This window comes from Marinobacter sp. S6332, assembly GCF_023016045.1.
In the GTDB taxonomy this organism is placed as follows: domain Bacteria; phylum Pseudomonadota; class Gammaproteobacteria; order Pseudomonadales; family Oleiphilaceae; genus Marinobacter.
Map to the genome: position 1 here is coordinate 1 of NZ_JALKAP010000002.1, position 57,671 is coordinate 57,671.

Annotated in this window: 47 protein-coding genes (1 of these 47 running past the window's edge); 22 read left to right on the top strand and 25 right to left on the bottom strand. The window is 53.5% G+C overall.

The genetic code is table 11. The features are described 5' to 3' along the window. Positions 1 to 59: 59 nt before the first annotated feature. The 3 genes from MWU62_RS02650 to parC all read right to left on the bottom strand — a co-directional run bounded on the left by MWU62_RS02650 (position 60) and on the right by parC (position 5,158). Entirely contained in the window at positions 60 to 1,538 is a 1,479-nt protein-coding gene (locus tag MWU62_RS02650; RefSeq protein ID WP_247113316.1) for an IS1182 family transposase, read from the bottom strand. Between the two features lie 85 nt (positions 1,539 to 1,623). Then, positions 1,624 to 2,856, bottom strand: coding sequence for a phosphoserine phosphatase SerB (gene serB / locus MWU62_RS02655; RefSeq protein WP_247113317.1), 1,233 nt, complete (start codon positions 2,854 to 2,856; stop codon positions 1,624 to 1,626). Then, positions 2,849 to 5,158, bottom strand: a complete 2,310-nt coding sequence (gene parC, locus MWU62_RS02660; RefSeq protein ID WP_247113319.1) for a DNA topoisomerase IV subunit A — start codon at positions 5,156 to 5,158, stop codon at positions 2,849 to 2,851. The genes serB and parC overlap by 8 nt, the downstream gene beginning before the upstream one ends. 288 nt (positions 5,159 to 5,446) lie before the next feature. Here parC and MWU62_RS02665 point away from each other — a divergent pair, with 288 nt between their 5' ends. Continuing rightward, positions 5,447 to 5,710 (top strand): hypothetical protein, encoded by a 264-nt coding sequence (locus MWU62_RS02665; RefSeq protein ID WP_247113320.1) that lies wholly within the window; start codon positions 5,447 to 5,449, stop codon positions 5,708 to 5,710. A 94-nt stretch (positions 5,711 to 5,804) separates the two neighbouring features. Continuing rightward, entirely contained in the window at positions 5,805 to 7,442 is a 1,638-nt protein-coding gene (locus tag MWU62_RS02670; protein WP_247113322.1) for a methyl-accepting chemotaxis protein, read from the top strand. 36 nt (positions 7,443 to 7,478) lie between these two features. Here the strand turns inward: MWU62_RS02670 and MWU62_RS02675 are convergent, their stop codons facing one another. The 4 genes from MWU62_RS02675 to parE form a co-directional block, all read right to left on the bottom strand. Continuing rightward, positions 7,479 to 8,060, bottom strand: a complete 582-nt coding sequence (locus tag MWU62_RS02675) for a YceI family protein (RefSeq protein WP_247113324.1) — start codon at positions 8,058 to 8,060, stop codon at positions 7,479 to 7,481. Between the two features lie 55 nt (positions 8,061 to 8,115). Then, positions 8,116 to 8,676 carry a cytochrome b gene (locus MWU62_RS02680; RefSeq protein ID WP_247113325.1) on the bottom strand — a complete coding sequence of 187 codons (561 nt, stop codon included), beginning with the start codon at positions 8,674 to 8,676 and terminating at the stop codon, positions 8,116 to 8,118. A 399-nt stretch (positions 8,677 to 9,075) separates the two neighbouring features. Continuing rightward, the gene (locus tag MWU62_RS02685) at positions 9,076 to 10,851 is read right to left on the bottom strand and encodes an SLC13 family permease (protein WP_247113326.1); all 1,776 of its coding nucleotides are present in this window, start codon (positions 10,849 to 10,851) and stop codon (positions 9,076 to 9,078) included. Positions 10,852 to 10,966: 115 nt separating this feature from the next. Next, on the bottom strand, positions 10,967 to 12,862 hold the full coding sequence (gene parE / locus MWU62_RS02690) for a DNA topoisomerase IV subunit B (protein WP_200365209.1): 1,896 nt from the start codon (positions 12,860 to 12,862) through the stop codon (positions 10,967 to 10,969). Positions 12,863 to 13,116: 254 nt separating this feature from the next. Between parE and MWU62_RS02695 the strand changes: the two genes are divergently transcribed. The 4 genes from MWU62_RS02695 to torD are packed head-to-tail and all read left to right on the top strand — an operon-like array spanning position 13,117 to position 17,706. Next, positions 13,117 to 13,308, top strand: a complete 192-nt coding sequence (locus tag MWU62_RS02695; protein ID WP_247113327.1) for a periplasmic nitrate reductase, NapE protein — start codon at positions 13,117 to 13,119, stop codon at positions 13,306 to 13,308. Between the two features lie 58 nt (positions 13,309 to 13,366). Then, positions 13,367 to 14,554: a pentaheme c-type cytochrome TorC gene (torC, locus tag MWU62_RS02700; RefSeq protein ID WP_247113329.1), complete on the top strand. Its 1,188-nt coding sequence runs from the start codon at positions 13,367 to 13,369 to the stop codon at positions 14,552 to 14,554. A gap of 15 nt (positions 14,555 to 14,569) precedes the next feature. Beyond that, a complete protein-coding gene (gene torA, locus MWU62_RS02705) occupies positions 14,570 to 17,038 on the top strand; it encodes a trimethylamine-N-oxide reductase TorA (RefSeq protein WP_281494769.1) in 2,469 nt (822 codons plus the stop codon). Beyond that, positions 17,035 to 17,706 carry a molecular chaperone TorD gene (gene torD / locus MWU62_RS02710; protein WP_247113331.1) on the top strand — a complete coding sequence of 224 codons (672 nt, stop codon included), beginning with the start codon at positions 17,035 to 17,037 and terminating at the stop codon, positions 17,704 to 17,706. Before torA ends, torD begins: the two co-directional genes overlap by 4 nt. Here the strand turns inward: torD and MWU62_RS18980 are convergent. The 6 genes from MWU62_RS18980 to MWU62_RS02740 form a co-directional block, all read right to left on the bottom strand. Beyond that, on the bottom strand, positions 17,695 to 18,174 hold the full coding sequence (locus MWU62_RS18980; protein WP_247113332.1) for a protease complex subunit PrcB family protein: 480 nt from the start codon (positions 18,172 to 18,174) through the stop codon (positions 17,695 to 17,697). The genes torD and MWU62_RS18980 overlap by 12 nt on opposite strands. A 29-nt stretch (positions 18,175 to 18,203) precedes the next feature. Continuing rightward, positions 18,204 to 20,909 carry a S8 family serine peptidase gene (locus MWU62_RS02720; protein ID WP_247113333.1) on the bottom strand — a complete coding sequence of 902 codons (2,706 nt, stop codon included), beginning with the start codon at positions 20,907 to 20,909 and terminating at the stop codon, positions 18,204 to 18,206. 157 nt (positions 20,910 to 21,066) lie between these two features. After that, complete coding sequence (locus MWU62_RS02725; RefSeq protein ID WP_247113335.1) at positions 21,067 to 23,118, bottom strand: TRAP transporter large permease subunit; 2,052 nt, start codon at positions 23,116 to 23,118, stop codon at positions 21,067 to 21,069. Between the two features lie 15 nt (positions 23,119 to 23,133). Continuing rightward, positions 23,134 to 24,144, bottom strand: a complete 1,011-nt coding sequence (locus MWU62_RS02730) for a putative solute-binding protein (RefSeq protein ID WP_247113336.1) — start codon at positions 24,142 to 24,144, stop codon at positions 23,134 to 23,136. A gap of 74 nt (positions 24,145 to 24,218) precedes the next feature. Next, a complete protein-coding gene (locus tag MWU62_RS02735; RefSeq protein ID WP_247113766.1) occupies positions 24,219 to 25,247 on the bottom strand; it encodes a hypothetical protein in 1,029 nt (342 codons plus the stop codon). 316 nt (positions 25,248 to 25,563) lie between these two features. Then, positions 25,564 to 26,178, bottom strand: coding sequence for a TetR/AcrR family transcriptional regulator (locus MWU62_RS02740; RefSeq protein WP_247113338.1), 615 nt, complete (start codon positions 26,176 to 26,178; stop codon positions 25,564 to 25,566). 155 nt (positions 26,179 to 26,333) lie between these two features. Here MWU62_RS02740 and MWU62_RS02745 point away from each other — a divergent pair, with 155 nt between their 5' ends. The 8 genes from MWU62_RS02745 to MWU62_RS02780 all read left to right on the top strand — a co-directional run bounded on the left by MWU62_RS02745 (position 26,334) and on the right by MWU62_RS02780 (position 37,731). After that, positions 26,334 to 28,130, top strand: coding sequence for an acyclic terpene utilization AtuA family protein (locus MWU62_RS02745; protein WP_247113339.1), 1,797 nt, complete (start codon positions 26,334 to 26,336; stop codon positions 28,128 to 28,130). Positions 28,131 to 28,205: 75 nt separating this feature from the next. Continuing rightward, positions 28,206 to 29,072 carry an SDR family oxidoreductase gene (locus tag MWU62_RS02750; RefSeq protein WP_247113340.1) on the top strand — a complete coding sequence of 289 codons (867 nt, stop codon included), beginning with the start codon at positions 28,206 to 28,208 and terminating at the stop codon, positions 29,070 to 29,072. A 10-nt stretch (positions 29,073 to 29,082) separates the two neighbouring features. Beyond that, positions 29,083 to 30,699: an acyl-CoA carboxylase subunit beta gene (locus tag MWU62_RS02755; RefSeq protein WP_247113342.1), complete on the top strand. Its 1,617-nt coding sequence runs from the start codon at positions 29,083 to 29,085 to the stop codon at positions 30,697 to 30,699. Positions 30,700 to 30,791: 92 nt separating this feature from the next. After that, complete coding sequence (gene atuD, locus MWU62_RS02760) at positions 30,792 to 31,946, top strand: citronellyl-CoA dehydrogenase (protein WP_247113344.1); 1,155 nt, start codon at positions 30,792 to 30,794, stop codon at positions 31,944 to 31,946. A gap of 160 nt (positions 31,947 to 32,106) precedes the next feature. Next, positions 32,107 to 32,928 (top strand): enoyl-CoA hydratase-related protein, encoded by an 822-nt coding sequence (locus MWU62_RS02765; protein WP_247113345.1) that lies wholly within the window; start codon positions 32,107 to 32,109, stop codon positions 32,926 to 32,928. Between the two features lie 151 nt (positions 32,929 to 33,079). Beyond that, complete coding sequence (locus tag MWU62_RS02770) at positions 33,080 to 35,050, top strand: acetyl/propionyl/methylcrotonyl-CoA carboxylase subunit alpha (protein ID WP_247113347.1); 1,971 nt, start codon at positions 33,080 to 33,082, stop codon at positions 35,048 to 35,050. Then, a complete protein-coding gene (locus MWU62_RS02775) occupies positions 35,047 to 35,874 on the top strand; it encodes an NAD(P)-dependent oxidoreductase (RefSeq protein ID WP_247113348.1) in 828 nt (275 codons plus the stop codon). The genes MWU62_RS02770 and MWU62_RS02775 overlap by 4 nt, the downstream gene beginning before the upstream one ends. Positions 35,875 to 35,907: 33 nt before the next feature. Continuing rightward, positions 35,908 to 37,731 carry a long-chain-acyl-CoA synthetase gene (locus tag MWU62_RS02780; RefSeq protein ID WP_247113349.1) on the top strand — a complete coding sequence of 608 codons (1,824 nt, stop codon included), beginning with the start codon at positions 35,908 to 35,910 and terminating at the stop codon, positions 37,729 to 37,731. 389 nt (positions 37,732 to 38,120) lie between these two features. Here MWU62_RS02780 and MWU62_RS02785 read toward each other — a convergent pair whose 3' ends face one another. Continuing rightward, positions 38,121 to 39,101, bottom strand: coding sequence for an NADPH:quinone oxidoreductase family protein (locus tag MWU62_RS02785; RefSeq protein ID WP_247113351.1), 981 nt, complete (start codon positions 39,099 to 39,101; stop codon positions 38,121 to 38,123). A 224-nt stretch (positions 39,102 to 39,325) separates the two neighbouring features. Here MWU62_RS02785 and MWU62_RS02790 point away from each other — a divergent pair, with 224 nt between their 5' ends. From MWU62_RS02790 to MWU62_RS02810, 5 genes are all read left to right on the top strand, one after another. Beyond that, the gene (locus tag MWU62_RS02790; RefSeq protein ID WP_216008726.1) at positions 39,326 to 39,937 is read left to right on the top strand and encodes a trimeric intracellular cation channel family protein; all 612 of its coding nucleotides are present in this window, start codon (positions 39,326 to 39,328) and stop codon (positions 39,935 to 39,937) included. 173 nt (positions 39,938 to 40,110) lie between these two features. Continuing rightward, positions 40,111 to 41,409, top strand: coding sequence for an NCS2 family permease (locus tag MWU62_RS02795; protein WP_200365244.1), 1,299 nt, complete (start codon positions 40,111 to 40,113; stop codon positions 41,407 to 41,409). Between the two features lie 30 nt (positions 41,410 to 41,439). After that, positions 41,440 to 41,982 (top strand): adenine phosphoribosyltransferase, encoded by a 543-nt coding sequence (locus tag MWU62_RS02800; protein WP_200365246.1) that lies wholly within the window; start codon positions 41,440 to 41,442, stop codon positions 41,980 to 41,982. Between the two features lie 69 nt (positions 41,983 to 42,051). Next, the gene (locus MWU62_RS02805; RefSeq protein WP_247113352.1) at positions 42,052 to 42,714 is read left to right on the top strand and encodes a fumarylacetoacetate hydrolase family protein; all 663 of its coding nucleotides are present in this window, start codon (positions 42,052 to 42,054) and stop codon (positions 42,712 to 42,714) included. 47 nt (positions 42,715 to 42,761) lie between these two features. Further along, positions 42,762 to 44,072, top strand: coding sequence for an AarF/ABC1/UbiB kinase family protein (locus MWU62_RS02810; RefSeq protein WP_247113353.1), 1,311 nt, complete (start codon positions 42,762 to 42,764; stop codon positions 44,070 to 44,072). 191 nt (positions 44,073 to 44,263) lie between these two features. Here the strand turns inward: MWU62_RS02810 and MWU62_RS02815 are convergent, their stop codons facing one another. Together MWU62_RS02815 and MWU62_RS02820 are read right to left on the bottom strand one after the other, a co-directional pair. Next, entirely contained in the window at positions 44,264 to 44,947 is a 684-nt protein-coding gene (locus MWU62_RS02815) for an NAD-dependent deacylase (protein ID WP_247113354.1), read from the bottom strand. Continuing rightward, positions 44,947 to 46,362: an FAD-binding oxidoreductase gene (locus MWU62_RS02820; RefSeq protein ID WP_247113356.1), complete on the bottom strand. Its 1,416-nt coding sequence runs from the start codon at positions 46,360 to 46,362 to the stop codon at positions 44,947 to 44,949. Before MWU62_RS02820 ends, MWU62_RS02815 begins: the two co-directional genes overlap by 1 nt. A 192-nt stretch (positions 46,363 to 46,554) precedes the next feature. On the opposite strand from MWU62_RS02820, the gene serA reads away from it, so the two are divergent. Next, positions 46,555 to 47,784 (top strand): phosphoglycerate dehydrogenase, encoded by a 1,230-nt coding sequence (serA, locus tag MWU62_RS02825; RefSeq protein WP_247113357.1) that lies wholly within the window; start codon positions 46,555 to 46,557, stop codon positions 47,782 to 47,784. An 86-nt stretch (positions 47,785 to 47,870) separates the two neighbouring features. Here serA and MWU62_RS02830 read toward each other — a convergent pair whose 3' ends face one another. Together MWU62_RS02830 and MWU62_RS02835 are read right to left on the bottom strand one after the other, a co-directional pair. Then, positions 47,871 to 48,527 carry an OmpA family protein gene (locus MWU62_RS02830; protein ID WP_247113358.1) on the bottom strand — a complete coding sequence of 219 codons (657 nt, stop codon included), beginning with the start codon at positions 48,525 to 48,527 and terminating at the stop codon, positions 47,871 to 47,873. A 78-nt stretch (positions 48,528 to 48,605) separates the two neighbouring features. After that, positions 48,606 to 49,622: an alpha/beta hydrolase gene (locus MWU62_RS02835; protein ID WP_247113360.1), complete on the bottom strand. Its 1,017-nt coding sequence runs from the start codon at positions 49,620 to 49,622 to the stop codon at positions 48,606 to 48,608. A 79-nt stretch (positions 49,623 to 49,701) separates the two neighbouring features. Here MWU62_RS02835 and MWU62_RS02840 point away from each other — a divergent pair, with 79 nt between their 5' ends. After that, entirely contained in the window at positions 49,702 to 50,595 is an 894-nt protein-coding gene (locus MWU62_RS02840) for an alpha/beta hydrolase (RefSeq protein ID WP_247113361.1), read from the top strand. Here MWU62_RS02840 and MWU62_RS02845 read toward each other — a convergent pair. From MWU62_RS02845 to MWU62_RS02860, 4 genes are read right to left on the bottom strand one after another with little or no spacing between them, the layout of a single operon-like run. Beyond that, positions 50,573 to 50,851: a GIY-YIG nuclease family protein gene (locus tag MWU62_RS02845; RefSeq protein WP_247113363.1), complete on the bottom strand. Its 279-nt coding sequence runs from the start codon at positions 50,849 to 50,851 to the stop codon at positions 50,573 to 50,575. The genes MWU62_RS02840 and MWU62_RS02845 overlap by 23 nt on opposite strands. Next, on the bottom strand, positions 50,841 to 51,749 hold the full coding sequence (locus MWU62_RS02850; protein ID WP_247113364.1) for a DMT family transporter: 909 nt from the start codon (positions 51,747 to 51,749) through the stop codon (positions 50,841 to 50,843). Before MWU62_RS02850 ends, MWU62_RS02845 begins: the two co-directional genes overlap by 11 nt. After that, positions 51,746 to 53,191, bottom strand: coding sequence for a sigma-54 dependent transcriptional regulator (locus MWU62_RS02855; protein ID WP_247113366.1), 1,446 nt, complete (start codon positions 53,189 to 53,191; stop codon positions 51,746 to 51,748). Before MWU62_RS02855 ends, MWU62_RS02850 begins: the two co-directional genes overlap by 4 nt. Beyond that, on the bottom strand, positions 53,188 to 54,660 hold the full coding sequence (locus MWU62_RS02860; RefSeq protein ID WP_247113368.1) for an ATP-binding protein: 1,473 nt from the start codon (positions 54,658 to 54,660) through the stop codon (positions 53,188 to 53,190). The genes MWU62_RS02855 and MWU62_RS02860 overlap by 4 nt, the downstream gene beginning before the upstream one ends. Positions 54,661 to 54,861: 201 nt before the next feature. On the opposite strand from MWU62_RS02860, the gene MWU62_RS02865 reads away from it, so the two are divergent. Further along, the gene (locus tag MWU62_RS02865) at positions 54,862 to 55,266 is read left to right on the top strand and encodes a DUF4168 domain-containing protein (protein ID WP_247113369.1); all 405 of its coding nucleotides are present in this window, start codon (positions 54,862 to 54,864) and stop codon (positions 55,264 to 55,266) included. Between the two features lie 91 nt (positions 55,267 to 55,357). Here MWU62_RS02865 and MWU62_RS02870 read toward each other — a convergent pair whose 3' ends face one another. The 3 genes in view from MWU62_RS02870 to rlmJ are tightly spaced (at most 35 nt apart) and all read right to left on the bottom strand, a layout consistent with a single transcriptional unit that may run on beyond the window. Continuing rightward, positions 55,358 to 56,161 carry a mechanosensitive ion channel domain-containing protein gene (locus MWU62_RS02870; RefSeq protein WP_247113370.1) on the bottom strand — a complete coding sequence of 268 codons (804 nt, stop codon included), beginning with the start codon at positions 56,159 to 56,161 and terminating at the stop codon, positions 55,358 to 55,360. An 8-nt stretch (positions 56,162 to 56,169) separates the two neighbouring features. Next, complete coding sequence (locus MWU62_RS02875) at positions 56,170 to 57,462, bottom strand: hypothetical protein (RefSeq protein WP_247113371.1); 1,293 nt, start codon at positions 57,460 to 57,462, stop codon at positions 56,170 to 56,172. Positions 57,463 to 57,497: 35 nt separating this feature from the next. Beyond that, on the bottom strand, positions 57,498 to 57,671 hold the 3' portion of the coding sequence (gene rlmJ / locus MWU62_RS02880) for a 23S rRNA (adenine(2030)-N(6))-methyltransferase RlmJ (protein ID WP_247113373.1). The gene runs 666 nt beyond the window's last position; 174 of the gene's 840 nt are visible here — the last part of the coding sequence; its start codon lies off the right edge, out of view; its stop codon occupies positions 57,498 to 57,500.

The window sequence follows — 57,671 nt, forward strand, 5'->3', positions numbered from 1 at the left end:
TCAGATTGCTGACAAACCCCGGTTTTTTCCGGGGTTTGTTGCGTTTGGGCGTTTTAAATTCAGCTGGCGACGGGTCTAGTCCAGTATTCCTGATGAAATTGCCAATCGGCCAGATAAGCCAATTTCCGGCCCCATTTCGGAATTTGGCTCTGCAAGCCAGGTACTCCAAGGGATTTGAGCCATAAAAGACGCGCGAGGATCTGCGCGATCTTCTTCATATTCTGGGCAGCGGCGGCCAACAGGCACTGTTCACGCACCTTCGAGAGCCCTCGCAGGCGAGCGTAACGATGGCCATGCAACTGTTTGGCATCGGCGAACGACCGCTCCACGGTTTCCTGTCGTCGTTTGTAGAGCGCCTTGCCCCACGGGGTTAACCGGTAACTATCCGTTCGGTCTTTGCTGTCCTGCCAGACATGCCGGGTAAGTACTTTGACGTGGTTAGCGCTGCGCGTGCATTGGCTTAACTGTGGGCAGTTTCTGCAGTGAGCCGGATTGGACTTGTACTCACGGTAGCCCAGTCGATTGGTCGTGGCGTAGATCAGTTGCTGACCTTGCGGGCAGCAATACGTATTCGTTTCAGCGTCATAGGTGAAGGCCCGCTTTGGGAGATAACCCTTGGGCTTGTTTGGTCGCCGGTAACCCATGACCCCATAGATGCCCCGGTCTTTCAGGCCCTTGCAGATACCTGCCATGTAGTAACCCGCATCCAGGCCCACACCCCAGACATCGAAGCCAAATCGTTCACATTGTCGATCGAGCCGATCGAGGTAGGGGCGGCTGTCATGGAGGTTGGCCGGTGTGGCGTAGCTGTCGGTGATGATGGCGTTGCGGCCATCGACGGTGCGGTGATCCAGGTAGAAGAAGCCCTTGGGCTTGCCTTCCCGAACCATATAGCCACTGTCCGGATCGGTACGGCTGATCTTGATGTCTTTGGTCTTGGCTGGCTGCTCGGACAGCTTCGTTTTCAAGGGCTTTTTACCCTGGGTTTTGCGATCGCCTTCGATGGCATCTTCCAGACTGTCCAGGTAGGCCGCCACTTTCGCCTCCGCCTGCTTCAGATCGTACTTGTTCTTGTTGGCGTTGGCCTTGAGGTGCGTGCTGTCGGTGTACAACACTTCGCCGCCTACGAGGCCATAGCCCATGGCCTGGAGCACGATCTCATCAAAGATGTCCTGATAGATGGTGCTATCTTGGAACCGCCGCCGGCGGTTCTGGCTAAGAGTAGAGGCATCCGGAATCTTGTCAGTCAGGTTAAAACGCAAGAACCAACGATACGCCACGTTAACCTGTATCTCCCTCACCAGCTGACGCTCACTTCGAATACCGAACAGATAGCCGAGAAACAGTATTTTGAACAGCACCACGGGATCGAGTGCCAGCCGGCCATTGTTCGAGCAGTACAAATGCCGAACCCGATCGCGAATAAATTCGAAATCGATGTACTGATCAATGTTGCGAAGAAGGTGGTTGTCGGGGACTAGCGATTCGAGACTGACCATCTCGAGTTCGTGTTGTTGCGGGGACGGCTCTTTGAGCATGGGGCAGCCTCTGAAAAGTCGATACCCCAATTACAACAAACCCCCGCCGAAATGGCGAGGGTTTGTCAGCAGTCTGAACGCCGGTTCAGAAACCGGCGTTTTTTAGTCCCTGATTGGTTTCACTTTCACGAAAGCCAATCAGGTATAGGATAGCATCCAAGCCAAGCGTCGAAATTGCATGACGGGCAGATTCCTTAACCAACGGTTTTGCCCGGAACGCAACGCCTAGACCAGCCTGACTCAGCATCGGCAGATCATTCGCCCCATCACCCACTGCAATAACCTGCTCACGGGAAATGTGCTCTTTTTTGGCAATTTCCAGTAAGAGCTCCGCTTTGCGCTTACCGTCGACAATCTGGCCGGAAACCTCACCGGTTACTTTACCATCCCGAATTTCCAACTCATTTGCATAGATGTAATCAATGCCCAATTTACTCTGAAGGTGCCGGGCAAAATAAGTAAAGCCTCCTGAAAGGATCGCCGTTCGGTAGCCGAGCGCTTTCAAGCTTCGGATGAGGTGCTCCGCACCTTCTGTCATTTTCAACCGGCTGGCAACCCGCTCTAGCACTGATTCATCCAAGCCTTCTAGTAACGCAAGGCGCTCTGCAAAGCTCTGGCTAAAGTCCAGCTCACCCTGCATAGCCCGCTCGGTTATTTCCGCAACCTGCTCACCGACACCCGCTTCCAGAGCGAGCTCATCAATCACTTCGGCTTCAATGAGAGTGGAGTCCATATCAAACACCACTAAGCGCCGGTTTCGGCGAAAAATGGAATCCTCTTGAAAGGCAATATCCACGTTCATTTCGCCTGCAATATGCAGAAAATCAGCTCGCAGCTGCTCCAGATCCGAGGGTGTGCCTCGTACAGAGAACTCAACACAAGCAATGCCGTTACCTGCTGCATTGAGTGACGGCCTCGCCGATAGTCGGGAAATATTGTCAATATTTAGGCCATGGCGAGCAGTAATCGCTGAGACGCGGGCAATCTGTTCCGCTTTGATGTCACGGGACAAAAGAGTAACTATGTAGCAAGCACGGTTTCTACCTTCTGCCCAGGTTTGGTATTCCTCCACGGTAATCGGAGCAAACCGAACCTGAAGATCGAGCGCGTGCAAGCGGAACAGAAGGTCCCGGATCACTGGGGAGGACTTTGATTCATCTGGAATTTCAATGAGGATGCCCCAGGTTAGATGGTCGTGAATAACCGCCTGCCCTATATCCAGAATCCGCACATCGTACTGCCCCATAATGCCGGTAATTTCCGACGTGAGGCCTGGTTTATCGCGCCCGGACACGTTTATCAGAACTAGTTCACTCACTGTCGGAGTTCTCCACCTTCGCACTCTCCTCTTCCTTCGCACGCTCGGCAGAGGGGATTACATCAATCGCATCAACGCGCTGCAAACCACGGGGCAGTTTATGCCCACGCCTGCCCCGCTCTCCAAGATAGTGCTCAAGATCGGCAAATTGAAGACCCATCTTGCGCTTGCCTGCGCGCACCTCTAACTGATCATCTTCAGCGAACACAGCAATGGCGACAACATACTCCTCGCGGTTCTGAACCCGTGCGGAAGGTATGCTAATGATTTTGTTACCCTTGCCTTTGCTCAGTTCCGGCAGTTCACTGAGTGGGAATACCAGCATTCGGCCTTCGTTCGAGATAGCTCCAAGGTACAGAGCTTTCTCTGTAACCGGAATAAGCAGCGGAGGCATAATTTTCGCCCCCTTAGGCACACTCACTACAGCCTTGCCGTTCCGGTTTTTACTGATCATGTCATCCAGCGATGTCACAAACCCATAACCACCATCAGTCACCAGAAGCGTCTTGCGGGCCGGGTCACCCATTAAGAGACCTGAGAAACTGGCCCCGGAGGGCGGGTTTATCCTGCCGGTAAGCGGCTCGCCCTGCCCACGGGCAGACGGGAGGCTATGAGCCATCAGCGAGTATGCCCGGCCGGTCGAATCCAAAAAGATCGTTTGCTGGTTATTACGCCCACGTGCTGCCAAGGCGAAGCTGTCTCCAGCTTTATAACTCAGCCCGCCCGGGTCTATGTCGTGGCCTTTGGCAGCCCTTACCCAGCCTTTGTCGGACAACACAACGGTAACCGGGTCGTTAGAAACCAGATCATTATCGCTGAACGCTTTGGCTTCTTCACGCTCAACAATCGGAGAACGGCGGTCATCACCATATTCTTGCGCATCCGCCTGCAACTCGCTTTTAATCAGCTCGCGCAAACGTTTTTCGGAACCGAGAATAGACTGCAGCTCATCCCGTTCCGCGGCCAGTTCGTCTTGCTCGCCACGGATTTTCATTTCCTCAAGCTTGGCCAGGTGCCGCAGCTTGAGCTCAAGAATGGATTCGGCCTGATCCGCAGATAAACCGAATCGCTCCATAAAGACCGCCTTAGGCTTGTCTTCTGTGCGAATAATGTGAATAACTTCGTCGATATTCAGGTAGGCAATCAACAAGCCTTCCAGAATATGTAAACGCGCCAGCACCTTGTCGAGACGATGTTGCAAGCGGCGGGTTACTGTGGTGCGGCGGAAGGTCAACCACTCTGTGAGCATCTGGTGCAGACCTTTCACACCCGGGCGGCCATCGTTACCAATAACGTTGATGTTTACCCGATAGGTTTTCTCAAGATCTGTGCTGGCAAACAAGTGTGCCATAAGCCCATCGAGATCCACGCGATTGGAGCGCGGCACAATCACCAATCGGGTTGGGTTCTCGTGATCAGATTCGTCACGAAGATCCGCCACCATTGGCAGCTTTTTGGTTTGCATTTGGTGCGCAATCTGCTCCAGTACACGGTTCCCGGAAACCTGATGGGGCAAATCTGTAACAACAATCTCACCAGTCTCCCGAACCCAGCGGGCACGCATTCGTAAAGAGCCACGGCCCGTTGCATACATTTGGCGCAGATCTTTTTTGGGTGTGATGATCTCCGCGTATGTCGGGAAATCCGGCCCTTTTACGTGCTCCAACAGCTGATCGACAGTTGCATCAGGCTCGTCCAACAATCGAATACAAGCGGCGGTAACTTCCCGTGCATTGTGGGGTGGAATATCTGTTGCCATGCCCACGGCGATACCGGTGGTCCCGTTTAGCAGAACATGAGGCAACCGCGCGGGCAGAACCGAGGGCTCATCCATAGTGCCATCAAAATTGGGCACCCAGTCTACGGTTCCATGCCCTAGCTCTGTCAGTAGCAGATCAGAAAACTTTGCCAACCGTGACTCGGTATACCGCATCGCAGCGAAAGACTTGGGATCATCTGGCGCGCCCCAGTTGCCTTGGCCGTCCACTAGCGGATAGCGATAGGAAAATGGCTGAGCCATGAGCACCATAGCCTCATAGCAAGCGCTATCCCCATGCGGGTGGAACTTACCAAGGACATCACCTACGGTGCGGGCAGATTTCTTGTACTTTGACGTCGACTTAAGGCCCAACTCTGACATAGCGTAAATAATTCGCCGTTGAACCGGCTTCAGCCCGTCCCCGACATTTGGGAGCGCACGGTCAAGAATGACGTACATGGAGTAATCGAGATAGGCTTTTTCCGTGTAGTCTCTGAGTGATACCCGCTCAAAGCCTTCATCCGTCGTCTGAAACTCTGGCATGGATGCCTCTTTTTGCCTGTAGTGCCTGATTTTTAAGAAGTCCGTGATGCTACCCTGCGCACTCTAAATAATCACGAAAATGGTGCGCCAAAGCAGAGGGACATTATATGGAGCACCGGACAGATACACCAACAACCCACGGATATATTGGCGAAAATACGCTATCCATACCCGAAGCCATCGATTCCAATAGCGGAATTCCCGCATGGAGAGACTGTAAGGTGCGCCGTATGCTCTTCGGTCAGTGATGAATAGAAGACCGTTTTCCTTTCTAACAAGCGGAACACTATGAAACCCAATCTCAAAGCCTGCGGGCAAGCCATGGTTACCGCCATGGTGAATGCGGCACTAGCCGTGGCGTTAATGCTTCTTGTAGAATTTGCAATCAGCGGAAGCTTTCAAGTTCCGGCGCCCTATCTATGGGCTGGTTTATTGATAGGGCTGGTTATTTTCGGTGCCCAGTTCTGGCGCCAACGACACCTATACCGCTCTAACGAAGCGGGGCAGGAAACATCAACAACCTCCCATCAAAGCCTTCACTCAGACGCCTAATGCACCGGTGAAGTGATCACATTTTAATAATTTTCTACCACTCGGCTCAGCGCTGCTATGCTGTGAAAAGCACCAGTAGACATTAGGGCCCACTATGACAATAATCAAACGCCTCGGGCTACGCTCGAAAATAGCACTCCCTTTTGCGATCACGTCCGTCGCCCTTATTTTTATAGGGCTGTTCAGCGTTAACACTACCCGTCATTTAGTTTCAGGCACCGAAGATATCGCTGAGACTTATTTGACCTCAGTCAGCCAAATCCTGAATGGGGACCGAGATCTTTATCAAGCGCTAGTTGCCCAAATGGCCTATGTTGACGCCAGTATCAATAACGAAGACGGCTCAGAATTCATTGTGACGTTTGAAGAAAATGCAGATCAGGCACGAGCGCGCTTTGAGAAAACCATAAAACAACTCGCTGGCACCGGCGTTGCCGCAGTCACTCAGGGGTTCGACACCGCCTTTGAAAATTGGCAGCAATCAGCTCGCCAAGTCATAAGTCTGGCGGAACAAGGTCAACCCAAAGAGGCTAGAAAACTCGCCTCAACTGAAGCTGCAAAACGCTTTGAAGCCTTACGGAACTATTTTGACAAGGTTGGCGCCCACGCAGATGAAAGGGCCCAGGAGCGGGCTTTGGCTGTTTCACGCGAGGGCCAAAGTAGCTCCTTTGCAATCCTAGTAATCACCTCACTCGCCATCATCGGTAGCATCGCAATTTTCTTCCTATTCCTCCGGATGATCATTCAGTCTATATCAGCTCTTCGCGAGCAATTGGATAACATCGCCCAAGGCGACGGTGACCTTACCCAACGTATTCCGGTAGAAGTTGATGACGATCTGGGCGCTCTCGCAAAAAGCTTCAATCAGGTTCTTAACAACCTTCAGTCTATGATCGCTTCGATTCAGCAGCTGACTGTAGAGCTGGGTCAGGGGGCTGACAGCCTGCGCCAGGCTTCAAATGACAATAACGAAGGTGTAAATCGACAAACCGGCGCCATCTCAATGGTTGCGACCGCTATCAACGAAATGCAGAGCGCGATAGAAGAAGTTGCCGGAAACGCGTCTCAGGCAGCAGATGTCACTAGGGATGCCGAAAGCAAAGGCAATAACAGTGCAGATATTATCCGAAAATCGTCGGAGCAAGTACGCCGCTTATCCAGCCAAATCACAAAAGCGGTTGACGTTATTCGCAAACTCTCCGATGACTCAGACAATATTGCATCGGTATTGGACGTCATCAGGGGCATTGCAGAGCAGACAAACCTGCTGGCATTGAACGCAGCCATCGAAGCTGCCAGAGCAGGCGATCAAGGTCGTGGATTTGCAGTTGTTGCGGATGAAGTACGCACTCTGGCAAAACGTACGCAGCAGTCCACGGAAGACATTCAAGCCATGATTGAAGCCCTGCAAAACGGTGTTGCCGATATTGTTGCCGTAATGGAGACGGGGAGTCAGGAAGCAGCGGAAACCGTGAAGCTGTCAACCGAAGCGGAGCAGGAATTAAACGCAATCCTCGAAGCTATGACTACGATAACCGACATGAACACGAGCGTTGCTTCTGCAACAGAAGAGCAAACTCAGGTGGTCGATGAAATTAACCGGAGCATTACTGAAATCAATGATTTGGCAACCGAAAGTGCGACACGATCAGAAGACATAAACAGCATTAGTCAATCGCTTGACGAGTATGCACGGGAGTTAGAGAAGCAAACAGGTAGATTCCGGGTATAACCCCCCGGAATCTACCATGTCAGGCGAGCTAGGGGCTTACTGGCGAACACCCTCAACAGAGATGGTGATCTCTACTGTCTCAGACGCTTTTCCGAGACTTGTAGGAATGCCAAAGTCTTCAAGGCGCAATTCCGTCTCAGCTTCGAACCCCATGCGGTAGCCGCCCCAGGGGTCTTTTCCGTGGCCTAGCATTTCCACGTCAAGCGTGATTTCGCGAGTGACACCGTGCAGTGTGAAATCACCTATCACGTCCGCTTCGCCTTCATCGTCAACAACTACGCGCTTACTTTTGAAGCTCGCTTCGGGGAACTTGCTCACGTTCAGGAAGTCCTTGCCACGGAGGTGCTTATCCCGCTCGGCGTGGTTGGAATCCAAACTGCTGGTATCAATGGACACCGTTACTGAACTGTTTTCCGGGTTTTCGGCATCGTATACAAACTGACCGTCAAAATCGTTAAAGCGGCCGTAGAGCCAGCTGTAGCCCAAGTGAGAAATTTTGAAGGTGATGAACTGGTGGGCACCCTCTTTGTCGAATGCATAGGTTCCACTGTGCTCGTCGGCCTGAACACTTCCTGCCAGCGCCATAGATACGGCAGATGCAAGTAGTAATTTCTTCATAACATTCTCCTTTAGGTAAATAGAAACGCGCTATTTAAGTGCAAAGCTGTACACATCAATCATTCCCCCGCGCAGGAACCACCATTCGGCGAAGGGTCTCATCACGGTCGAAGAAGTGATGCTTCAACGCACCTGCAGCGTGAACAGACACAAGAACAACCAGCGCCCATGTGCTCCAGTAGTGCACCAGACCAGCAGTGTCCTCGAGCCCCTTAATCTGACCGGTGACCGATGGCACCTCAAACCAGCCAAATACACTTATGGACGAACCGTCGGCGGTTGAAATCAAAAAGCCGCTCACCATAGCCACAAAAACCACGATATATAGCAACATGTGAGCAACCCGGGCGCTTAAAACCTCCCAGCGTTTATGTGTGGCAATCGGCTTCGGTGAAGGTGAAATAAATCGCCACAGCAGTCGAAACGCCACTAGAGCGAACAACAAAATACCTATGCTGCGATGAATGTCTGGAGCACGCCGGTACCAATCGTCGTAGTAAGACAAGTCCACCATCCAAAAGCCGAGGGCAAACAGACCTATCACGGCAAACGCCACAACCCAGTGAAGCAGGATCGCCAACAAGCCATAGCTGGCAGGGACATTGTTTACTTGCATAGCAATTTAGGCCTCATATTCGGGTCGGCAACTTGAACTGTATTGAGTATAAAAAGCCGCACGCTTAAAAGAAATCGGAATGTTTTGCCTCCCATGGTCAAAATTTTTGACCATGGGAGTGTAACACTCGAAACGGCTTGACTTTGGTCTCATTCGGGTTGTACGGATTGTCGATTTTTATTAACCCGGTAGACTTTCTCTATGATTAAAGCGCCCCGTCGGGGGCCTCATTGAACGAGAGGATAGGACATGGAACTTGAATTCGACGAATCCGTTGTAATCCCAAGCAACAACTGATTAAGTGGTAGCTCTCTGTGTAACCCTTTTCACGCACAGAGAGCTGCCAAATTTTCGCTAAGCAGAAGACAAACTGGCCGATAATACTTACTGCCAAGGCGTTCAGCCCGAGCTAATTCCGTACACCATCGCAATCACCGCAACCGATACCAGCCCAACGAACACGTTCATTGGCAAGCCAACGCGCACGAAATCCCAAAAACGGTAGCCTCCCGGGCCAAATACCATCATGTTGGTTTGATACCCCAGCGGCGTGGCAAAACTGGCCGACGCGGCCATCATTACCGCTATCACGAAGGGTTCAGCCGCAACCTCCATGGTGCCAGTCATCGATAACACAACAGGAATCACCAACACAGCTGCCGCGTTGTTGGTAATCACCTCTGTCAACACAGACACAGAAAAATAGACAAGAAACAGAGCCAGTAAAACATGGCCCTTGCTAAGGCCGAGAATAACGCCAGCAACATAACTGGCCGCCCCCGTTTCCTGTAGGGCCGCGCCCAGAGCGAACGAAGCCGCGATCGTGAGAACCACTGGCACATCCACTGATTTCTGCGCCTGACCTACGGAGCAACAGCCACTCAGAATCATTAAGGCGGCGCCTAGCAGGGCGGCGTTTAGCATGCTGAGCACACCACAAGCCGCCAGCCCCACCAGAACAATCAAGATGCCCCAAGATAGCCACGCGCGATCGTGCCTCGGAGCCTCGGTTTCCAGATCATTTATAAGCAGGAAATCTTTGTTGTAACGTTGACGACTTACGAATGCGGGGCGCGCTTCTAGCAACAACACATCACCAGGCTTGAGGCGAATATTGCCCAAATTTCCAGATACTCGAGCACCGCCACGGGCAACGGCCAAAACAACGGCTCCGTAACGTTCTCGAAACCGAGCATCACGAATGGTCAGCCCCAAGACCTCAGACTGGGGAGACAGCGCAGCCTCCATTAAACAACGCTCCGCACGATGCTGACTCAAGCTCGGCTCATCTGCGTGCACAGATGGCACAATGCCATTTATTCGTAGAAGGTCTGAAATAGCCTGAGTATCTCCGGCAAATACGAGCCGATCGCTGCCGCACAAGCGCTCTTCAGAAGGCACAGCCGTGACCACGCTGCCATCACGCTCGATCTCTACCAGATAAAGTCGCTCCAACTCTCTTAGGCCAGCCTCACCCACGGTTTTACCAACCAAGGGCCCATCAACCGCAACGGCAACTTCCAGCGTAAACTCCCTCATTGAGCCAAATTTATGTCGGTCCTCCCGGTTTGGAAGCGCCCGGGGCATAAAAAGCAATATTGCGGAGATACCCAGAATGGCCACCGGCAGGCCAACGGCCGTAATAGAGAAAATGGAAAGCCCGGCATCTCCGGTCAATTGCTCATACTGGCCATTAACAACCAAATTGGTACTGGTGCCTATCATAGTCAGCGTGCCACCGAGAATGGCGGAGTAGCTAAGAGGGATCATCAGCTTTGAGGGGGCAATACCGATCTTCCGAGACCAGGCATGGATCGCCGGAATCATGGTAGCGACAACGGGGGTGTTATTGAGAAAACCGCTCAACAATGCGACTGGTAGAGTAATGCGCGCTTGCGCCGAGCGAACGGTTTTGGGGTTTCTCAGCAAGTGCCTAACCAGCAAATCGACGCCACCGGAATGGTGAATGCCCGCTGCCACCACAAACAAGGCTACAACAGTAATTAGCCCCGTATTCGAAAAACCCGACAGGGCTTGGTCGGCAGAAACGATGCCACTGGCACTGAGCACAACCATCACACCCATCAGAACTAAATGGGGCGCATAGCGCCCTGAGCTCATGAGTATAAGCGCGACGCCCGCCAGACCCAGCGAAAACCATCCTTGCCAGTCCATTTACGGCTCTTCCCCATCAGAAAACCGGCAGGATAACGAGTTTAAAGAAGACTTAAAAAGAATAACGCATTCTTTTTATATACCCAAAACGAATAAGACCGACAATAAAAAAATGTCAAGTGCCAACATCCGCCATATTTCCATAGGCCTCCAGCCAAGATCTCCGATCGGATGCGCGCTTCTTACCCAGAAGCATATCCATGCGGCTGTCGGTATCATCTCCATCTTCAATAGTGAGCATGACCAAGCGGCGAGTATCCGGCGCCATAGTAGTCTCACGCAATTGCAGCGGGTTCATTTCACCCAGCCCCTTGAAGCGGGTTACCGAGATTTTGCCCTTACGCTTTTCAGCTTCGATGCGGTCCAGAATACCCTGCTTTTCATGTTCATCGAGGGCGTAAAAGGTTTCCTTACCCAGATCAACCCGATAAAGCGGCGGCATGGCAACAAACACGTGGCCTGCAGCGACAACGGGCCTGAAGTGTTTAAGGAACAGAGCGCATAAAAGTGTCGCGATGTGCAAGCCGTCGGAATCTGCGTCGGCGAGGATGCAGATCTTGTTATAGCGCAAACCGTCCAACTGGTCCGAATTCGGGTCTACGCCTATGGCAACGGCGATATCATGGATTTCCTGAGACGCCAAAATTTCACTGGAATCCACTTCCCAGGTATTCAGAATTTTCCCGCGCAACGGCATAACCGCCTGAAATTCACGATCACGAGCTTGTTTGGCAGAACCGCCAGCCGAGTCTCCCTCAACCAAGAACAACTCGGAGCGAGCGGTATCACCACCCGAGCAGTCCGCCAACTTGCCCGGCAGCGCTGGCCCAGAAGTCACTCGTTTACGCGCCACCTTCTTACTGGCTTTGAGTCTGCGCTGGGCATTGCTTATAAACAGCTCCGCCAGCACTTCGGCCACATCGGTATGCTGGTTCAGCCACAAGCTAAATGCATCTTTGACCACACCGGAAATAAAGCCCGCCGCCTCTCGTGACGACAAGCGCTCCTTGGTCTGCCCGGAAAACTGCGGTTCCTGCATTTTGAAGGAAAGCACATAAGCCGCCCGTTCCCAAATATCTTCTGGTGACAACTTAACGCCCCTCGGCAGCAAATTACGGAACTCACAAAACTCCCGCATAGCTTCGAGCAGCCCGGTGCGCAAGCCGTTCACATGGGTACCACCCTGAACGGTAGGAATCAGGTTTACATAACTTTCCATGACTCCCTCGCCGCCCTCAGGTAGCCATTGAATAGCCCAGTCAACGGCTTCATTTTTACTGGAAAAACTGCCTATAAAAGGCTCCAGAGGTACAACTTCATAATCGACCAGCGCGGTGCGCAGATAATCACGCAGCCCTTCTTCATAAAACCACTCATCTTTTTCGCCAGTCTTTTCCTGCAAAAAGGTTACCGTCAGGCTTGGGCAAAGCACTGCTTTGGCGCGCAGGTTGTGGCGCAGGCGGCTCACAGAAAAATTGGGACTATCGAAATAAGCGGCATCCGGTGTGAACTTGATGCGGGTTCCGGTGTTGCGCTTACCAACTGTATCAATAACTTCCAGTTCAGAAGCCTTGTCACCGTTGGCAAACGTCATGCGATGGAGTTGGCCGTTACGCTTTACGCTAATTTCAAGATGCTTGGAGAGCGCATTAACTACCGAAACACCGACGCCGTGCAAACCGCCCGAAAAGTTGTAGTTACCCTGAGAAAATTTACCCCCCGCGTGCAGCCGAGTCAGAATCAGCTCAACCCCCGAGAGGCCTTCTTCTTTGTGCAGGTCGACAGGCATACCCCGGCCATCGTCTTCAACGCTCAGTGATCCGTCTGCATAAAGCACCACATCAATACGGCGAGCATGGCCTGCCAAAGCCTCATCCACACTGTTGTCGATTACTTCCTGCGCCAAATGGTTCGGGCGGCTGGTGTCTGTATACATCCCGGGGCGCTTGCGCACCGGATCCAGGCCGCTCAGTACTTCAATGGCATCGGCGTTATATTGTTGCTCGCTCATAGGCTGGACGTAACTCCACGAGAAGGAAAATTCGATCTCATAGCTTATGGATTCACGGCCAAAGATCAACGGCTGATTGAAGTTCCTGCATCTAAGGCCGGTCTTTGGTGCGTTTTGAAAGCCATCAGCAACCTGCCTTGCTAAAACAAACAGGAGCCATTAGATTCGGGCAAAATTGACAAACATCAACTACACTCAGCTGTTATAAGCGCAGAGTCTGTAGAGAATCCTAATAAAATAGAAGGAGTATGGTCATGGGCGAACAGCCTGATACTTCGGCAACGACCGATCAGGACGGCAAAGCAATCACCAAGGCCCGGGAGTGGCAGGTTTTATTGATGGTGACCTTTGTAATCTTGCCAGCCACAGCCGTTGCCGTGGTTGGCGGATATGGCTTTGCCGTGTGGATTGGGCAGATGTTCCTAGGCCCCCCGGGGCACCCATGAGCGCAAGCGCAGACCACCTGTATTACAAACCACAAAAATCTGACCCGGGCAGAACCTCATGTTAAAACGCATAAAGTCCCTTTGGCGGACTCTAAATCGCCCACCCGTCCACATCAGCTTGGGGCTGGTTATCATTACCGGTTTTGTCGCTGGCATTATCTTCTGGGGCGGCTTTAACACGGCCCTCGAAGTTACAAACACGGAAGCGTTTTGCATCAGCTGCCATGAAATGAAAGACAACGTTTACGAAGAGTTGAAGGATACCGTGCACTACGAAAATCGCACGGGCGTTAGGGCCACTTGTCCGGACTGCCATGTACCCCACAACTGGACAGATAAAATTGCGCGGAAAATGCAGGCCAGTAAAGAAGTATGGGGCGCTATTTTCGGAACCATCAATACTCCAGAAAAGTTTGAGGCCAAGCGCTTGGAGCTTGCACAGCATGAGTGGGCCAGATTTTCAGCCAACAACTCGTTGGAGTGCCGCAACTGTCATGACTACGACAGCATGGACTGGGACAAAATGGGTGACGAAGCACGCCGTTTCATGAAGCCCGCCGCAGAGCGTAACCAGAGCTGTCTCGACTGCCACAAGGGCATTGCCCACCACCTGCCCAAAGAGATGAACACTGGGGTTGACCCTGCCCTTGCCCGGTTGATGGACCAAGCAGCTGGCGCGCGTCTGGCAACTGGCGAGACTTATTACACAGTCACATCGGTTGATCTTTACACCGACCCCGAACTGCAGAATCTTGCCGGCTACCTTGACCCCGCTTCTTCTGTAAACCTGATCAGCACCAAAGGTGATGCTTTGGAAGTTCAGGTATCTGGATGGCGCAAGCAAAAAGGTTTTGGCCGCATCATGTACGAAGGCTTTGGTCTTAACGTAGCCAGTGCGGTTCTCGAAAAAGAGGTTGCCACAGACGATGCCCGCTTCAGTTTGGGCGAAAGCAAAGTGGACGACCTCACTGGCCTGTCTTGGGAGCGGGCAGATATTACCCTGTGGGCGAAAAAAGGCGGCCTGTTGCCTGATCGCGACGCCCTCTGGAGCTATGCCGACCAGACATACTCAGATGGCTGCAGTGTTTGCCATGGCGAACCAGCCCCAGGGCATTTCGATGCTAACACCTGGCCCGCAATGTTCTCGGGCATGGTGGGCTTCACCAACATGAATGCGGAAACCCAAGCTCTGGTGTTGAAGTATCTGCAGCTGCACTCTTCGGACTTTGCCGAAAACGCACACTGACTTTTGAGGCATAAGATGGCTATTACACGCAGACAATTCATGCAAGGACTGGCTTCTGTTTCAGCGGGGGCCATGCTCGGCCCCGGCCTTTTAATGCGTACAGCAGAAGCTGCCGTATCAGCTGAAGGCTCCTGGAAAACCACCGGTTCGCACTGGGGCGCCATCAAGGCCTTGGTAAAAGGCGGCAAGGTGGCTGAAATAAAGCCGCTTGAACAAGACAAGTACCCAACCGAGATGATCAAAGGTGTGATGGGCGTCATCTACAACCCATCCCGCATTCGCTACCCCATGGCCCGATTGGACTGGCTGAAAAACCGAGAGAATAGCGACCGCACCCAGCGTGGTGACAACCGGTTTGTACGCCTGACTTGGGACGAAGCTCTAGATCTGTTCTATGAGGAGCTGGAGCGGGTGCAAACCACCCACGGCCCGGCTGCCCTGCACCACTCCACCGGCTGGCGCCAGACCGGGCAGGTACATAGCTGCGGCAACCACATGGCTCGTGCCCTCGGCATGCATGGCAATTCGGTGGCCTCAATCGGCGACTACTCCACGGGCGCCGCTCAAGGCATTCTGCCCTACATACTGGGCTCTACCGAGGTATACAGTCAGGGCACATCATGGCCGCTGATTCTGGAAAACAGCAAAACCGTCATCCTGTGGGCCAATGACCCGGTCAAAAATCTTCAGGTAGGCTGGAACTGTGAAACCCACGAATCCTACGAATATCTGGAGCAGCTGAAAGGCAAAGTGGCCAACGGCAGCATCCGCGTAATCAGCGTCGACCCGGTTCGCTCCAAAACCCAGAACTATCTGGGCTGCGAGCAGTTGTACGTAAACCCGATGACCGACGTACCCTTCATGCTGGGCATTGCACACACCCTGTATACCGAAAACCTTTACGACAAGAAGTTCATCGAAACCTACGCGCTGGGCTTCAAAGACTTCATTGACTATGTGATGGGTGAAACCGACGACAAGGTTGAGAAAACACCTGCTTGGGCATCTGCGATTTGCGGCATCGATGAAGACAAAATACGTGAGTTTGCCCGTCTGCTCGCGTCGGACCGCACACAGCTTCTCTTTGGCTGGGCGGTTCAGCGTCAACAGCATGGCGAGCAGCCTTACTGGATGGGTGCCGTAATTGCCACCATGCTGGGCCAGATTGGTTTGCCGGGCGGCGGTATCAGTTACGCCCACCACTACAGCTCGATTGGGGTATCGGCTTCTGGCGCCAGCGCGCCGGGCGCCTTCCCACGCAATATAGACGCGGGCAAAGCACCAAAGCACCCGAGCACAGACTATAAAGGCGCCAGCAGCACCATCCCGATTGCGCGTTGGGTTGACAGCATCCTAACACCCGGTGAAAAGATCGAGTACAACGGTAGTGAAGTAATCTACCCGGAAATCCGCATGGTAGTGTTCAGTGGCTGTAACCCCTGGCACCGTCATCAAGACCGCAACCGAATGAAACAGGCTTATCGCAAGCTGGAAACTGCGGTTACCATCGACTTTACGTGGAACGCCACCTGCCGCTTCTCGGATCTCGTACTACCCGCCTGCACCCAGTTTGAGCGCAACGATATCGATATCTATGGCTCCTACAGCAACCGCGGCCTGCTGGCCATGCATAAGCTGGTGGACCCTTTGTTCCATTCGCGCACGGATTTCGACATATTCACAGAACTCTGTCGTCGCTTTGGTCGCCACGAAGAATACCGTCGCAGCATGGACGAAGGTCAGTGGCTGCGGCACCTCTACAATGCCTGCCGGGACGAAAACCAGAAGGCCGGATTCAAGATGCCGGAATTCGACGAGTTCTGGGAAGCCGGTTATATCGACTTTGGGGCTGGCAAGCCTTGGGTGCGGCACGCCGACTTCCGGGAAGACCCGGAACTGAACGCATTGGGTACTCCTTCCGGATTTATTGAAATCAGTAGCCGAAAAATCGGCCGGTACGGCTATGACGACTGCAAGGCCTATCCCAGCTGGATGGAGAAAGCCGAGAGGTCACACGGCGGGCCGGGTTCCGACAAGTTCCCCTTATGGCTGCAATCAGTGCATCCAGACAATCGCCTGCACTCACAAATGTGCGAATCGGAAGAGTTCCGCGCCACCTACACAGTACAGGGCCGCGAACCGGTGTTTATGGGCCCTGAAGACGCCAAGGCACGCGGCATCGCCGACGGTGATCTGGTGCGCGTGTTCAACGACCGTGGCCAACTCCTGGCTGGCGCCGTGGTTTCCGACAACTTCCCGCCAGGCGTCATCCGCATTCAGGAAGGCGCATGGTACGGCCCGGAGGATGCCAGCATAGGCTCACTGGACACATACGGTGACCCCAACACCCTCACCATGGATATAGGCACTTCGCGCCTGTCTCAGGCCACCAGCGCCAATACTTGTCTGGTCAACATGGAGAAGTTCAAGGGTACCGCACCGGCTGTCACCTCATTCGGCGGGCCCATTGAGGTTGAGGTATGAATGCAGATTGGCGCCACCCCGCGCTCTGCAACTGGTTTGCCGGTCTCTTTGCAGCAGAGTTGACCGCTGAACAACTGCAGGCTTACCAACGAGGAGAGGGTGAGGCCGTGCTCGTCTCGCTGTCTGAGCTACCAGACCTTACAGAGGCTGTTAAGCGGTTGCGCAATGCCATCAATGGCCTGACCTTGCTAGCCCATCCACAATTGGAGCTGGCAGCAGATTTCGCTTCCATGTTCCTGCTGGACGGGCAAAACAGCCCCCCCCCCTATGCATCCTTTTACAGCTCTGAGGGCAGCCGCTTTTTTGCAGAGCCACAGGCACGCATGCAAGAGAGACTGGAAGCTAGCCAGCAAGAGGTGTCAGCAGATTTTCGGGAGCCTTCAGACCACTTGTCGGTGATGCTTGAATATCTGGGCGATGGCTTCGCAGCACATCAGGAAACCGCGGAACGATCTAATTCAGGGCCCACATTAGATCAGATCAAAACCTTTGTTGAGGAAGAGCTGCTGAACTGGCTCCCCGCTTTTGCAGCCCGCTGCCAGAAGGTTAAAACCGTGAGCGATCTCTACCCTGCTCTGGCGGCTCTGTTGCTTGAGTTCTGTAAGGGGTTGCCAGCGTTGGACGAAGCGCTGGCAAATGAATCGGCGAAGGCCGCCTCAAGGCTTTAAAATCAGATCTTTGTCCCTAACACCCGACACCCGGATTTCCGACCAATCACTAGCAGGAACCGCCACCACTACGCAGGGCGATGTTATAACCTGAGCGGTCATGGTTCCGGGCGCCGGCGAACGCATCGCCACCGCAAGCTGTAATGTGCTTGTGGTGCTCTGCGCAGAACTCAGGCTAAGGCTGTAACCGCTCGTTGGCCGTTCCCCTAACGTGACAAACAGCAAGTGTTCTTTGGCGAGATCCACCTGTCGCAACTGCTGCACCGCCATATTCTGAGTTGGCAGATCAAGCATCTGCTGCAGCCGCTCGGCAGTCTGAACATAGGCCAATCCGGGGCCCGTTAGCCCACAATGGGCTGACTGAGTAACCTGCCGCGCTAAGGGCGCATCGCGCTTATCCTCGGTAACATGGGAAGACGCACACCCTGCCAACAACGCAAGCCCGGCCACCAAAGAAGCTGATGGCACGCCTGCAAATACCCTTCTACATACAGAAATCAACGCTCTGCTCCAATCAGTTTGTGGGCTGGCTCATGGCCAGAACCACTCTCTATTTGCTCTGGCAAAAGCTTATAGCCTCTAAACCCGGGGCGCGGCAATACGTTGGGTGTCGCCGCCGAAATGGATGGGCGCGAATAGCTGGTTGTCATTTCTATACCTGTAAGCGATTGCCCCGGGCTGATAGTGATTTCCTGCCTAAGACCTGTTACCGGGTATTCCGCACAGGCTTCGCCCGCATGGCAAATCAACCCATCGTTATCCAGGTCAGATCCGGCCACCAAAATATAGTTACCGGGCGGAACCTCATTGAGCGTTTGCGGCTCAACGCCGTCATCAGGTGCAAACGAAAACCGGTATTGCCCGTTATCAACCACCGCTGTCGTCTGAGCAACCGTCGTATAAAAGTCACCTTCCGACTCGGGATCAACCAATAAAACGAAGTGTCTGCCTGCATCACGAGCTTGCTGATCCGTTACCCTCTGGCCTATCACCGGGATTTCAAGCCTGCGCAACCTATCACTTTTGTATTCCACAACAATCGGTGCCCGAGTCGATATCCCAGCTTCAAGCGCTTCCGGGCGCAATGTTAGGGAAAGGATAAACTCCGTTCCAGTTGCCCCACTGGCAGGCGCGGAATCCAAACGCACCCAGGGTGCATTTACAGAGACAGACTCAATAGTTACAAGGCCCGGGTCGCTGCCATAAACGCTCAAGGTCACGCTCGCGGAAGAAGATCCCTCCGACGACAAGCTTACAATGGCGGGGGACGATGCCAACAAATTGGGCACCACCGCAGTAGAGGCCGCCAAAGTGGACTTGCCTGCATCGAGAAGACCCCAGCCTCGATCCACAGTTTTGGCGCAGATTTCACGGCCACAATCCTGAAAAGTCAAGTCTCCAGCCATCAACATGGCTCTCAGCCTGCCATGATCCAGAGCCGGATTGAGGCTCTTCATCAAAGCAAAAACCGCCGAGACATGCGGGGCCGCCATAGATGTTCCCTGTAAGCCTATGTAGGTCTCTTTCAGGGAGCCATTTATCAGACTGGCACTGGTGCTGCTGATTAAGTCACTGCGGCCGTCAGCGTTACCATCGCGGCTGGCATCGCCGCCGGGTGCCGCCAAATCGATCCAGCTGCCGGAATTCGAATAGGCCGACAGCTCACCTGCCCCATCAACAGCGCTTACAGAAAACACCTGATCATAGGCCGCTGGATAGGAGGCCAGCGTAGACGCAGAATTTCCCGCCGCCGCGACAAATACCACGCCTTTACTAACACCGTCAGCAATGGCCTCATTCAACTGCGATTGAAAAGGAAGCCCGCCCAAGCTCAGGTTAACAATATCAGCGCGGCGACGGTCACCAGCAGAGCCAGCAATCCAGCGCAAGGCCGCTAACAAATCCGCAGACGAACCTGTGCCCCCTTCACCCAGCACCCGAACAGGAAGCAACGAGGCGTTATATGCAATACCGGCTCCGCCTGCACCATTTACCGCAGCGGCAATGGTACCTGACACATGGGTACCATGATAAACACTGGTGCCAACAGCGTTTCCTGGGTCTGAAGGGTCATTATCCCGCCCAGAAGGCAGATCAAAGTCGTTATCAAACCCTGCGGATACGAAATCCGCACCACCAACAACGTTTGCATCCAACTCGCTGTGCCAGTTACCCGGCTCGCCATACAACCCCGTGTCCATCACTGCAACGGTAACACCAGCACCGCCGTCACTGGCTAACTGCCAGGCGGTTGGAGCGTTTACCAACTCATAATGCCACTGCTGCCCTACAGACAGATGGTTATATAGCGGCTCATTTAGCGGCGTTGTGTTCATCGCCCTCATTTTGTAGTTGGGTGTAGCCGATACCACATCCGCACGCTTGCTCAGTGCACGAACCCACTCAAGAGTCGAGTCTTGTGTTTGCAAGCCGCTATTGCGCAACGCCTGAGCCGGTGCTTGCACCAGCCAAACACCCGGCGACAACTCCCGCTTGGGCTCCATGCTTTCTTGTGGCCCAAACGAGTGTTGGGACATCTGGCTCATTCCCTGCTTAAACTCAACAATGGCCTCGGAATCGACAAAGTCGTGATCTGGCCACTCAAACCCAGCCGATAAAGCATTACCTGCTGTGGATGTCGATAGAATATAGAGCATGGGCTCAAAACCGGTCGCCTCAACAGCCAAGCTGTAAGAGCCTGCTGGCTCCGTCTCCGGTAGTGAAATCTGGACCGGGTCTGATTGGTTACCCGTAGACGCGGTGGCAATAAGACGATTACCTGTAAACAGAGACAATCTCAGCGGTGATGGGCCCTGACTGGTAGCAAACGGCTGAAGGGAAATACTCTGCTCTGCATGCAAAGGCAGAGTAAAAATATCAACAGGGTCTGCGGGGTAAACATTCCCAGGCCCATCGCCCGCGCCGGAATAGACTCCGAACGCAGGGCTCACATAACCCGCAAGAACAAATTCCGGAGGCAGAAGTTGCGCATCAGACTCGGGAGAAGCACCCAGTGCCAACGTTTCTCCATCGTCGGCATCGACCCGGGTTCCGGCTTCGATAGCGATACTGCCCGATAGCGCAACATCGCCCGGTGTTCGCCCAATGCTTCCGGAACTTCCGTCACAACCCCAAAGAGCCACAATCAGCCCCGCCAGAATTGAACACTTTAAAAACGTCGCTGCCATTGCGTGAGCATGCATTCGCACTAGCCCCTGTTTTGATGTGCCAACAAGTATACGCTACACGGCCCTTCCCAGATGCCGAGAGCTACTTAATCACTCTGGCATGATTCTACATAAATAAAAAAGCCGCCTTAGGAAACTTTCCGAAGGCGGCGCTTACATCTCACGGTGAAAATCAAGTCGCGTAGAACAACATAGGCACGAAGGCGACCAGCAACAAGGTTGGTCCCATAACCGCAACGGGTAACAGGAGCCGCTCGTAGCGATGCCAGAAGGAGCCAACACGTTCAGCCGCCAGCACTTCGTTTTCTCCAACCACCTGCCGGGTAAGGAGATGGTTCAACGCCACAGGCGGGCTGAGGTAACCCAGCTCAAACGCTACCAAGCAAACAATCCAGAAATGCAAAGGATCAATGCCCAGTTGAATAGCTGGTTGTGCCACGGTTGCCGATACCAGTATGACCGCGCCAAACGGATCCATAACCATACCGATAACCGTCAACATGAGCACGATCACAAACATCGCAAGCCAGGGACTGGTTAGATGCTCAGGGAAAAGCGTATGAACAATCTCAGAACGTTCAAGAATACCCCCTAAACAAATCGAAAAACCGATCAATGCCAGCAAAGCACCAATATGCACGGCCGAATCGCTGGCTGCAGTGCAGCTTCTGCCCCAGAAGGCTTGGGTGCGGGTTTCGTTGTCTCCACGGCTGCTACTATTGGCATCGAGAAACACCAGAGCAAGCATGACCAAAGGCAGGATCAAGGGGGCACTGTATTCGTTGAAAGATAGGCCAAGCACAAAGTAGATAGCGAAGATAACCGCCGCAGCCACCGCCACGTATGGCAGCAGGGGTTTGAGTTGTTGCAGCGATGCGTTGAAAGCGCCCGGAGCCGGTCGTGGCCGCCAGTTGCCTTCCGTTTTGCATACGATGATCGAGAACAGGGTGGCCGACATAATGAACACCCAAAAGCCCCAACCATACATTTCAGTGGTCGTGACTTCCTTGTTCAAAGCTGCGACAACCACAATCAACAAGCAGGGGTTCAAAACAACACCGAGACTCCCGGACATCGCCGTTGTTGCCAACGCCAGCTGCCGCCCAGCCCCTGCCCTGCGCAACTCATCGTAGACCACGCCGCCGACAGCAAGAATGAAAATACCGGAGGCACCGGTAAACGCCGTGGGAAAAGCTGTCGCAAAGATAATCACAGAGGCCAGCATGGGGGCAGGCAAGTTATAGGGCTTGATGACGTTCAGCAATAACTCTGGCAAGCGGGTCTGTTTAAGAACCATGCCCACCAGAACATAGAGCCCGATGTTGATAAACATCGACGACAGGTTGGACATCATGCCGAAGTAAATAGCCAGCCCTGATGCATAGCCATCAACAAAGAAAAAGTAGGCCATGGCTATCAGGCCCATGGTGCAATACAGCGGCAACACCAAACCCGAGGACAGAGCCAACCCGCCAGGCTTTATATGCTTGGGCACGTAAAGAAAACGAAAGGCGTTGACCACCATGAACAAGCCGAACACGCCTGTCCAAGCATACTGAAGTATGACTGTAGACTCGGCCCCGGGCGAGCTTGCCAACCGGCCCAAATAGGCGTTCATCGAGAAGACCATCATGCCATTAACCGCGAACTGCACCGCCTGGCTCAAGCGCCACTCTGACCGGTTTCTGGGCAGCCGCAGTGCAATATGGTCGGCATCCATAGCTGCCACCGCCGCCGCCATCGCGAAGATTGCGATAAACAGGTACTTGGTTAGCTCAATGTTATCCAGCAGAAACCCCGCCAACCCTTGCTCAACGGTCTTGAAAGCGCCCAGCGCAGGCGTAGCATGCTCAAGATTATTCTGATAGGCCGCATGTTGATCCGCGCACAGGGCAAGATTTCGTTCCAGCGAGGTGCGAATGGCATTCGGGTTCGGTGGGGAATCAAACAGATCGTCCGGATCCGGCTTATAGGCCGCAACCCGTTTGCGAACTTCTGCATCCACATTCATTTCCAACCGACACGACGGCTCCGTGGCATCTGGATTCAGCAGATAATAGTTCGGCCATGTTTGCTCACCAACCCAAAGCAAGCGCGAATGAAGCGAGTTACCCATACCGAGGAGCAGGGTAAAAAACAGCAGCAACAACAAAATAGCCCCATGAATTTTATGCACGGGGTATAGGGCTCTTGCGGCCGGTGCGGTTATGGCTTGCCAATTCATGGGTAATCCGCCCTATTATTCCCGATTTTCCGAGGTACATTCCGATGCAGACGGGTTACTGGCACAGCGAATTTTACTCAGCAGGCTCAGCATCTTGGGATGGTAAACATCAGGTGCTCCGTTTAAGCCGTCACGCATTTCAATTCGGTTCTGACGGAACATTTCCTGGTACCCCTGAACGTCTTTCTCAGGAATGCGAATCCACTTTTCTTCCGGAATCGCCGCTTCCTGATTTTTAATAAGGTTCATTGCCTGCGGGTACATACCCCAGGCTACCTGACGAGAAGCTTGGGCAGTTTCGTCTTCAAGAACGCCTTCACGGGCGATCACCTGAATAGTGAGCTGGGCCAAGGGATAGTCCACGATACCGCCGGTATCACCTATACCTTTGTAGAGTTCAAGCGCTTCATAGGCGAATGCCGGTGCGTAAGCGGTATCTACAGAACCGTTATTAAATTTGCCAGCAAAGTTGGTGATGTCTGAAGGCACCACGGTTGCCTTAACAAAGTTCACCATGTGAATAGCATCTTTCTGGTAGTCCAAGGTCGCCATCCGCTTGCCCGCTAAATCGCCCGCAGTACCCATGCTGCGGTCGTTAACAAACAAATACCCGGCGCCACCTGGCAGGATACCCAGCACTTCATAACCATCCTGCTTCATAAGCGGTGCAGCCTTGGCTTGCGCCAAAGTCGCGAGAAGCGTTTTAAGGTCATCGTAAGTAGGGAGCGCACCAACGGCACTAACGGTTCCCGTAAAACGGTTAAAAGGTCTAGTGCGAAGGTCTGTCGCAGCAACGGCATCACATTGGCCCGCGTTGAAGTCACCTACTGCAACACCTTCATCCGTGTAGGGCTTCAGATCATAGTCCACACCGTGAGATTTCATCTCTAGGGCGTAGTCCTTAACCATGTTGAACATGTCACCGTTTGCGCCAATCACATCAAAGACGCACATTTTTACGGTTTGTGCTGAAGCCAAGGGCGTTATGGCAGCGAGAGTCAAGGCGGTAAGGGATTTGCGGATCATAACGACCTCCTAATCATTCTTGTGTTTGTATTGAGTTTATTAGGCGGCCGAATACCGCCACCGGCGCTAACCAATCAGAGCAATCCATCCAGACTCATGGTTTCAATATTTTCAGTGTTGCGTTCCGGGCTCATTTTTCCGAAGAACGTCTGTGGCGTGCGGTAGCCGTACTCAGCTGTCCAGTGCTTGTCTGAGGAAAACCGAATGATGTTCTCGGCCACATAATCGGCCAAGCGATACTTCTCCCATACTTCAATGGTGTCGTCCGCTTCTACAAAGCGGTGAATAACATCAGCTAAAATATCTGTGCGACCGAAGGTTTCTGCAGCTACCGCTTCAAGGGCCATGGAAGCGCGCATTCCAGAGCGCACGCCAGAGGCCGAACTATTTTCAAGCACCTGCCAAGGGTCGGGGGACTGTTCTGGTCGGGTATCCGGTAACAATAACCAAACCATCGCGCGCACAGCATTGGGCAGGCCACCGGTTTTATCGTTATCAATACAGGTTGCGGCGCGCTCAGCTTGCGGCGCGATGTTGCGCGGTATGCCTGCACGGGCGCCGGAATTGGCATCATTCACAACCGCCTGCAAACCCGTTAGCAAGCCGAGCAGAAAGGTAATCTCATCCTGCTCACTTTGCAGATTTGGGCACTCAAGAGGCTCTTTGGAAGGATCGAAATCGTAAGCCGCCATCGCCCTAAGGAAAGCCACCTCACGACGTTTAGCGGTGAGTGCATATAAGCGCTTGGAGCGCTCGCGGGCATCTTTGGCAGCTGGCACATCGCCTTCATAGTCTGCCCGCAAATAGTCGAGTTCAGCTTCCCAGGCGTCGTACTCCATACAATTGGCAGCTAGCAGCATCAACAAAGAGCCACTGGTATCCGGTGCATCATTGATCCGCGAGAAAGAATAGAGCAAGGGGTCAATACCTTCCCCAAGGGCGCATGCCATTTCCGGATCAGACATCTGCATGACATAAGGGGTGGCTTCGCCCTCAGAGTAATTCGCCAATACAAATCCGGTCGTTTTGTAGATCGGGTGTAAGGAACAGCCGGTAAATAAAACCGCGATTGCCAGTAAAGCCAGTTTGTTGCGCACCGCCATCAGACGGCTGGCGTGTGTTACCAGTATGGACATCGTTAAGTCACCCTGATCTGAATTATTTTTATCAGTATGAAACACAGTCAACTCTGTGATTCTGGTGGCAAGGGTGCGTTTAAAGGGGGCCTACAAAAATGGCTCGTTTGCCGAATTGCTTGTGCCTATCAGGCCAATGGCCTGAAATGGGAAGCCTGTATTTTTGCTTTATATCAATAAAAACAATTAGATAGAAAGAATCAAAAAAATAATACGCGCTCGAACATTTTGTTACAAAATGACGACTAACTCTCATAATGACCTGCCTGCAAGAACAGGCTTTTTAGCTCAAGCCCAGCATGGCCACCACCTGATCGGTTAGGTCGTTTTGAGTCAAGCCGCCGCGTTCTGGTCGGTACCAGGTAACTGTCCAACTCAGTGCACCCGTCAACATACGGCGCACTATGAATGGATCGGCAACGAGAGCGCCTTCCTCTTTCAAGCCGGTCAACACATCCAACCATAAAGCTTCGTAGATATCTCGAAGCTCAAGCACTTCGGCTCGGGATGCTTCCGAGAGGCTTCGCCACTCAAATACCAGAACAGCCATGGCTTCTCCGGTCTGGCCATTAATCGATTCCAGCTCGGCACTTACCAGTGCTCTCAACTTCTCTCGATTGGAATCAGCCGAGTTCATTGCAGCCTGCATTAGAGCAGTATTCAGCCTGATGGTTTCTACCATCACCGCTTTCAATATTTCTTCTTTGGTACGAAAGTGATGGAACAAGCTTCCGGACTGAATGCCAACGGCTGCCGCCAAATCCCTCACTGTAGTGCGTTCATACCCCTTCTCACGAAAAAGACGGGCTGCTTCCCGAAGCAATCGTCCACGGGCACTTTCGAGATCTGAAACCAAATTTTCAGCAACGAGTGATTGGAGAATTTTGTCTTGATTCACAGGTAATTCCAGCGGTTTTAAAAGAACCAATATTCTACCTGAGATTTACCTGTTTACAAACCAAGCGCTTGCTTGGTATTGTCTAGTTAACGGTTCAACAGTTGCCGGCACACATTCGTGATACACAAGGCAACACAGCTACAGGATGCACAGACATGACGAATTCACCGAAGACTATCCGGATCGGTTGTTCCTCCGCTTTCTGGGGCGACACTGAAACAGCCGCAGCGCAACTGGTTCACAAAGGTAATATTGATTACCTGGTTTCCGACTACTTGGCCGAAGTCACCATGTCGATCATGGCTGGCCAGAAGATGAAAGACCCCAGCCAAGGCTACGCCCGGGACTTTGTTGAAACAGTTATGGGACCCCTACTGGCCGACATCAAAGAGAAAGGTATTCGCGTACTAAGCAACGCTGGTGGCGTGAACCCGGTAGCTTGCCGCGACGCTTTACAGACTCTGTGCGAAAAAGCCGGCGTTGATATGAAAATTGCCTTGGTACTCGGGGATGATCTGCTACCCCAGAAACAGGACCTGAGCAAAGCGGGTATTACCGAAATGGCCACCGGCGCACCCATGCCGGCGATGATGGTTAGCCTGAACGCATACCTTGGCGCATCTGGTTTGGCAGCTGCTCTGGATCAGGGCGCAGACATTGTTCTTACTGGCCGTGTGGTCGACAGTGCTTTGGTGCTTGCACCTCTGGTTCACGAATTCGGCTGGGACTGGAAGGACTACGACAAACTGGCACAAGCCAGCCTTGCAGGTCACTTGTTGGAGTGCGGAGCGCAATCTACAGGCGGTAACTTTACCGACTGGGAAGCCGTTGCTGAGGGATTCGCTGATATGGGCTTCCCGATTGCTGAAGTTAGCCCAAGCGGCGAGTTCGTTGTTACAAAACCGGAAGGCACTGGCGGCCTAGTAAGCCGCGGCACGGTAGCTGAGCAATTGGTTTACGAGATTGGTGATCCCCGTGCCTATTTACTGCCCGATGTTACCTGCGACTTCACGGATGTTGAGCTCATAGAAAGCGGGCCAGACCGTGTAACCGTTCGAGGCGCTCGCGGCTTGCCACCCACTGACAGCTACAAGGTATCTGGCACTTGGCCGGATGGCTTCAAATGTACCGCAACTTTCCTGCTTGCTGGCATTGACGCTCCTAAAAAAGCTCAGGCAGTGGCTGATGCCATTCTTACGAAAACATCACGCCTGTTCCAGGAGCGTGGCCTGCCGGACTATACCGAAACCAGTGTCGAACTGCTGGGTACGGAAACCACATACGGTAAGCAAGGGCGCGGCCAAGGCAGCCGGGAGATCATCGTTAAAATCAGCGCAGCTCACCCAAAGAAAGGTGCTCTGGTACTGTTCTCCCGTGAAATTGCACAAGCCGCTACGGGAATGGCTCCAGGCCTGACAGGCATTGTGGGAGGACGCCCCTCCGTGTGGCCAAAGATTCGACTTTATTCGTGCCTGGTTCCCAAGAGTGAGGTTGCAGTCTCTGTTGACCTGAACGGTGAGCAAATCCCTGTTTCCGTAGACAGCGCCGGTGGCTTCCAGCCCGGCATGATCAAAGATCAAGCCCCAATTGCAGCTGCATCGACAACCGACACCACTGTGCCATTAATTGACCTGGCATGGGCTCGCAGTGGTGACAAAGGTGACCACAGCAACATTGGTGTTATCGCGCGCAAACCTGAGTTCGTTCCTTTTATTGCAGCCGCGCTGAGCGAAGAAGCGGTAGCTGAATGGATGGAACACACATTGAACCCGGAAAGCGGCAAGGTCACTCGATGGACGCTGCCAGGCCTGCACGCATTCAACTTCCTGCTGGAGCACAGTCTGGGCGGAGGTGGCGTGGCCAGCCTGCGCATTGATCCTCAAGGTAAGGCATTTGCGCAGCAGTTGCTGGAGTTTCCGGTGCCTGTGCCTGCGGGCCTGGTTCGTTCCTGATTCTATGAAGTATGCACTCTGGGTGGCCGGGACGGCCACCCAGAGCGCTCATACATTGGGCAAGGTTATTAAACTATGAGTTATCAGTCCGTTTTTCATCCTGACCTGTTCAAGGGTCAAGTATTTATCGTGACCGGGGGCGGCTCTGGCATCGGACGCTGCACCGCGCACGAACTGGCCGCGCTTGGTGCCAAAGTTGCACTGGTGGGCCGCAAAGTCGAAAAAGTTGAAGCCGTAAAAGCAGAAATTGTTGAAGACGGTGGCATTGCTTCGGCTCACGTATGCGATATCCGCGAGGAAGAGTCTGTAAAAGCCACGGTGAAAGCCATTATCGCGGAGCATGGCGGTCTGAATGGTGTGGTTAACAACGCCGGTGGCCAGTTCCCTTCTCCTCTGGCGGGCATCAACCAGAAAGGCTGGGAAACGGTGGTTCGCACCAACCTTACCGGCGGCTTTTTGATGGCGCGGGAGGCCTACACTCAGGCGTTGTCGAAAACCGGCGGCGCTATCGTAAACATTGTGGCGGACATGTGGGGCGGCATGCCCGGCATGGGGCATTCGGGTGCAGCTCGGGCTGGCATGGTGAACTTCACTCAGACAGCCGCTGTGGAATGGGGCACCTCCGGCGTTCGCGTGAATGCGGTTGCGCCAGGCTGGATTGCCTCCAGCGGTATGGATAACTACCCGGAACACATGAAGCAGTGGATTCGTAGTCTTGGCGATAACGTGCCCATCAAGCGTATGGGGACTGAATCTGAAATCAGTGCGGCAATCTGCTTCCTGCTAAGCCCTGGCGCGTCCTTCATCAGCGGTGACTGCCTGCGTATAGACGGTGCGGCCTCCCAAGGCACCCGGATATGGCCACTGCCCAAGGCAAAAAACAATGAGCCCTTCAATGGCTTCCACCGGGCTGTAACGCCCAAAGTGCTCAGCGAGGATTAAGGAACTTCTTATGCAAACACTGGAAACCAGTATTAATCCCCAGTCCGACGAGTTTCGCGGCAACATCGAGGCCATGAATGCGCACATCCAGACCTTTCGGGATGTGGAGCAGAAAGTTCTCGATCTGGCCGAGGCAGCACGGGAAAAGTTTACCAAGCGCGGCAAGCTTCTGCCCCGGGATCGCATCAACCGTTTGCTGGATCGTGGCACACCGTTTCTAGAGCTGTGCTCTCTGGCTGGCTACAAAATGCACGATGATAAAGACGGCAGCATGGCTGGTGGCGGCATCATCGCCGGTATAGGAACCGTTAGCGGCATTCGCTGCCTAGTTGTAGCGAGCAACAGCGCCATCAAAGGCGGTACCATTACGCCTGCCGGACTGGATAAAACCTTGCGTCTGCAGCAGATCGCTAAAGAGAACAAACTGCCGATCGTCTCCCTGTCCGAGAGTGGCGGTGCCAACCTCAACTACGCCACGGATATTTTCGTGCAGGGCGCCCGCGGGTTTGCCAACCAAGCGCGCATGTCTGCTGCCGGGCTACCGCAGGTTACTGTGGTACACGGTAACGCGACCGCCGGCGGTGCCTATCAGCCCGGCTTGTCGGATTACGTGATCGCGATTCGCGGTAAGGCCAAGATGTTCCTGGCCGGCCCGCCACTGCTAAAAGCCGCAACCGGTGAAATTGCCGACGACGAAGAGCTTGGCGGTGCAGAAATGCACGCACAGACTGCCGGTACTGTTGAATATCTGGCCGAAGACGACGCAGACGGCATCCGCCAGGCGAGAAACGTCATGGAAGCTCTGCCCTGGAACGAACAGCTCCCACCACAGCGCGAGCTGAAATGGGAAGAGCCTCTTTATCCTGCGGAAGAGCTACTGGGCGTTATCCCCTCGGATTCTAAAAAGCCTTACGACGTGCGCGAAATTCTGGCGCGCATAAGTGACGGCTCCAAGTTCATGGACTTCAAGAATGAGTTCGACAGCCAAACCGTCTGCGGCACCATTCGCGTAGAAGGACACTCCGTCGGCATCATCGGTAACAACGGCCCGATCACCCCGGCCGGCAGCGCCAAGGCAGCCCAGTTTATTCAACTCTGCGACCAGGCAGGCACGCCATTATTGTTCCTGCACAACACCACAGGATTCATGGTGGGCACGCATTCCGAGCAGAACGGCATCATCAAAAACGGCTCAAAAATGATCCAGGCTGTTGCCAACTGCCGCGTGCCTAAAGTTGCGGTAGTGATCGGTGGCTCCTACGGTGCCGGAAACTACGCCATGTGTGGCCGCGGCCTTGACCCCCGTTTCATCTTCGCCTGGCCCAACAGCCGAACAGCCGTTATGGGCCCGGCCCAAGCCGGCAAGGTAATGCGTATTGTGGCGGAAGACAAACAGCGCCGCACCGGCGTCGAGCCAGACCCTAAAACTCTCGAGTTCCTGGAACAGGCGACAGCCAAGAAACTGGAAGACGGCTCGACAGCCCTGTTTGGTACAGCTCGGCTATGGGATGACGGCTTGATCGACCCGAGGGACACCCGAAAAGTTGTGGCACTGGTACTCGACATGTTCCGCGAAGCCGATGCCCGCCAGCTTCGACCAAACACCTTTGGCGTAGCGCGGCTCTGATCCAAACATACGAAACACTGAGTATTCAAAAGATAGAAAGCGTGCTTCAAACAAGCGAAGGCACGAACCAAAAAACAGCAGGAGAACACATCGTGAAATTTACAGCCGAACACGAAGCTCTAAGAAAAACCGTCCGCGATTTCGTACAGAAAGAAATCAACCCCCATTGTGACGAGTGGGAAGAAGCTGGCCACTTTCCCATTCGCGAAATATTCAAGAAATTAGGCGACCTTGGCGTACTAGGCATCCAGAAGCCTGAAGAATACGGCGGCATGGGGCTGGACTACAGCTACAATCTGGTTGCCGCTGAAGAATTGGGCATGGCCAACTGTGGCGGTGTGCCCCTGGCAATTGGTGTTCAGACCGACATGTGCACCCCTGCCATCGCGCGCTTTGGTTCGGATGAACTGAAGCGCAGCTTCCTGGCCCCGGCCATTGCCGGCGACATGGTTGGCTGCATTGGCGTAAGTGAAGTAGGTGCAGGTTCCGACGTGGCTGGCCTGAAAACCACTGCCAAAAAAGACGGCGATGATTACATCATCAACGGCTCCAAAATGTGGATCACCAACAGCCCTCAGGCCGACTTCATTTGCTTGCTGGCCAACACCAGCGACGACAAGCCCCACAAGAACAAATCACTGATCATCGTACCCATGAATTCCCCGGGCATTACCATGAGCCCGCACTTGAACAAGCTGGGCATGCGTTCCTCGGAAACTGCTCAGATTTTCTTTGACGACGTTCGTGTTCCCCAGCGCAACCGCATTGGCGCCGAGGGCACTGGCTTCATGATGCAGATGCTGCAGTTCCAGGAAGAACGTTTGTGGGGTGCGGCCAACGTTATCAAAGCGCTGGAAAACTGCATCGACCAGACTATCGAGTACTGCCGTGAGCGTAAGACCTTTGGTACACCGCTGATCGACAATCAGGTCATTCACTTCCGCATGGCCGAGTTGCAAACAGAAGTAGAGGCTCTGCGCGCCCTGACCTACAAAGCTTGCGAGCTGCATATAGAAGGCAAAGACGTCACCAAACTCGCCTCCATGGCCAAGCTGAAAGCCGGTCGTCTGGGCCGCGAAGTTACCGATAGCTGCCTGCAATACTGGGGCGGTAACGGCTTCATGTGGGACAACCCGGCATCCCGCGCATTCCGCGATGTTCGCCTGGTGTCTATCGGCGGCGGTGCCGATGAAATCATGCTGGGTATTATCAGCAAGATGATGGGCATTCTGCCTGGCAAGCGCTAAGGCTAAAGCTTGGTGCCAGACCGGTAGCCCGGTTGAACTCTTCAGGACACGCCCGCGAGTACGTCCCAGTAGGGCTCGATCGGGCCATCCCTGGCCCTCAACGGTCCTGAAGAGTTCAACCGGGCTACCGGCCCCAAATCAATGTTCGTGGAGTCTATCAATGGAAACCTTGCCTCATTGCGAAACACTGCTTCTGGAGAAACAGGGGCCAGCACTGCATGTCACCATCAACCGGCCGGAATCCCGCAATGCCATGAGCCTGCAGATGGTAGCAGAGCTGTCCACTATTTTTACCGAAGTGGAATCTGACACCAGCATCCGCGCCGTTGTCATCCGCGGCTCCGGCGGCCACTTCTGTGCTGGTGGCGATATCAAAGATCTAGCTGGTGCCCGCAGCCAAAAAGCCGGCGAAGGCGAAGCTGACCCCTTTTACGTTCTCAACCGCGCCTTTGGAGCGATGATTCAGCAAGTGAACGAATCCTCCAAGGTCGTCATCGCCGTCACTGAAGGTGCAGTAATGGGCGGCGGATTTGGCTTGGCCTGCGTATCCGATGTTGCTATCGCGGGACCCACCGCGAAATTCGGCATGCCGGAAACCACCCTCGGCATCCTCCCTGCGCAGATTGCGCCATTCGTCGTAGAACGAATTGGCCTGACCCAAGCCCGCCGGCTTGCGCTGCTTGGTTTGCGAATCAGTGCGGAAGAAGCTTGCACACTGGGCATCGTTCATCAGGTTGCATCATCTGATAGTGAGCTAGACGACATGCTGGCGCACGCTGTTGAACGCGTTCGCAACTGTGCACCCATCGCCACAGCAGAGACCAAAGCACTGCTCCACCGGGTTGGACATGAATCCATGAGCGGATTACTCGACAGCGCAGCCGAAATGTTCGCCGCAGCCGTTAAAGGCAGCGAAGGTAACGAAGGCACTATGGCATTCATGCAGAAGCGTCCACCAGCCTGGGCAGACACGAACACATGATGAGGGAGCGCTTGGGTGCGGGGGTGTTTTCAGAAAATGTAGAGGGCCATGGATGGCCCGAAACAAGCGCACATGGATGTGCCCGTAGCGGTTTTCTGAAAACACCCCCGTACCCGAGCGCGAACTGGCACGAAATCGAGAGACCAGCACAATGCTAAAAAAACTATTAATAGCAAACCGTGGCGAAATCGCAGTGCGCGTTATTCGCACCGCCAAAGCCCTCGGATACCGCACCGTCGCCGTATACTCCGAGGCTGACGCCAATGCCATGCACACCGAACTGGCAGACGAAGCCGTTTGCATAGGCCCCGCACAAGTATCCGCGTCCTACCTGAATGCCGACGCCATACTCGAAGCCGCCCGCAAAACTGGCGCCGACTGCATTCATCCGGGTTACGGTTTCCTCTCCGAGAACTCAGGCTTTTCAGACGCCTGCAAAGAGGCTGGCATCGTATTCGTTGGCCCGCCAGCGGCCGCCATCGAACTCATGGGTAGCAAGCGACGCTCTAAAATCGCCATGCAAAAAGCCGGCGTACCGGTAGTTCCCGGATACGAAGGCGACAACGCCAGCGACGACGAACTCATAGCTGCAGCATCTGACATCGGCTATCCGCTGATGATTAAAGCCTCCGCCGGCGGCGGTGGCCGAGGCATGCGCCTCGTGCACAGCGAATCCGAGTTGGCCGACAACATCAAACGGGCACGTTCCGAATCCAAGCAAGCTTTTGGCGACGACGAACTGATCCTCGAAAGAGCAGTAATCGAACCCCGCCACGTAGAAATTCAGGTGTTCGCCGACCAGCACGGCAATGCCGTCTACCTCGGCGAGCGGGACTGCTCCGTACAGCGTCGCCACCAGAAAGTCGTCGAAGAAGCACCCTCACCCTTCGTGACGCCGGAACTCCGGGCCGCCATGGGCGAAGCTGCTGTTAAAGCAGCGCTGGCCTGCAACTACGAAGGCGCAGGCACCGTCGAATTCCTCGTCGACAAAGACCGCAACTTCTACTTTCTGGAAATGAACACACGTCTGCAGGTAGAGCACCCGGTTACCGAACTGATTACCGGTCAGGACCTGGTGGCTTGGCAGCTCAGTGTTGCCGAAGGCCTGCCATTGCCTCTGGCTCAGAATGACATCGAATTGAACGGCCACGCCATCGAGGTACGGCTCTACGCGGAAGACCCGTCCAACGGCTTCACGCCCCAGACCGGCCCCTTGCATGTGTTCCAGCCTGCAGAAGGAGAAGGCCTGCGATATGACACAGGCGTGCGTTCAGGCGATGAAATAACGCCCCACTACGACCCCATGCTTGCAAAGGTTATTGCCTGGGGTGAAAACCGCGACGAAGCACGCCGCCGCCTGATTCGCGCTCTGGAAGATACAGCCGTATTTGGTGTCACCACCAACCGGCATTTCCTCGGCCGAATCATCGCAGACAGCACCTTTGGTGCCGGTGAGGCAACCACGGCATTTTTGCAACAGGCTTTCAGTGACGATCCTTCACTGCAACCAGCCAAACTGCAAATCCGTCAGCTTGCCATCGCAGCTTGTGTACTGGCTCACGATGCTTCCGGCAATAAAGCCTGGAGCAACGCCCCCGCTACGAACACACCCATGAAGCTTGCCATTGGCGACGAGACAGTTGAATTACTGGTGCAAAGCAGTGGTAACAAAGTGTCCTGCAGCTTGGGTGACGAACACCACGAATTGGTCGTGACCAGCCTGAACAACGGCGTTTTATGCATTATCGACAAGGATATTCGTCAGCGTTGCCAATATCACCGCGCTGGGGATTCCCTATATTTACAAGCGTTCGGAGAGTCGTGGTCGGTTACTGATCTCACTCACCAGCCTGCAGCAGGTGCGAATGGTGCCGGTAGTGGGCGCATTCAGGCCTCTATGGACGGCGCCATTATCGACGTTTTGGTAGAAGCCGGCCAAACCGTTAGCCAGGGCGACACCCTCGTGATACTCGAAGCCATGAAGATGGAACACCCGGTCAAAGCCGACTGCGACGGTGTCGTAGCTCAGGTACTGACCACCAAAGGCGATCAGGTCAAGCGTAATCAATTGCTGGTGGAAGTGACCACCGGCGAAGCATCCGAACAGGAGAACAAACAGTGAACACATTGAAAAACCAAACCGTATTTATTACCGGCGCCAGCCGGGGCATCGGCCGTGCTATCGCCCTCGCCTGTGCACGCCAGGGCGCGAACGTTATTATCGCGGCAAAGTCAGACACACCTCACCCCAAGCTGCCAGGCACCATACACACCGTAGCCGAAGAAGTTCGTGCGGCGGGCGGTCAGGCACTGCCGTTGGTACTCGACGTGCGCGATGAAGATCAAATCAAGCAGCGTATCGATGAGGCCGCTGAGCACTTTGGTGGTATCGACGCCCTGATCAATAACGCTGGCGCCATTCGCCTGACGGGTGTAGAAAACCTAAAGGTCAGCCGTTTTGACCTCTTGCATCAAGTAAATGCACGTGCCGTGCTTGCATGCAGTCAGGCTGCCCTGCCCTGGCTCAAAAAATCCAAGCGCGCGCACATTCTGAGCATGTCACCGCCGCTGAACCTTGACCCGAAATGGTTTGCTCAGTTCGGACCATACACATCCACAAAATACGCCATGACCATGATCAGCATTGGTATGGCTCAGGAATTCAAACGTTACGGCATTGCCGTTAACACACTTTGGCCAAAAACACTTATCTCAACCGCTGCCATTGAGCATGAAGCGGGCGGAGCCCAAATGATGTCCCAAGGCAGGACTCCTGAGATTATGGCAGACGCAGCCGTAAGCATCCTGAATCACACTATTGAAGAGATGACAGGGCAAAACCTGATAGACGAAAACGTGTTGCGTCAGGACGGCGTAACCGATTTTGAAGGCTACCGTTATGAGGCCAACGACAAGCCGTTGTTGCCAGACCTCTACCTGGACTAGCCCTAACCTATAAAAACACCTGACGGAAAGACCATGAGCCAAGATAACGTTACTGCACTGGATCTGATGCGCAGCCTGCCGGGAGTTTTCAAACGGCTCCCCGCAATTGCCAAAGGCTATTACTACTACTCAGTGAAGAATGCGAGCAAGCCCCTCACCCTCGGAACTCTCGTAGAGAAGAATGCCGAAAAATACCGGGATAAAACGGCTATTTTGTTTGAGGAGCGCAGCATCACCTGGGGCGAATTCAATGCCTGGTCCAATCGCATTGCGGCTTATCTTCAAGCTCAGGGTCTGAAAAAGGGCGACTCAATTGCAGTCTTACTTGAGAATCGCCCAGAAATTCTGGCAGTAGTCGCAGGCGCGGCCAAGATTGGCGTTGCCTGCGCCATGCTGAACTCCTCCCAACGAGGTAAGGTGCTGGAACACAGCATTAACCTAACAAGCCCAAAAATGATCGTGGTTGGTGAAGAACTGGTGCCTTCACTTGATGACATCAAAGCCAGCCTCCAGCTTGATCATCCCAGCCCACTTCTGTTCCTTGCTGACACCAACACCCTGAACTCCTTTGGTGATGCGCCTTCGGGCTACGCCAACATGGCACAGCAGGTGAGCACGTTTAACAGCAACAATCCGGAGCTGAGCGATCCCCCCAGAACCGGCGATACAGCAATTTTTCTCTTTACATCCGGTACCACCGGCCTACCCAAGGCCGCACCTGGATCACACACCAAATTCATAAAAGCTTACGGCGGCTTTGGGATGATGGCGCTTTCGATGACGCCAGACGACGTTTTCTACTGCACTCTGCCCTTGTATCACGGTACTGGTTTGGTGGTGTGCTGGAGCACTGCTCTGGCGGGAGGTTCTGCCTTCGCCTTGCGCAGGAAATTCTCCGCTAGCGCCTTCTGGGATGACGTGCGCCGCTACGATGCAACAGCCTTCGGTTACATTGGCGAACTCTGCCGCTACCTGCTGAATCAGCCGCCAAGTGACCAGGATCGCAATCATCGCCTGACTAAAATGCTGGGCAATGGTTTACGGCCCTCCATCTGGAATGAGTTCAAAGACCGTTTCGGTATTGAAACCGTCTCGGAACTCTACGCTTCCAGTGAAGGTAACGTCGGTTTCAGTAATTTCTTCAACATGGACAACACCGTCGGCCTGTCTACAGCGCCGTACAAACTGGTCAAGTTCCACGACGGCACCCGAGACCCGATTCGCAATGAGAAAGGCATACTGGAGGAAGCCGAGAACGGCGAGCCAGGCCTGCTTATCAGCGAGAACACAAAGAAATGGGCTTTTGAAGGCTACACCCAGAAAGAAGCCACAGAAAAATCCCTCATTCGGGATGCTTTCAAAAAAGGCGACGCCTGGTTCAACACGGGTGATGTTTTAAAATCAATCGGTTGTGGGCATCTGCAGTTTGTGGACCGAATGGGCGATACCTTCCGCTGGAAAGGCGAGAACGTTTCGACCAACGAGGTGGAGAACATCATCGATGGTTCGGGCATGGTGGAGGAAGCCATCGTTTATGGCGTGGAGATTCCGAAAACCAATGGCAAGGCTGGTATGGTTACGTTGGTACCGAGCAAGGGTAGTTTCGATATCAACAAACTGCTGACTTACTTGCAGGCCAACCTGCCTGCTTATGCGGTTCCAGTGTTTATTCGTGTGACTGAAGCCATCGAGAAAACCGGAACCTTCAAGTACCGAAAGGTGGATATTCAGAAAGCTGGCTACGCGCTGGAGCGCCCTAATGAAGAAGTTTATGCGTGGCTGCCAAAAACTGAGGGTTACACGCTGCTGACCCCTGACTTGGTTTCGGATATTGATTCTGGGCAGTTTAATTTCTGAATGTATCGTTGCCTGTAGATTATGGCCCTAGCCTTTTAGATCGGGGGTAGCCATGCAGGGCGGGTCTTCCCAAAAACCGCTACAAGCACATCCATGTGCGCTTGTTTCGGGCCATCCTTGGCCCTCTACATTTTTGGGAAGACCCGCCCTGCATCGCTTTTACAATATCGTGCGATAGTCCTTAAAACAGAAACCCTCTTCTATTTATAAAAGCGCATTACTGGAGATAACTAAGAAGCTGGATAGTGAGAGTGAGCGCCCCCTCCCAAAAATGTCTGCGGCCATGGATGGCCGCAGTCAAGCCCACATGGATGTGCTCGTAGCGTTTTTTGGGAGGGGGCGCTCACTCTCACCTACACCCAAGCCAACAGGCTACAAACGGTCAAAACTCAAGAGCCAACCTTCAGCACCACCTTGCCAGTAGCACGCCGCTCAGTGAGCGCACCCAGAGCCTTGGCGTAATCCTCGAATTCGTACACTTCACTAATGTTCGGGTCAATTTTGCCTTCAGCATAGAGTTTCATCAGCTCCATCATATTCTGAGCGCTAGCTTCCGGCTCACGCTGGGTGAAACTGCCCCAAAATACGCCAACAACCGAACAACCCTTCAGCAGTGTCAGATTGGCAGGAATTTTCGGAATGTCGCCAGCAGCAAAGCCGATGATCAAATGGCGACCATTCCACGCCATGGCACGCAAAGCCTGCTCTGTGAAGTCACCACCTACGGGATCATAAATTACATCCACTCCTTTACTATTCGTCAGGCGCTTTACGGCATCCTTTAACGGCTCTTCGGTATAGTTGATCACCTCATCCGCACCAGCCGCCTTGGCAATCTCCAGCTTCTCAGCGGAGCTGGCAGCGGCGATCACGCGGGCACCCATGGCTTTTCCCAACTCCACAGTTGCCAAGCCCACTCCACCACTGGCACCCAACACCAGAAGGCTCTCGCCCGGCTGAATATTGGCGCGCTGTTTAAGGGCGTAGTACGAGGTACCGTATACCATGGTAAACGCAGCGGCCTTTTCATCACTCATGCCTTTCGGTATCGGCAGCAGGTTGTGCTCAGGTACGATGACTTCTTCTGCAAAGGCGCCGTAGCCGGTCAACCCCGCCACACGGTCACCGATTTTAAAACGGGTTACCTTGTCCCCTACAGCAATAACCTCACCAGACAACTCACCACCGGGGGAGAATGGCATGGTCGGCTTAAGCTGGTACTTGCCTTCTATAATCAGAGTATCGGGAAAGTTCAGTCCCGCCGCTTTTACGCGGACTTTAACTCCACGACCTTTGGCTTCGGGGCTAGGTACATCCTCAATAACGAGGGATTCGGCTGGACCATATTCTTTGCAGAGAATCGCTTTCATGGTGGCTCCTTTGATAAAACTCTATTGTTATCGAATCTCGCAAAGCTAAACAGACTCTCTCCATGAAGCAAATAAAGAACCTTTATCCAGATCTATAAATACAGCTTATACCCTATTCATCAAATACACGGACCAGCAGATGAATCGGAAGCAGTTTTCAGCTATTCTTCGCGTTCCTGATACAAGCTGTTCAAAAACCGTTCGCCCTCCTTTCAGGATGCCTCATGCCAGATATTGTTTACTCCCTTGAAATGATAGGAATTATCGCCTTCGCCATATCAGGCATGATGGTTGCCCGCTCCAAAAACATGGACCCGGTTGGTGTATTTACCATCGGGTTTATTACTGCTCTGGGAGGCGGGACGTTGCGCGACCTCATGATGGATAACCATCCACTTTATTGGATCAAACACGAAGAGCAGCCCATTCTAATTCTCGCCATGGCCGTGGTATTCAGCTATTGGAAACACACGGAGCGTATCCGCCCATCATGGATTGTGTTTCCGGATGCCATAGGGCTTGGTATTTTTTCGATTCTGGGGGCGCAGCTGGCGCTCGATCTGGGCCACTCGTGGTTTATCGCATCGCTACTAGGCGTCATGACCGGTACGTTTGGCGGTGCGCTACGAGATACGCTCTGTAACGATGTGCCTTTTATTTTTCGTAAAGATCAAATCTACGCATCGATTTCCTTTGCCGGCTGCTGGCTTTATTTTCTTTGCCAGTGGGGGCTTGAGAGCGAGACCTTATCGTTAACCATTGGGCTTCTCTTTATCGTTATTGTCCGCATGGCAGCGGTGCGTTTTGATATACGCTTACAGCGCGACCCCACGTAAAGCCGATGATTAGGGACCCTAACCTTGTGTCCCTAATCATCACTTGGCGGGACAACCCTCAACCGGTAAGATTACCGTTTTTTCACGCTGTATTTATTCGATTACCAACTGTTTTCCGTTCTTAACAGACTCCAAATCCTACATTCAGGCATCCTGAGAGGCAGACACCCGTCATGCTCGAACGACTGTTCCAACTTCAGGCCCACGGCACCAACGTTCGTAAAGAACTGGTTGCGGGCATCACCACCTTCCTGACCATGGCCTATATTATTGTGGTCAACCCCAGCATCCTGTCTTCAACAGGCATGGATTTCGGGGCGGTATTTGTTGCTACTTGTCTGGCCGCAACCATCGGCACACTCATAATGGGTCTGTGGGCCAACTATCCGATCGCTCTGGCGCCGGGGATGGGGCTAAACGCTTTTTTCTCCTTCACAGTTGTGGGCAGTCTTGGGTACAGCTGGCAGGTGGCGCTAGGGGCCGTCTTCCTCTCAGGCCTAATCTTCTTCCTGCTGAGTATTTTCAAGATCCGCGAATGGATCATAAACAGCATCCCCATGTCTTTGCGCTTCGGGATTTCTGCCGGTATCGGCTTCTTCTTGGCGCTTATCGCGCTGAAGAACGCGGGTATCGTGGTCGATCATCCTGCAACATTGGTTGGCTTAGGTGAACTGAAAACCGCAGAGAGCCTGCTGTTCTTTGGCGGGTTTGTTCTGATTTGCGCCCTGTCTTTCCGCCGCATAACCGGCGCGGTAATGATTGGTATTATTGCGGTCACAGTGATCGCAATGATGCTGGGCCTAGTAGAGTACAAGGGTTTCGTTTCCGCACCGCCAAGCCTGGCGCCCACGTTCATGCAATTGGACATTGCCGGTGCGTTGAATGTTGGCATGATCAGTGTTGTGTTCGCATTTTTGTTTGTGGATCTGTTTGATACTTCAGGCACGTTGATTGGTGCTGCCCAGCGCGGCGGGCTTCTAGATAAAGACGGCAAGCTGCCACGTCTTGGCCGTGCCCTAATGTCTGACTCTGTGGCCACCATGTCTGGCGCCGCCCTCGGTACTTCCACCACTACAAGCTACATTGAATCCACTGCAGGCATTTCCGCCGGTGGGCGCACCGGCCTAACCTCTGTCGTTGTTGCCTTGCTGTTTCTCGCTTGCCTTCTGCTTTCACCCATTGCCAGCATTATCCCAGCCTACGCTACAGCGCCAGCGCTGCTTTACGTTGCTGTGTTGATGGCCAGCGGGCTGAAACTGATAGACTGGGACGACATTACTGAAGCCGCGCCAGCAGTAGTAACAGCGCTGATGATGCCCCTCACCTTCTCAATCGCTAACGGTATTGCTCTGGGTTTTATCACTTACGCTGTGATCAAAGCTCTAAGCGGGCGCTGGTCAGACCTGAACGCAAGTGTTGTGGTGATCGCCATCGTTTTCATCCTGAAATTCATGTTTTTGGACGCAGGTTAAACTGCGTCCAAACTAAGAGCCTGATTTTTTATGGATTACTTCTCTCAAAGCATCAAACAAGCCATCCGCACCGTGCCGGACTGGCCCAAGCCCGGCGTTGCTTTCCGGGATATCACCACGGTTCTACAGGATAAAACGGCCTTCCGAAAACTGATCGATGCATTCGTGCACCGCTACCACGGCCATAAAATTGATGCAGTAGCCGCAGTGGATGCCAGAGGTTTCATCATTGGCTCGGCGCTAGCCTACGAGCTCAACGCATCACTGGTTTTGGTGCGTAAGAAGGGCAAACTGCCGTTCGACACACTTGTTGAAGACTATGAGCTGGAGTACGGAACCGCCTCGGTAGAGCTGCACCAAGATGCGTTCAAACCCGGCGATCAGGTGGTGCTGGTGGACGACTTGATCGCTACCGGCGGCACCATGCTTGCAGCAGCCCGGTTGATTCGCCGCATTGGCGCAGACATTGTGGAAGTGGCTGCAATGATTGATCTCCCCGACCTTGGCGGGTCGACCAAGCTGCAGGAAGAGGGGTTAAAGGTCTATACTGTATGTTCGTTTGAGGGCGAATAGCAGCCTCGCCCTCCTCGCGCGCAATCAAGCGCGCGGCTAGGAACACTACCAGAACATCTGGAGGTCGAGATGGATCAGTATCAGCATCATTGGAAAGATGGCACACCGGTGCACCTGCCTTTGGGCAAGATCGTCTGCGTTGGCCGGAACTACGCGGAGCATGCCAAAGAACTCGACAACCCGGTGCCGACCGAACCTCTGTTGTTTATCAAGCCAGCCACCTCGGCCGTGCATGTGACCCGGCCTCTAAGCTTTGCTGCCAATCACGCTCAGGTACACTTTGAAACCGAACTGGCTGTGCTGATTGGCAAGCCGCTTACCAACGCTTCTGCCAGCGAGGCTCAGGCGGCCATTCTCGGTTACGGATTGGCGCTGGACTTAACCTTGCGGGATCTACAAAGCCAACTAAAAGACAAAGGGCACCCTTGGGAGCGGGCCAAAGCGTTTGATGGCGCCTGTCCTTTATCCCCGTTTGTAGCTGCCGAACACTTCCGTAATGAGCACATACTCTTCAGCCTCGATATCGACGAGCAACGCCAACAAAGCGGTGATACTAGGGACATGCTATTCCCGATTATTCCGTTGCTCGCTCATATCAGTAGTCATTTCACACTGTTACCGGGAGATGTAGTGCTCACGGGGACACCAAAGGGGGTCGGCCCCCTGCACTCAGGTCAAACTCTAGCGCTGCAGTTGGAGGATCAGTTGTCTGTTTCCACCAAAGTGGTTTAACCTGGACTGACACAATCTTTCTATCTAAAGAGTACGTATAGTCAGGCATGGCAAAAAAACCGGTTACCTCACGCAGTGGTCGTTTCTTTAAGCTTGCTGGCATGACTGCCTCGGTGGCAGGCCAATACGCTGGTCAAAAAGCTCGCAGCATGTTCAGCAGCGAAAATGACGATGGCGCTCGCAGCGAAAGCTATACCCGCATGGCCAACCGCATTACCGATACGCTCGGTGAGATGAAAGGTGCGGCCATGAAAGTGGGCCAGATTGCCTCCCAAACTCAGGATTTCCTGCCCCGGGAGTTCTCTGATGCGCTGCAGAAACTACAGAAAGAAGCGCCGCCCATGCCGTTCGAGGTTATTCTTGAGCAGGTAGAGACGGAACTGGGCAAACCGGTTGGCGAGCTATTCGAGTACCTGCAAGAAACACCCTATGCCGCAGCCTCCATTGGCCAGGTACATCGCGCTCGGCTACACGACGGTACAGATGTCATTGTGAAGGTGCAGTATCCCGGTGTGGATGAATCCTGCGATTCCGACCTTAAGCAGTTGCGCCTAGCGTTAAAGCTTGGTGGGCTGCTAAAGATGCCGAAAGAGTCGGTGGATCAGCTGTTCACGGAGATTCGCGAGCGCCTGAGAGAAGAGTTGGATTATGAGAACGAGGCCCGCAACATCGATTTGTTCCGGGAGTTTCATAAAAATGATCCATGGGTGGTTATTCCTGCTGTTATCCCCAGCCACTCGACCCGTCATGTGCTGACGCTTGCGCTTGAGGAAGGCGATCATGTGAGTGAGGTGACGCCGGAACTCTATGATCAGGCTACGATCAATCTGATTGGCCATCGTATGTTTACAACCATGGCGGATCAATTATTCCGTTTTCAGTGCATCCATGGCGATCCTCATGCCGGAAACTTTGCGTATCGGCCGGATGGCAGTGTTGTGATGTACGATTTCGGCTGTGTTAAGAAGCTGAAGCCGGAGATTGTTGAGGCTTATCGTAATGCGGTTACGGCTGCGTTGGCTGAGGATTATAAGGCGCTGGATGCGTATTTGATTGATTTGGGTGCTCGGGTTGGGAGCCAGCCGGCTATTGATGAGGCCTATTACGCGATGTGGCGGGATATTCTTGTGGTACCGTTTGATTCTGAGCAGCCTTATGATTTTGGTGAGTCGAGTATTCATAAGCATGTGGCGGCTAAGACGAGTACGGTGTTTAAATATTTGGATTCGTTTAAGCCTCCGGTTGAAAGTATTTTTATTGATCGGATGATTGCGGGGCACTATTGGATGCTGAAGCGGCTGGGAGTTCAGGCTGCCTTTGGGGAGGAGCTTCGTCGTTATTTGGGAGGATCACCCTAGCCTCTGGCTTTTGTGATTACGGCCTTGGCGGGGCATGCTTCCCAAAACACGCTGTGAATACTTCCCTGTACGCTTGGCTACGCCATCCATGGCTTCGCACAGTTTTGGGAAGCATGCCCCGCCAAGACCTATCGTACAATTGAGTTCGCTAACCTCTACCCCTCTGCACTTTATAACCTAGCGCTACTTATTTATCTGGCCAAGAAATTCGCTGCCCATTCGGCAACGCCTTCTCCTGCACCTTTTCTGATAACCCTGGCACGGGAAACGCCAGCGGTTTCGCCGGGATCTATAACGGTAATCGGCACATCTCTCTCCACTTCATGCACCAGTCCGGCAGCGGGATAAACCTGTAGCGAAGTGCCGACGATCAGCAGGTCGTCTGCAGTGCGGACTATGTCGGCTGCTGCCTGTAGCATGGGGACTTCTTCGCCGAACCAGACGATGTGAGGGCGTAGTTGTTGGCCGTGTTCGCAGGTTTCGCCAAGTTCTATGTCGCGGTAGCCGATGTCGTAGATCAATTCCGGGTTAACCGAGCTTCGGGCTTTGGTGAGTTCGCCGTGTAGGTGGATGACGTTGCTGGAGCCGCCGCGTTCGTGCAGGTCGTCTACGTTTTGGGTGACGATGGTTACGCGGTGGTGTTGCTCCAGTTCGCCCAGCAATTGGTGGGCGCGGTTTGGCTGAACGGTGGCGAGTTGGCGGCGGCGTTCGTTGTAGAAGCGCAGGACTAACTCGCGGTTGCGCGCGAAGGCTTCGGGGGTGGCTACGTCGTATACGCTGTGCTGCTCCCATAGGCCACCGTTGTCGCGGAAGGTGGAGAGGCCGCTTTCGGCGCTGATTCCAGCGCCGGTGAGTACTACGATATGCCGTTGCATCAGTCGAAGATCTTGCCGGGGTTGATGATGCCGTTGGGGTCAAATACTTGTTTGATCCCTTTCAGGTAAGCAATTTCCGCTTCGCTGCGGGTGTATTGCAAGTAGGGCTTTTTGGTCATGCCTACGCCGTGTTCAGCGGAGACGCTGCCTTGGTATTTTTCGACGATTTCGAATACCCATTTATTCACCTGCTGGCACTTTTCGAAGAAATCTTCTTTTGCCATGTCTTCAGGCTTGAGGATGTTGAGATGCAGGTTGCCGTCGCCGATGTGGCCAAACCAGATGATTTCAAAATCCGGGTATTGTTCTGCTACCAGTTCGTCAATTTCCTGCAAGAATCCGGGAACTTTGGAAACCACAACGGAGATGTCGTTCTTGTAGGGCGTACGGGGTGCGATGGATTCCGAGATGCGCTCGCGCAGTTGCCACAGGTTCTGGGCCTGAGTTTCGCTCTGGCTGATGACGCCGTCCAGAACCCAGCCGTTTTCCATGCACTGCTCGAACAGGCTCATGGCGTCTTCCATTACTTGATCCGAAGTGGCTTCAAACTCCAGTAACGCGTAGTAAGGGGCTTCGGTTTCAAACGGCGCAGGTACTTGACCATGAGCCAGTACGTGCCCCATCGCCTGATGCGAGAAGAATTCGTAGGCGGTCAGGTCGAGACCGCCCTGAAAGGTTTTGAGCACGTCCATGGTGTTGCCAAGGTCGTTGAGCCCAAGCACCAGCACGGTGAGGTTGTCTGGCTGGCGCGAGAGTTTCATTGTGGCTTCGGTAATAAAGCCCAGCGTGCCCTCGGCGCCAATAAATAGATGGCGTAGGTCGTAACCTGTGTTGTTCTTTTCCAGATCTTTGTTCAGGTCAAGGATGTCGCCTTTGCCGGTAACCACTTTTAGGCCAGCGACCCAGTCACGACTCATGCCGTAGCGGATTACTTTGATACCGCCCGCGTTGGTAGAGATATTTCCGCCCAACTGGCTGGAGCCTGCAGACGCGAAATCTACCGGATAGTAAAGGCCATTCTCTTCCGCAAAGTTCTGTAGCTGCTCAGTTACAACACCCGCCTGACAGCGCACGAGCCGGTCGCTGGCGCTGAAATCTAGGATCTGATTCATGTTGTCAAAGGCAATAACGACCTCTCCGTTGGCAGCAACAGCACCAGCGCTCAAGCCGGTACGGCCACCGGAGGGTACCAGTGCCACACGGTTTTCGTTGGCGAATCTCACCAGCGCCTGCACCTGCTCAGTGGTTTTCGGTAGTACGATGGCTACTGGGTTGGGGGCGTAAATGCGCGTCCAATCTTTGCCGTAGCTTTCAAGATCCGCAGCGTCAGTCAGTACCTTTCCAGGTAAATCGCCAGGCACATCGCCAGCGGCTACCAGCTCTTTTAGGGAAGCAATGATCTGTTCAGAGTTCATGAATGCATCAGTCTCGTCGGGTTTGGGCCGGCCATTCAGGACAAATAGTTTTCGGTTCAGTTGATCCAGACGAACCGGCACGCTGTGAAAAGTTGCTTTTATGGTATCATACCGCCCCTGTTCTGTGAGCCAGCCCATAGGATCACTGGCTGCAGGTCATTTCATGCGACGAAAGGTTCGGAAGCAAAGCCCATGTCAACGACGTCTCTCGAAAAGAGCAAAATCCGCATTCTACTGCTGGAAGGCGTGCATCAGTCCGCACTGGATACTCTGAATGCCGCAGGCTACACAAACATTGAGTACCTCAGCCACTCACTGGCCGAGGAAGACCTTATTGAGAAGATTGCCGATGCGCACTTTGTCGGTCTTCGATCCCGCACTCAGTTGACCGCGAAAGTATTCGAGGCCGCCAAGAAGCTGGTTGCCGTGGGCTGTTTCTGTATCGGTACCAACCAGGTGGATCTGCAGGCGGCTACCCGCAAAGGTATTGCGGTATTCAACGCACCGTTTTCCAACACCCGCAGTGTTGCTGAACTGGTTCTGGCCCAAGCTATCCTGCTGCTGCGCGGCGTGCCCGAGAAGAGCGCGAAAGCCCATCGTGGTGAATGGCAGAAGTCGGCCAAAGACAGCTACGAGATCCGCGGCAAGAAGCTCGGCATCATCGGTTACGGCAACATTGGTACCCAGTTCAGTGTTCTGGCCGAAGGTCTGGGCATGGATGTGTACTTCTACGACGTAGTGTCCAAGCTGCCTATCGGTAACGCCACTCAGGTTGGTAGCATGCAGGAACTGCTCAACATCTGTGATGTTGTAAGCCTGCATGTTCCGGAAACACCGGCTACCAAGTATATGTTCAAGGCCGAGCAACTGGCTCAAATGAAGCCAGGTTCTATTTTAATGAACGCTTCAAGAGGCACAGTTGTTGATATCGATGCGCTCGCCGATTCCCTGAGAAGCGGCAAGCTTCTGGGTGCTGCGATCGACGTTTTCCCTGTCGAGCCGAAATCCAACAATGAAGAGTTTGTTTCTCCGCTACGGGAATTCGACAACGTGATTCTGACCCCGCACGTTGGCGGCTCAACCATTGAAGCTCAGGAAAATATCGGCCGTGAAGTGGCTGAGAAGCTGGCGATGTACAGTGATAATGGTACGTCGGTATCTTCCGTTAACTTCCCGGAAGTCGCCCTGCCTTCACACCCGAACCAACACCGCTTGCTGCACATTCATGAGAACGTGCCGGGAGTGATGTCTGAAATCAACCATGTATTCTCTGACAATGGCATCAACATTTGCGGTCAGTACCTGCAAACCAAGGAAGACATTGGTTATGTGGTGATAGACGTAGATAAAGCCTACGGTGAACTTGCGCTGCAGAAACTGCTTCAGGTCAAGGGCACCATTCGCGGCCGCGTGTTGTTTTAATAGATTCCCGGCCCATAAAAAAACCGGAGCATGCAGCTCCGGTTTTTTTATGCTCAGGCAACGCCCGAGCTCAGGTTATTTACGTGTTACTTCATGGGCACCAAAGTCAGCTCAACACGGCGGTTCTGCTCACGCCCTGCAGCGGTATCGTTAGACGCAATTGGATAACGCTCACCGTATCCAACAGCACGGGTGCGCTTAGACTCGATGCCTTGGTTGAGCAGAAAGTCTCGCACAGAGCCCGCACGGCGCTCGCTGAGCAACTGGTTGTAGTTATCAGCACCGGAACTGTCTGTGTGACCCTCAATCTGAATAATGGTCTTGTCGAACTCTTTCAATACCAAAGACACTGATTCAAGCGTGCTCGTGAAGCCGGAGCGGATAGCGGTCTGGTCCAGCTCGAACGTGATATTGCCGGGCATTACCAGCTCAATTTTATCGCCGTTGCGAACAACCCGAACACCTGTGCCTTTGAGCTTATGCCTCAGCTCTGCTTCCTGCCGATCCATGTAGTAGCCAATACCACCACCCACTGCCGCACCGCTGGCAGCGCCAATAAGCGCGCCTTTGCCACGATCGCTTTTACTCGAGGTTGCCGCACCTACGGCAGCTCCACCAACAGCACCAATAATACTGCCCTTGGTCGCGTTCGATGTTTTCTCTTCGTCAGTATACGGGTCATAGGTCATACAGCCAGCAAGACCCATGGTCGTTACGGCTAATGCAAGCATCGTTTTCTTCACACAATTCTCCTGTGGCGATATTTTTGCAGGCGCTATTCAGCTTGAAGCTTTCAACTACAGAGCCTTCTCATTGTGGCTTCAGGAGTTTTTAGAAGCGCCTACCGCTGAATGTTCAAAAGTATCAATAATCGTGTTGAACACGGTTGCCTGTAGATCCTTGGCTTCATTCACCAGATGATGACGTCCGTCGGCAATCCTCACTTCCTCTACCGCTGCGAACTTGTTGCGGATTATTCTCAGATTGTGTTGCCAGTCTACCGTTTGGTCTTTTTCGCCCTGAACAACCGTCACCGGAAAGTCCACCGGCCGAGCAGATTCAATGTGCGGTATCCAGATTCGTAACGCACTCACCCAATCCACATGCACGGCCCTTGCCTGCAACGGATCATGCTCACGCAGGAAGCGCAAAAAACGGGTATTGCCACTATTGGCGGCAAATACACGCTGCCATCGGGTCATAAACGGCTTAACCAAAGTGTGCAAAACCTTGGCGCCAAGCCAGCCCGCGGGGCGCACCAGTGGTGCCAGCAAAACCACCTTCCGGAACTCCGACGTTTCCGTAGAGTGGTGGTTAGACAGAAGGTAGTCGATCAATATGGCTCCTCCCGTACTTTGTCCTACCGCAAACCAAGGTCCGCGGATTTTATCGCGAACATGGGCCAGAACTTGCGACAAAACCCCCTGATACTCCAAAAAACTGCCAATGGCCGCCGGTGTGCCACTGGAAAGCCCATGGCCCGGCTGGTCATACGCCAGCACATCAAAACCGGCAGCGAGACAGCGATCAATCAACTGGCTATATAGGCCAACATGATCAAAATAGCCGTGCATAATAAACACAGTACCTTTTTCGGCTCGTGGTTCGGGCAGCCGGAAGTAATGCACCATAACCTCGTGTTCGCCTGCCGTCACATAGCCTTGATGGTAGGCAACCTCAGGGTGTTCCACCCATAGGTCAAGGCCGTAGAAACGGCAATACGCCACCATCTCGTCGCTGAGTTCTTCCCGTCCATCGGGATCAAAAGGCTCAAGTCTCTCAAGCAAGGAGCCACGGTCCCAGTCGGGTATTTCTATGGTATCTGTTTTCCAGTACACGTAGAGTTAAACGCCTGTCATGAATAGATAATACGAATTTCGATGCACAATCCTAACCCATAGCGGGGGCATAACACAGATGTTGCAACATCTTCTTGAAACTGCGCTGCGCCAAACCATGACTCGTTTGGTTAGGCCAGCCCTTCACCCGGCAATCCCCATTTCCGTTCAACGCCGATTGATCCGCCAAGCCTATAGGAGCTCTATACCGCCTAGTGGCTGCCGCTTTCAAACTGGCACCTTGGCTGGCCGGCCGGTTATTAGAAGCTCTTTCGGCCCAACCACACAAGGCGCTGTGCTATATCTGCACGGCGGCGGTTATATCATCGGCTCTGCAGCCACCCATAAAGGCCTCACCGGCCATTTGGCGAAAGCCAGCGGCTGCATGGTGGTCACACCAGACTACCGCCTTGCGCCCGAGCACCCATTTCCAGCTGCATTAGACGACGCTGAGGCTGCCTGGTTTGCGTTGATAGATGAAGGCTTTGATCCTGAACAAATCGCCATTGCTGGCGACTCTGCAGGCGGCGGGTTGTCCATTGCCTTAGCCATGCGCTTGCGTGATCGCAATCAGCCACTGCCCTCTTCCGTTACGGTTTTTTCACCCTGGGCGGATTTGACTCAAAAAGAACTGTATTCGCCTGAATGCGAGCCCGTTCTGCAAGCACGCTGGACAGCGAAAGCTGCAAAGCTCTATGCCGCTCATGAGCCTCTCAACCACCCACTCATTTCGCCAATTTTCGGAAACTTTAAAGGCTTACCGCCACTTTTAGTGCAAGTCGGGAGTCAGGAAATTCTGCTTAACGATGCAGAACGTCTTGCGAATGCGGCGAGAAAGGCTGGGGTAAACACTCAGCTGGAGGTGTTCAACAGTCTTTGGCACGTGTTTCAGGTACACAGCGGCCAGCTAGACAGAGCCACAGCCGCCGTACAGACGGCTGGCAAGCATATCAGAGCGCATCTGGCAGGCTGAGCTTACCCAGCACCAGCGCCTCTTTGCGCTGCCTCGGCCATTGTTTGATATGCCACTCCAGCTTCGAAGCCCGGCTGCGATCCCCTGCAGGCAAGCTAAGCACTAACTCCAGCGGGCCTTTGCCCCTCAAGCTCCGCGCTCCTTTGGGAGCGCCAGCTTGATGCTCGGCAAAGCGACGGGGCACATCGGTAGTAATGCCCGTATATAACGCACCACGGGCGGTGCGAACCATGTATACAAACCATTCACTGGCCATCTGCCAGCCCCTGTTCACGCTCTTTCGTTTTCTTCTGCTGCAGCCAGAGCCCCGCCATAATCAACACCAGACCTATATAGGTCGAGGGTAAAATCTGCTCACCCAAAATAAAGTAGATAAACACCAGCGACAGGAACGGAGAAATAAAAATCAGGTTGCTTACCCGGGATGTGTTTTCAGCTTTTTTCATGGCGTAAGACCAAAGCACAAAGGCAATACCCATCTCGAAGATGCCTACATACAGAGCGGCTACCAGCGACCCGGTTACCGGCAAATTCAAGCTTTCTGTCCACCAGCAAATCAAAGCAATTACCGGTAGACCGAAAGAGAAGTTCAGAAATAGCCCCACCACAGGGTCCCGAGTATCACGAGTGGCAATAATCCAATACGAAGCCCACACAAGCGTGCTGCCTATGGCTAGAGCAACCCCCAAAGGATCGGAAAAACTCAAGGTGGTCACAGCACCCCGCGTGGCAATCACCACAACGCCTGCATAGCATAACAACCCAGCCAGAATATCGAGCCTGCGTAAGCGGTGCCCCAAAAAAGGTACCGATAGGTAAGCTAACACCAGCGCCCAGGTGTAGTTCAACGGCTGGGCCTCTTGCGCCGGTAAGCGGTCAAAGGCGCCAAAAAGAAAGAAATAATACAGACAAGGATTTATTAATCCCATGCCAAACGATTGTATGTATTGTTTTTTCTCCAGTGAGAACACTAAATGCCAGCGCTTTTGCAGCATCAGAATCACTGCCATAACGAGCACAGACGCGGTACATGCAACCAACAGCATTTGCACCGGAGCCAAATCCGCCAGCGCTAGCTTGAAGGCGGTGGCAACCGTAGACCAGAGCAAAACCGTACCCAGCCCGTAAAGCATGGCTGTTTTCTGATCTTTCATTGCAACCCTCCCCGGGGCTCTTTCGTGTTAGCAGTTATCGAGGAAGTGCCCTCATTGATTGCTTCGGCGCCATACTCTCCTGCCGCTAACCAACGGTACAAGGTGCGGCGATTGATACCTAAAATTTGGGCGGCACGGCGTTTGTTGCCATTCACCGCCTGCATCACTTCGCGCACGTAATCTTGCTGCAACTTTTCCAGTGTCGGCCACTGAGCAATGGTATCGGGTGAGTGCGCGGTTTTCGGGGTAGTTGCGCCACCTTGGCGCTTACGAACCCGTTCCGGAAGGTGGTCAGGTTGTATGGTATCGCCGTCACAAAACGTCACCGCGCGTTCAATGGCGCTAGATAGTTCACGCACGTTCCCCGGGAACGGATAATCCATCAGGGTGCGGGAGCTCACTTCGCTGAGCTTCAAGAATCCGCGTTGGTGCCGCCGTGCAGCCTCCCGTAAAAAGTGCATGGCGAGCAGATCAACGTCATCGCCCCGCTCGCGCAGTGCCGGGATACGCAAACTCAGGGTTTCCAGCCGATAGTAGAGATCTTCTCGAAAGCCCCCTTCACGCACGGCTTTAAGCAGGTCTACGTGGGTGGCTGCCAGAATGCGAACATCTACCGGCTCTTCCTGATCCGAACCCACGGGTTTAACCATACCTTCTTGCAGCACCCGCAGAAGCTTTGCTTGCAGGGCCAGAGGCATTTCGCCAATTTCATCCAACAACAAGGTACCACCGTGAGCCTCTGCAAACAGGCCTTTCCGAGCTTGGCGCGCTCCGGTAAAAGCGCCTGCTTCGTGGCCAAAGAACTCACTTTCCATGAGCTCTCCTGGTATACCTGCGCAGTTGACCGCCACAAACGAGCCGGAGCTTCGCTCACTGGCCCGGTGAATGGCTCTGGCCACCAGTTCTTTACCCGTGCCACTTTCGCCGCAGATCAACACGGCAGCTTCACTGCGGGCGATCTGCCGAATCTCGGATCGAAGCTTTACCATGCTTGCATGCTCACCAATCAGCCCAAGGTTCTCCTCGGTGCCAGTGTGCGCAAGCAACTGCTGCAGTTGCCGGGTAAGATCGGCCTGAGTTAACAATCTGCGTATTTTTAGACGCAAATGGTCAGTAGACAAAGGTTTGGTGAGAAAATCATCTGCCCCCGCTTTCAGAGCCTCCACGGCCTGATCAACGGTTCCGAATGCGGTAATGATGATAAAAGGAAGACTGTGACCTTCAGCTTGAGCTGTCTTGAGAAGCTCCAACCCATCGCCATCGGGCAAGCGAAGGTCTGACACAACCAAGTCAGGCGTCTCTGCATTCAACAGTCCACACGCCTCTTGCACTGTTCCGGCACGGCTTACACTGTAACCATCCAGCTCAAGCTCTTCGCTCAACAAAAGGCCGAGACTTGCATCATCTTCCAGTAGCAGAATTTTGGCCTTACAGTCACTCATGTTAGCACCTCCTCAGGCCAGAACAGGCTCATTCTGCACCCTCCTGAATCACTGTTGCCGATTTCAATCCGGCCACCATGCTCTTTAAGAACGCTGCTTACCACAGCCAGCCCCAGCCCCGTTCCTTCTCCGGCCGGCCGGGTACTGTAGAAGGGCTCAAATACGGCACTGCGCTTATCTTCAGTTATGCCGGGCCCATCGTCCTCAACCCGAACTTCCCATTCATCGTTATGTCGATGCAGCGATAACAGAACCTCAGAGTTGGCGGCCTGACACGCATTGCGCACCACATTTAAACATGCCAACTCTAACCTCACTGGCTCTGCTTTCACTTTGGACTCCGTATCAAGCCCCTCGCTTCGCAAGCGCTTGCCCTCGCATTTTTCATCTTCACCGGCTCGATCCAGCACATCTTTGAGAACCGCACTAAGGCTTATTGGCCGCCTTGAATCCGGCACATGGCGAAAACAGTCTAAAAGTTGCTGGATAATGGTGGTCATGCGCCCGACTTGATAGCTGATATCATCCAGTTGCCGACGTTGTTCCTCCGTAAGCTCGTGGCGGGCGAGGATGTTCGCGCGCCCCTGAATAACGTTTAAAGGCGCGCCAAGTTCGTGGGCCACACCGCCAGCCACACGCCCTATCATGGCAATCTTCTCCTGATACTCTAGACGCTGCGCAAGCTGCCGTTCTTTTGCCACTCGCTGCTGTATTTCTTCCTCCGCTATCGCCATGCGTTCACCCATCTCTCGAAGACCACCGTAAATCTGCTGCAACTCACGGGGGCCAGAGGCTTCTGCATCAAACCGCCAATGGCCAGGGGCCAGCTCACCCATGATGCTCAATAGCCGGCTGACATGGCGCCCTACTGTGCCGTAATGCCCTAATACGACCACTAGGATGATCGTCACCGCAAGCGCCGACCAGATAGATACAGCCCAAAGGCGACTGGATGCCAGCAGCTCATGAAAGTCACTGCGCCTACGTGTGATTTGCAGCAAACCCTGAATCCGGCCATCGTCGGCCACCAACGGAGTAAAGTGCGAGAATACTGATTGCCCATCTACCCAGCGAAAAGCTCCTCCAAGCTCGCCGCTGCTAATTGCCTGTTCGGCACTGGCGCTGTTGCCCACATCGGTGTCAGCCAGCCCGAGGCTGGCGATTCGAGCACCCTCTTTATCGAATACCGAGGCGCCGGAAACGCGACCAATGCGAAAAATCGATTTCAGGGAATCCCCCATCACCAACTCGTCTTTTTCTTGCATTGCTCGGGAAAGCGGCCCGCTGGCTGCGCGGGCAACCAGCTCCAGATCTTCCCGTAAGCGATCATTCAGGGCTTTTTCTACGGCTCCGAATCCGAGGTATATGGCAAGCCCGCTGATCACCAACAAGGGCACAACAATGCTCAACACCAGCGTTAACTGTATCGACCCCAAAACGTGGCCAGCACTTCTTAAAGACGGTTTCATTTGGACTCCCGAACCATAATTGCCACACACTTCTGCCACATGTGGCATTTAGCCACAACCTTCATTACTTGAGATTAATTACTATAAACACCTAACTTGTTATTTTGAAACGTATTTATTAAACCTTTAAAACTGGCACGGCGCTTGATAGGTACCTTGACAGGTACTTAGTGACCGCAAATGAAACAGGAGAAGTCGATTATGAATATGAACAAATTACTCGTATCCGTTACTGCATCCATTGTCCTTTTGGCCGCCGCGCCCACCATGGCAGAGCAAAACCAGCAGAGCCCTGCAGCCACCGGCGATTCGAGCGGCTACGCGAATCCTGCAGCCGCGGGATCACAAAAGACCAACTTTAACGATGCAGAACTGAAAAAGTTCATCGCTGCACAGGAGGGCATCACCGAAGTGCGCGAAGAGTACATCGAAAAAATTGAAGCGGCGGATTCTCAGGAAAAAGCTCAGAAACTGCAGATGAAGGCCAACGATGAGATGGTATCGGTCATCGAAGAGAACGGTATGGACATCCCAACCTATAATGCCATCGCGACCGCCTACAGCAGTGAGCCGAAAGTACGTAACCGTGTTGATGCGCTGATGTAATCAAGCGTCGAAACCGGATCAGTTGCTCGTCAGTTTAGCCCCGCCTAGCGGGGCTGCTTGTTTTGCAAAGCGGACAATAGGCTTGCATCAATCAACCGACCGAGACAGGTACGGAGACAAACTTTACGCCTTGACGGGCCAGCTCCGCTGAGCCGCGGGCTGTAAGTTCAGAAATAAACTGAAACTGCTCCTTGGGATCAAACGGGTAAGCTTTCAAACGGTAATGCATGCCCCAGGGCTTATTGAAAACAATCACCAACACAGGCTGCCAAGTTTTTGTTCGCGGGCTGGTAAAGGCTACGTCTCTAAGTAGCTCTCGCACCCTGCCAACATCATGGTTGGCCTCAAGGTGGAAATCTGCCACACACATCAAGTTATCTGTGCCGTCGTTACCGTTGGCAATGAGCGAGTTCCAAAGCTTGTTGTGAGGAATAATCACAACCGTATCATCGGGGGTGACAATCTCGGCCGCCCGGGTACCTATGGCTCGCACTTCGCCGTATTGCCCGCCCACTTCAATCCAGTCTCCCGGTCGATAAGGCATCTCGTAGAGAGTAACAATGCCTGCAATCAAACTGTTGGCGTAATCCTTAAAAGCGAAGCCCAGCGCCAGCGCCAGAGCGCCAAAAATGGCCACCATGTTTTCGAACGATGGTTCAACCAGTATCGGAACCACGATCACAATCGTAGCGAAGATAATTAACAATCGAAGCAAGGGCACAGATGCCAAAAGATAAAGGCGAGGCTTACCACCGAGTTTTTCAGCAACGCGAGGAAGCACCTTCTGAACCGCAACGGTAATCAGCGAGGCGATGACAACAACCAGAATCGCTTTCAGCAGTGCCTGCCCGGTTATAGAGGCGAAGGCGTCTTTAACTCCGAGGTCCTCAAACATAAAGCCTCCTAGAACTGATCAAGAGGAAATCCCCAGCTTTGCAAGTGGCGTCTGACCGTGGGATAGCCTATGGGTGTAACCTGCCAGCGTTGATCAAGTGGATCACAGGCCACTAACTCAGCGCGTTTTAACCGTGACAAAACCAAGCTCAATTCGTATGTGGAAACGCCGGTAACCGCCTCCAAGGAGGCCATATCAAGGCCGTTGTGCAGTAACAACCCGTGTAATACAAAGCCGGTAACACTCTCTTTGCTCTGAGGCATACTCGGAAGGCTCAATCGACCCAACGGCACAACCCAGCAATCCGCTGCCTGACTCTGCTTGTCGGTTTTATCGTCGGTTTCCTCCAGCTTGGCGTCATCATCTGGCCGGGCCCGCAAGGACCTCTGCCAGATGGCTAAAGCCACGCCGGGGTTGCCTCGGGAGGTAGCTGCTAAATCACGTAAAAACGTGCTGTATTTGCGTTTTTTACGGCTTTTGCTGTTTTCAGCGTCGTCGGCCTCAGCCAGAGGTAATACATACAGGCCATCACCGGTCATTCTGGCAACAATCGTTGATCTGCCACTACCAGACGCTAAATACGTAAACCAAGCACCTAGCCGATCGGCATCCATGGGCGCAGGCGTCCATGGAGACATCTGGGCGTTCTCAAGATAGTGCCCCCAGTATCTCCAGCACCAGCTTGAACACCCCACAATGCCCACACCGGAATCACCATTTGCTATTCGGCGAAACAACTCCCGAATCAAAGCTAGACCTGAAAGGCTCCGTAGCCAAAAGTCTGCCAATTCAGGAATCACCCAGGGGCGCGATAAATCCTGACGATCCCACCATTTAGAGGCTTCCTGATCGTCAAAACACAGCGTTTCCGGCGGCGCAATAACTCTCCATGTTTCATCGCTGCTTTGAATAGAACCAGGCTGCTCGGGCTCTGAGAATCGCGTAAGCGCCTGCTGCATACCTGAGAAAGGCGGCGCCACTAAACATACAACTTCACGACTGAGCGAGCCACTGGAGCGGGCCTGTTTCAAGCTACAAGCAATCGCTTCTGCCTGATGGGCATAGTCCGGCTCGGGCGCCAATCTCCTCTGCTGTGCGGCAGACAGCTCCGGCAGTTCATCCATGCTTTCAAAGGGCTCTTCCGCCTGTGACACACCTGCCTGCAACTGCGTTAGGGCATGGCGGATCGCGTCTTTCAATGAACGCCGTACAGAGGTTTGGGGCAGTGTCCATTGCTCAGCAGGCATTAACCCACCAGGAAGACACGAGGCAGCCTTGTTGTCGTTAGTGTTATCCTTCAAAAAAACAGCTCCTGCTTGGCCAGCGGTTGTTCGATTTACTCAGGCACCAACCAACTGTATTCATGGGAGAGACCCATTACAGACCCGCCTGCAACATCTGCAATCATGGCAGAAAATCTCTCTTCAAACCCCCACGGCGGATTAACGACCAACATACCCGAGCCTGTCATGCCTCGCTCGGGAGGCGATTTCAGGTGCATCTCGCTGCA

Bases quoted from the DNA above. Each gene is read 5' to 3' on its own strand.
- MWU62_RS02650 (WP_247113316.1), bottom strand. From the start codon at position 1,538: ATGCTCAAAGAGCCGTCCCCGCAACAACACGAACTCGAGATGGTCAGT.
- parC (WP_247113319.1), bottom strand. From the start codon at position 5,158: ATGCCAGAGTTTCAGACGACGGATGAAGGCTTTGAGCGGGTATCACTC.
- MWU62_RS02665 (WP_247113320.1), top strand. From the start codon at position 5,447: ATGAAACCCAATCTCAAAGCCTGCGGGCAAGCCATGGTTACCGCCATG.
- MWU62_RS02670 (WP_247113322.1), top strand. From the start codon at position 5,805: ATGACAATAATCAAACGCCTCGGGCTACGCTCGAAAATAGCACTCCCT.
- MWU62_RS02675 (WP_247113324.1), bottom strand. From the start codon at position 8,060: ATGAAGAAATTACTACTTGCATCTGCCGTATCTATGGCGCTGGCAGGA.
- MWU62_RS02680 (WP_247113325.1), bottom strand. From the start codon at position 8,676: ATGCAAGTAAACAATGTCCCTGCCAGCTATGGCTTGTTGGCGATCCTG.
- MWU62_RS02685 (WP_247113326.1), bottom strand. From the start codon at position 10,851: ATGGACTGGCAAGGATGGTTTTCGCTGGGTCTGGCGGGCGTCGCGCTT.
- parE (WP_200365209.1), bottom strand. From the start codon at position 12,862: ATGAGCGAGCAACAATATAACGCCGATGCCATTGAAGTACTGAGCGGC.
- MWU62_RS02695 (WP_247113327.1), top strand. From the start codon at position 13,117: ATGGGCGAACAGCCTGATACTTCGGCAACGACCGATCAGGACGGCAAA.
- torC (WP_247113329.1), top strand. From the start codon at position 13,367: ATGTTAAAACGCATAAAGTCCCTTTGGCGGACTCTAAATCGCCCACCC.
- torA (WP_281494769.1), top strand. From the start codon at position 14,570: ATGGCTATTACACGCAGACAATTCATGCAAGGACTGGCTTCTGTTTCA.
- torD (WP_247113331.1), top strand. From the start codon at position 17,035: ATGAATGCAGATTGGCGCCACCCCGCGCTCTGCAACTGGTTTGCCGGT.
- MWU62_RS02720 (WP_247113333.1), bottom strand. From the start codon at position 20,909: ATGCATGCTCACGCAATGGCAGCGACGTTTTTAAAGTGTTCAATTCTG.
- MWU62_RS02725 (WP_247113335.1), bottom strand. From the start codon at position 23,118: ATGAATTGGCAAGCCATAACCGCACCGGCCGCAAGAGCCCTATACCCC.
- MWU62_RS02730 (WP_247113336.1), bottom strand. From the start codon at position 24,144: ATGATCCGCAAATCCCTTACCGCCTTGACTCTCGCTGCCATAACGCCC.
- MWU62_RS02735 (WP_247113766.1), bottom strand. From the start codon at position 25,247: ATGGCGGTGCGCAACAAACTGGCTTTACTGGCAATCGCGGTTTTATTT.
- MWU62_RS02745 (WP_247113339.1), top strand. From the start codon at position 26,334: ATGACGAATTCACCGAAGACTATCCGGATCGGTTGTTCCTCCGCTTTC.
- MWU62_RS02750 (WP_247113340.1), top strand. From the start codon at position 28,206: ATGAGTTATCAGTCCGTTTTTCATCCTGACCTGTTCAAGGGTCAAGTA.
- MWU62_RS02755 (WP_247113342.1), top strand. From the start codon at position 29,083: ATGCAAACACTGGAAACCAGTATTAATCCCCAGTCCGACGAGTTTCGC.
- MWU62_RS02765 (WP_247113345.1), top strand. From the start codon at position 32,107: ATGGAAACCTTGCCTCATTGCGAAACACTGCTTCTGGAGAAACAGGGG.
- MWU62_RS02770 (WP_247113347.1), top strand. From the start codon at position 33,080: ATGCTAAAAAAACTATTAATAGCAAACCGTGGCGAAATCGCAGTGCGC.
- MWU62_RS02780 (WP_247113349.1), top strand. From the start codon at position 35,908: ATGAGCCAAGATAACGTTACTGCACTGGATCTGATGCGCAGCCTGCCG.
- MWU62_RS02785 (WP_247113351.1), bottom strand. From the start codon at position 39,101: ATGAAAGCGATTCTCTGCAAAGAATATGGTCCAGCCGAATCCCTCGTT.
- MWU62_RS02790 (WP_216008726.1), top strand. From the start codon at position 39,326: ATGCCAGATATTGTTTACTCCCTTGAAATGATAGGAATTATCGCCTTC.
- MWU62_RS02795 (WP_200365244.1), top strand. From the start codon at position 40,111: ATGCTCGAACGACTGTTCCAACTTCAGGCCCACGGCACCAACGTTCGT.
- MWU62_RS02800 (WP_200365246.1), top strand. From the start codon at position 41,440: ATGGATTACTTCTCTCAAAGCATCAAACAAGCCATCCGCACCGTGCCG.
- MWU62_RS02805 (WP_247113352.1), top strand. From the start codon at position 42,052: ATGGATCAGTATCAGCATCATTGGAAAGATGGCACACCGGTGCACCTG.
- MWU62_RS02810 (WP_247113353.1), top strand. From the start codon at position 42,762: ATGGCAAAAAAACCGGTTACCTCACGCAGTGGTCGTTTCTTTAAGCTT.
- MWU62_RS02815 (WP_247113354.1), bottom strand. From the start codon at position 44,947: ATGCAACGGCATATCGTAGTACTCACCGGCGCTGGAATCAGCGCCGAA.
- MWU62_RS02820 (WP_247113356.1), bottom strand. From the start codon at position 46,362: ATGAACTCTGAACAGATCATTGCTTCCCTAAAAGAGCTGGTAGCCGCT.
- serA (WP_247113357.1), top strand. From the start codon at position 46,555: ATGTCAACGACGTCTCTCGAAAAGAGCAAAATCCGCATTCTACTGCTG.
- MWU62_RS02840 (WP_247113361.1), top strand. From the start codon at position 49,702: ATGTTGCAACATCTTCTTGAAACTGCGCTGCGCCAAACCATGACTCGT.
- MWU62_RS02845 (WP_247113363.1), bottom strand. From the start codon at position 50,851: ATGGCCAGTGAATGGTTTGTATACATGGTTCGCACCGCCCGTGGTGCG.
- MWU62_RS02850 (WP_247113364.1), bottom strand. From the start codon at position 51,749: ATGAAAGATCAGAAAACAGCCATGCTTTACGGGCTGGGTACGGTTTTG.
- MWU62_RS02855 (WP_247113366.1), bottom strand. From the start codon at position 53,191: ATGAGTGACTGTAAGGCCAAAATTCTGCTACTGGAAGATGATGCAAGT.
- MWU62_RS02860 (WP_247113368.1), bottom strand. From the start codon at position 54,660: ATGAAACCGTCTTTAAGAAGTGCTGGCCACGTTTTGGGGTCGATACAG.
- MWU62_RS02865 (WP_247113369.1), top strand. From the start codon at position 54,862: ATGAATATGAACAAATTACTCGTATCCGTTACTGCATCCATTGTCCTT.
- MWU62_RS02870 (WP_247113370.1), bottom strand. From the start codon at position 56,161: ATGTTTGAGGACCTCGGAGTTAAAGACGCCTTCGCCTCTATAACCGGG.